Source organism: Amycolatopsis sp. NPDC114484, assembly GCF_055633755.1.
In genome coordinates this window covers 1-57,089 of sequence record NZ_JBVKDQ010000023.1, presented here as the reverse complement: position 1 = coordinate 57,089, position 57,089 = coordinate 1, and the positions used below count along the sequence as shown (strand labels likewise).

General features: G+C 69.2%; 47 protein-coding genes and 1 tRNA gene (1 of these 48 running past the window's edge). 33 read left to right on the top strand and 15 right to left on the bottom strand.

The window, feature by feature from the left end; translation table 11 throughout:
* The 3 genes from ACZ7SW_RS37560 to ACZ7SW_RS37550 all read left to right on the top strand — a co-directional run.
* Positions 1-193 carry the end of a uracil-DNA glycosylase gene (locus tag ACZ7SW_RS37560; protein WP_470235119.1) on the top strand. The gene continues 491 nt to the left of window position 1, outside the view, so the window shows 193 of its 684 coding nt (coding positions 492-684); the start codon falls outside the window, past its left edge; its stop codon occupies positions 191-193.
* Between the two features lie 84 nt (positions 194-277).
* Positions 278-1,606: an NAD(P)/FAD-dependent oxidoreductase gene (locus ACZ7SW_RS37555; RefSeq protein WP_470235180.1), complete on the top strand. Its 1,329-nt coding sequence runs from the start codon at positions 278-280 to the stop codon at positions 1,604-1,606.
* A gap of 81 nt (positions 1,607-1,687) precedes the next feature.
* Positions 1,688-1,761 (top strand) — tRNA-Leu (locus tag ACZ7SW_RS37550).
* A gap of 270 nt (positions 1,762-2,031) precedes the next feature.
* Here the strand turns inward: ACZ7SW_RS37550 and ACZ7SW_RS37545 are convergent.
* The 9 genes from ACZ7SW_RS37545 to ACZ7SW_RS37505 all read right to left on the bottom strand — a co-directional run bounded on the left by ACZ7SW_RS37545 (position 2,032) and on the right by ACZ7SW_RS37505 (position 14,639).
* Positions 2,032-2,637, bottom strand: coding sequence for a hypothetical protein (locus tag ACZ7SW_RS37545; protein WP_470235118.1), 606 nt, complete (start codon positions 2,635-2,637; stop codon positions 2,032-2,034).
* A 22-nt stretch (positions 2,638-2,659) separates the two neighbouring features.
* Positions 2,660-6,151, bottom strand: coding sequence for a polymorphic toxin type 44 domain-containing protein (locus ACZ7SW_RS37540; protein ID WP_470235117.1), 3,492 nt, complete (start codon positions 6,149-6,151; stop codon positions 2,660-2,662).
* 305 nt (positions 6,152-6,456) lie between these two features.
* Entirely contained in the window at positions 6,457-8,163 is a 1,707-nt protein-coding gene (locus ACZ7SW_RS37535; protein WP_470235116.1) for an ABC transporter ATP-binding protein, read from the bottom strand.
* On the bottom strand, positions 8,144-8,551 hold the full coding sequence (locus ACZ7SW_RS37530; protein WP_470235115.1) for a lasso peptide biosynthesis B2 protein: 408 nt from the start codon (positions 8,549-8,551) through the stop codon (positions 8,144-8,146). Before ACZ7SW_RS37530 ends, ACZ7SW_RS37535 begins: the two co-directional genes overlap by 20 nt.
* Before the next feature lie 38 nt (positions 8,552-8,589).
* Positions 8,590-8,844 carry a lasso peptide biosynthesis PqqD family chaperone gene (locus tag ACZ7SW_RS37525; RefSeq protein WP_470235114.1) on the bottom strand — a complete coding sequence of 85 codons (255 nt, stop codon included), beginning with the start codon at positions 8,842-8,844 and terminating at the stop codon, positions 8,590-8,592.
* Positions 8,828-10,666, bottom strand: a complete 1,839-nt coding sequence (locus tag ACZ7SW_RS37520) for an asparagine synthase-related protein (RefSeq protein ID WP_470235113.1) — start codon at positions 10,664-10,666, stop codon at positions 8,828-8,830. The genes ACZ7SW_RS37525 and ACZ7SW_RS37520 overlap by 17 nt, the downstream gene beginning before the upstream one ends.
* Before the next feature lie 95 nt (positions 10,667-10,761).
* Positions 10,762-10,905 carry a hypothetical protein gene (locus tag ACZ7SW_RS37515; RefSeq protein ID WP_470235112.1) on the bottom strand — a complete coding sequence of 48 codons (144 nt, stop codon included), beginning with the start codon at positions 10,903-10,905 and terminating at the stop codon, positions 10,762-10,764.
* A 564-nt stretch (positions 10,906-11,469) separates the two neighbouring features.
* Positions 11,470-13,194, bottom strand: coding sequence for a GMC oxidoreductase (locus tag ACZ7SW_RS37510; protein ID WP_470235111.1), 1,725 nt, complete (start codon positions 13,192-13,194; stop codon positions 11,470-11,472).
* Positions 13,195-13,397: 203 nt separating this feature from the next.
* Positions 13,398-14,639 carry a PucR family transcriptional regulator gene (locus ACZ7SW_RS37505; RefSeq protein ID WP_470235110.1) on the bottom strand — a complete coding sequence of 414 codons (1,242 nt, stop codon included), beginning with the start codon at positions 14,637-14,639 and terminating at the stop codon, positions 13,398-13,400.
* Positions 14,640-14,766: 127 nt separating this feature from the next.
* Here ACZ7SW_RS37505 and ACZ7SW_RS37500 point away from each other — a divergent pair, with 127 nt between their 5' ends.
* The 7 genes from ACZ7SW_RS37500 (at position 14,767) to ACZ7SW_RS37470 (ending at position 20,662) form a co-directional block, all read left to right on the top strand.
* On the top strand, positions 14,767-16,173 hold the full coding sequence (locus tag ACZ7SW_RS37500) for a fatty acid desaturase (protein ID WP_470235109.1): 1,407 nt from the start codon (positions 14,767-14,769) through the stop codon (positions 16,171-16,173).
* On the top strand, positions 16,170-16,361 hold the full coding sequence (locus ACZ7SW_RS37495) for a ferredoxin (RefSeq protein WP_470235108.1): 192 nt from the start codon (positions 16,170-16,172) through the stop codon (positions 16,359-16,361). The genes ACZ7SW_RS37500 and ACZ7SW_RS37495 overlap by 4 nt, the downstream gene beginning before the upstream one ends.
* 6 nt (positions 16,362-16,367) lie before the next feature.
* On the top strand, positions 16,368-16,910 hold the full coding sequence (locus ACZ7SW_RS37490; RefSeq protein WP_470235107.1) for an RNA polymerase sigma factor: 543 nt from the start codon (positions 16,368-16,370) through the stop codon (positions 16,908-16,910).
* 37 nt (positions 16,911-16,947) lie between these two features.
* Positions 16,948-17,115 carry a hypothetical protein gene (locus ACZ7SW_RS37485; protein ID WP_470235106.1) on the top strand — a complete coding sequence of 56 codons (168 nt, stop codon included), beginning with the start codon at positions 16,948-16,950 and terminating at the stop codon, positions 17,113-17,115.
* A gap of 193 nt (positions 17,116-17,308) precedes the next feature.
* Positions 17,309-18,568 (top strand): carboxylesterase family protein, encoded by a 1,260-nt coding sequence (locus tag ACZ7SW_RS37480; RefSeq protein WP_470235105.1) that lies wholly within the window; start codon positions 17,309-17,311, stop codon positions 18,566-18,568.
* Positions 18,565-19,791, top strand: coding sequence for an MFS transporter (locus ACZ7SW_RS37475; protein ID WP_470235104.1), 1,227 nt, complete (start codon positions 18,565-18,567; stop codon positions 19,789-19,791). Before ACZ7SW_RS37480 ends, ACZ7SW_RS37475 begins: the two co-directional genes overlap by 4 nt.
* Positions 19,766-20,662: an MBL fold metallo-hydrolase gene (locus ACZ7SW_RS37470; protein ID WP_470235103.1), complete on the top strand. Its 897-nt coding sequence runs from the start codon at positions 19,766-19,768 to the stop codon at positions 20,660-20,662. Before ACZ7SW_RS37475 ends, ACZ7SW_RS37470 begins: the two co-directional genes overlap by 26 nt.
* Positions 20,663-20,696: 34 nt before the next feature.
* Here ACZ7SW_RS37470 and ACZ7SW_RS37465 read toward each other — a convergent pair whose 3' ends face one another.
* Positions 20,697-21,113, bottom strand: a complete 417-nt coding sequence (locus ACZ7SW_RS37465) for a VOC family protein (RefSeq protein ID WP_470235102.1) — start codon at positions 21,111-21,113, stop codon at positions 20,697-20,699.
* A gap of 151 nt (positions 21,114-21,264) precedes the next feature.
* Between ACZ7SW_RS37465 and ACZ7SW_RS37460 the strand changes: the two genes are divergently transcribed.
* From ACZ7SW_RS37460 to ACZ7SW_RS37390, 15 genes are all read left to right on the top strand, one after another.
* Positions 21,265-22,740 carry an amidohydrolase family protein gene (locus ACZ7SW_RS37460; protein WP_470235101.1) on the top strand — a complete coding sequence of 492 codons (1,476 nt, stop codon included), beginning with the start codon at positions 21,265-21,267 and terminating at the stop codon, positions 22,738-22,740.
* A complete protein-coding gene (locus ACZ7SW_RS37455) occupies positions 22,737-23,894 on the top strand; it encodes a M20 family metallopeptidase (RefSeq protein WP_470235100.1) in 1,158 nt (385 codons plus the stop codon). Before ACZ7SW_RS37460 ends, ACZ7SW_RS37455 begins: the two co-directional genes overlap by 4 nt.
* Positions 23,895-23,941: 47 nt before the next feature.
* Positions 23,942-24,820, top strand: a complete 879-nt coding sequence (locus ACZ7SW_RS37450) for a GNAT family N-acetyltransferase (protein ID WP_470235179.1) — start codon at positions 23,942-23,944, stop codon at positions 24,818-24,820.
* Positions 24,817-25,923 carry an o-succinylbenzoate synthase gene (gene menC, locus ACZ7SW_RS37445; RefSeq protein ID WP_470235099.1) on the top strand — a complete coding sequence of 369 codons (1,107 nt, stop codon included), beginning with the start codon at positions 24,817-24,819 and terminating at the stop codon, positions 25,921-25,923. Before ACZ7SW_RS37450 ends, menC begins: the two co-directional genes overlap by 4 nt.
* 77 nt (positions 25,924-26,000) lie before the next feature.
* The gene (locus ACZ7SW_RS37440; RefSeq protein WP_470235098.1) at positions 26,001-27,653 is read left to right on the top strand and encodes a PucR family transcriptional regulator; all 1,653 of its coding nucleotides are present in this window, start codon (positions 26,001-26,003) and stop codon (positions 27,651-27,653) included.
* Between the two features lie 167 nt (positions 27,654-27,820).
* Complete coding sequence (locus ACZ7SW_RS37435; RefSeq protein WP_470235097.1) at positions 27,821-28,708, top strand: serine hydrolase; 888 nt, start codon at positions 27,821-27,823, stop codon at positions 28,706-28,708.
* Between the two features lie 119 nt (positions 28,709-28,827).
* Entirely contained in the window at positions 28,828-30,213 is a 1,386-nt protein-coding gene (locus ACZ7SW_RS37430; RefSeq protein WP_470235096.1) for a serine hydrolase, read from the top strand.
* On the top strand, positions 30,210-31,103 hold the full coding sequence (locus ACZ7SW_RS37425) for a serine hydrolase (protein WP_470235095.1): 894 nt from the start codon (positions 30,210-30,212) through the stop codon (positions 31,101-31,103). The genes ACZ7SW_RS37430 and ACZ7SW_RS37425 overlap by 4 nt, the downstream gene beginning before the upstream one ends.
* 10 nt (positions 31,104-31,113) lie before the next feature.
* Positions 31,114-32,712 carry an ABC transporter substrate-binding protein gene (locus ACZ7SW_RS37420; protein WP_470235094.1) on the top strand — a complete coding sequence of 533 codons (1,599 nt, stop codon included), beginning with the start codon at positions 31,114-31,116 and terminating at the stop codon, positions 32,710-32,712.
* Entirely contained in the window at positions 32,712-33,692 is a 981-nt protein-coding gene (locus ACZ7SW_RS37415; protein WP_470235093.1) for an ABC transporter permease, read from the top strand. The genes ACZ7SW_RS37420 and ACZ7SW_RS37415 overlap by 1 nt, the downstream gene beginning before the upstream one ends.
* A 1-nt stretch (position 33,693) precedes the next feature.
* Complete coding sequence (locus tag ACZ7SW_RS37410) at positions 33,694-35,601, top strand: dipeptide/oligopeptide/nickel ABC transporter permease/ATP-binding protein (RefSeq protein WP_470235092.1); 1,908 nt, start codon at positions 33,694-33,696, stop codon at positions 35,599-35,601.
* Complete coding sequence (locus tag ACZ7SW_RS37405) at positions 35,598-36,560, top strand: ABC transporter ATP-binding protein (protein ID WP_470235091.1); 963 nt, start codon at positions 35,598-35,600, stop codon at positions 36,558-36,560. The genes ACZ7SW_RS37410 and ACZ7SW_RS37405 overlap by 4 nt, the downstream gene beginning before the upstream one ends.
* Before the next feature lie 106 nt (positions 36,561-36,666).
* A complete protein-coding gene (locus ACZ7SW_RS37400; RefSeq protein ID WP_470235090.1) occupies positions 36,667-39,975 on the top strand; it encodes a serine hydrolase in 3,309 nt (1,102 codons plus the stop codon).
* A gap of 59 nt (positions 39,976-40,034) precedes the next feature.
* Positions 40,035-40,808, top strand: coding sequence for an AraC family transcriptional regulator (locus ACZ7SW_RS37395; RefSeq protein WP_470235089.1), 774 nt, complete (start codon positions 40,035-40,037; stop codon positions 40,806-40,808).
* Between the two features lie 74 nt (positions 40,809-40,882).
* Positions 40,883-42,025 carry a 4-hydroxybenzoate 3-monooxygenase gene (locus tag ACZ7SW_RS37390; RefSeq protein WP_470235088.1) on the top strand — a complete coding sequence of 381 codons (1,143 nt, stop codon included), beginning with the start codon at positions 40,883-40,885 and terminating at the stop codon, positions 42,023-42,025.
* A 1-nt stretch (position 42,026) separates the two neighbouring features.
* On the opposite strand, the gene ACZ7SW_RS37385 is transcribed toward ACZ7SW_RS37390, so the two are convergent.
* The 3 genes from ACZ7SW_RS37385 to ACZ7SW_RS37375 all read right to left on the bottom strand — a co-directional run bounded on the left by ACZ7SW_RS37385 (position 42,027) and on the right by ACZ7SW_RS37375 (position 44,127).
* A complete protein-coding gene (locus ACZ7SW_RS37385; protein ID WP_470235087.1) occupies positions 42,027-42,227 on the bottom strand; it encodes a hypothetical protein in 201 nt (66 codons plus the stop codon).
* 71 nt (positions 42,228-42,298) lie between these two features.
* Positions 42,299-42,940: a response regulator gene (locus ACZ7SW_RS37380; protein ID WP_470235086.1), complete on the bottom strand. Its 642-nt coding sequence runs from the start codon at positions 42,938-42,940 to the stop codon at positions 42,299-42,301.
* Entirely contained in the window at positions 42,928-44,127 is a 1,200-nt protein-coding gene (locus ACZ7SW_RS37375) for a sensor histidine kinase (RefSeq protein ID WP_470235085.1), read from the bottom strand. The genes ACZ7SW_RS37380 and ACZ7SW_RS37375 overlap by 13 nt, the downstream gene beginning before the upstream one ends.
* Positions 44,128-44,276: 149 nt before the next feature.
* On the opposite strand from ACZ7SW_RS37375, the gene ACZ7SW_RS37370 reads away from it, so the two are divergent.
* Genes ACZ7SW_RS37370 through ACZ7SW_RS37360 form a run of 3 tightly spaced genes read left to right on the top strand, consistent with a single transcriptional unit; the run spans position 44,277 to position 49,166 of the window.
* Positions 44,277-45,017: an ABC transporter ATP-binding protein gene (locus tag ACZ7SW_RS37370; protein ID WP_470235084.1), complete on the top strand. Its 741-nt coding sequence runs from the start codon at positions 44,277-44,279 to the stop codon at positions 45,015-45,017.
* A gap of 5 nt (positions 45,018-45,022) precedes the next feature.
* Positions 45,023-47,593: an ABC transporter permease gene (locus tag ACZ7SW_RS37365; protein WP_470235178.1), complete on the top strand. Its 2,571-nt coding sequence runs from the start codon at positions 45,023-45,025 to the stop codon at positions 47,591-47,593.
* 13 nt (positions 47,594-47,606) lie between these two features.
* Positions 47,607-49,166, top strand: coding sequence for an amidase (locus tag ACZ7SW_RS37360; RefSeq protein ID WP_470235083.1), 1,560 nt, complete (start codon positions 47,607-47,609; stop codon positions 49,164-49,166).
* A 4-nt stretch (positions 49,167-49,170) separates the two neighbouring features.
* Here ACZ7SW_RS37360 and ACZ7SW_RS37355 read toward each other — a convergent pair whose 3' ends face one another.
* On the bottom strand, positions 49,171-49,515 hold the full coding sequence (locus tag ACZ7SW_RS37355) for an ester cyclase (protein ID WP_470235082.1): 345 nt from the start codon (positions 49,513-49,515) through the stop codon (positions 49,171-49,173).
* 45 nt (positions 49,516-49,560) lie between these two features.
* On the opposite strand from ACZ7SW_RS37355, the gene ACZ7SW_RS37350 reads away from it, so the two are divergent.
* Together ACZ7SW_RS37350 and ACZ7SW_RS37345 are read left to right on the top strand one after the other, a co-directional pair.
* Positions 49,561-50,184 carry a TetR/AcrR family transcriptional regulator gene (locus ACZ7SW_RS37350; protein ID WP_470235081.1) on the top strand — a complete coding sequence of 208 codons (624 nt, stop codon included), beginning with the start codon at positions 49,561-49,563 and terminating at the stop codon, positions 50,182-50,184.
* A 951-nt stretch (positions 50,185-51,135) separates the two neighbouring features.
* Positions 51,136-52,011: a S1 family peptidase gene (locus ACZ7SW_RS37345; protein WP_470235080.1), complete on the top strand. Its 876-nt coding sequence runs from the start codon at positions 51,136-51,138 to the stop codon at positions 52,009-52,011.
* Positions 52,012-52,014: 3 nt separating this feature from the next.
* Here ACZ7SW_RS37345 and ACZ7SW_RS37340 read toward each other — a convergent pair whose 3' ends face one another.
* A complete protein-coding gene (locus ACZ7SW_RS37340) occupies positions 52,015-52,755 on the bottom strand; it encodes an IclR family transcriptional regulator (protein ID WP_470235079.1) in 741 nt (246 codons plus the stop codon).
* A 120-nt stretch (positions 52,756-52,875) separates the two neighbouring features.
* Between ACZ7SW_RS37340 and ACZ7SW_RS37335 the strand changes: the two genes are divergently transcribed.
* The 3 genes from ACZ7SW_RS37335 to ACZ7SW_RS37325 all read left to right on the top strand — a co-directional run bounded on the left by ACZ7SW_RS37335 (position 52,876) and on the right by ACZ7SW_RS37325 (position 56,955).
* Positions 52,876-54,153, top strand: coding sequence for an MFS transporter (locus ACZ7SW_RS37335; RefSeq protein WP_470235078.1), 1,278 nt, complete (start codon positions 52,876-52,878; stop codon positions 54,151-54,153).
* A complete protein-coding gene (locus ACZ7SW_RS37330; protein WP_470235077.1) occupies positions 54,150-55,043 on the top strand; it encodes a 2-hydroxyacid dehydrogenase in 894 nt (297 codons plus the stop codon). The genes ACZ7SW_RS37335 and ACZ7SW_RS37330 overlap by 4 nt, the downstream gene beginning before the upstream one ends.
* Positions 55,044-55,821: 778 nt before the next feature.
* The gene (locus tag ACZ7SW_RS37325; protein WP_470235076.1) at positions 55,822-56,955 is read left to right on the top strand and encodes a thioester domain-containing protein; all 1,134 of its coding nucleotides are present in this window, start codon (positions 55,822-55,824) and stop codon (positions 56,953-56,955) included.
* Positions 56,956-57,089 lie beyond the last annotated feature (134 nt).

Sequence of the window (57,089 nt, the reverse complement as noted above, 5' to 3'; positions counted from 1 at the left end):
GCTGTCCGCCGCGGGCTGGCCGGTGCCGAAACCGCGTCCGGCCTTCGCGCACGGCGCCCGGATGCAGCTCGGCGACCTAGCGGTGTTCGGCTGCTACCACGTGTCACCGCGCAATGTCCAGACCGGACGTGTGACACAGCCCATGGTGGTGACCGCGTTCACCGCCGCGGCCTCGGCGGCCGGGCTCATCTGAATCGTGACAACCAGCGTGGCGATGCTGGTCACAGCGGGGTGGGGTACCCGAGCGGAGCCGCTTCGGAAGTGCGACTATAGGTACATGGCTGCTGCGAAGTCGGAACCGACTCGGATCCTCGTCCTCGGTGGTGGATACGTCGGCCTGTACACCGCGTACGGGCTTCAGAAGATGCTGCGTGCCAACGAGGCCTCCGTGACCGTCGTTGACCCGCAGCCGCACATGACTTATGCCCCGTTCCTGCCCGAGGCGGCGGCCGGCGCGATCGAGCCGCGGCACGTGGTCGTGCCGCTGCGCCGCGTGCTGAAGCGCTGCCACGTGCTGACCGCGCGGGTCACGAAGATCGAGAACGAGCGCAAGTCCGTCACGGTCGAGGCGGCCGACGGCCACATCGAGACGCTGAACTACGACGTGCTCGTGGTCGCGCTCGGCGCCGTCGCGCGGATCCTGCCGATCCCCGGCCTCGCCGAGGAGGGCATCGCCTTCAAGACCATCGGCGAAGCGATCTACCTGCGCAACCACATCATGACCAAGCTGGACGAGGCCGCCAGCACGCTCGACCCCGAGCTGCGCAAGCGCCTGCTCACGTTCACCGTGGTCGGCGGCGGGTTCGCGGGCATCGAGGCGCTGGCCGAACTCGAGGACATGACCCGCTTCGCGGTCGAGAACTACTACCCGAACATCAAGCCGGCGGACATCCGCTGGGTGATGGTCGAGGCGGCCGGGCGGATCCTGCCCGAGGTGCGCGAGACGCTGGGTGTGTACACGGTGCAGCAGCTGGAGAAGCGCGGCATCGAGGTCTACCTGTCGACCGCGGCGAAGTCGTTCGAAAACGGCCACGTCGTGCTGTCGGACGGCACCGAGTTCGACACCGACACGATCATCTGGACCGCGGGCGTGAAGGCCAACCCGGTCCTCGCCGGCTCGGACCTGCCGCTCGACAAGCGCGGCCGCGTCGAGGCGACCGCCGCGATGCAGGTCGTCGGCCACCCGGACGTCTGGACCGCGGGCGACAACGCGGCCATCCCGGACCTGTCGCGCACCGAGCAGGACCCGACGGCGACCTGCCCGCCGAACGCCCAGCACGCGGTCCGCCAGGCCCGCCTCCTGGCGAAGAACATCATCAAGGTGATCCGCGGCGGACAGCCGAAAGACTACTTCCACAAGAACCTGGGCGCGGTCGCGAGCCTCGGCCTGCACAAGGGTGTGGCCGACGCGCTGAACCTGAAGATCAAGGGCTTCCCGGCGTGGCTGTTCCACCGCGCGTACCACCTCAAGGCGATGCCGACGTGGAACCGCAAGATCCGCATCCTGTTCGACTGGATGCTGGGCGGGCTGTTCCGGCGGGAGGTTATTTCGCTGGGGCAGATCAACAACCCGAAGGAAGAGTTCAACCGGGCTAGCAAGGGCTGAGCCTCTGTCTTGATGAAGCCGGGTCGCTTTGGGGCGGCCCGGCTTTGTCGTGGGTGGGGGCGGGTTCGCTAGGGTGGGTGGGCCCCCGTAGCCCAATTGGCAGAGGCAGTCGACTTAAAATCGACCCAGTGCGGGTTCGAACCCCGTCGGGGGCACCGTTTTTGCTGGTCAGCCTCGTCTGAAACAGTCCGCCCGAGGCTGCCGCGTCGCGTCTCCTGCCAGACAGGGGCCGCTTCAAAAGAGCTTCGCTCAACGGCACCGGAGCGGTGACAGGCCTCGTTTCGGTTCGGATGATCTCCGCCAACTCCATAGCGGTCATCCTTTGCGGCGGCGGCTTGACCTTGACCAGACAGGATGACTAGCCCGGGGGCTGGCGAGCTATGTCGGCGGGCAGGTCATCGAGACCTGACGTTCCGGCCACAGAATCAGTTCGAGTAGCCGACATCGCAATCCGGGTCCGGCCGGTTCAGCACCAGCAGCATCGCGTCCACCCGGTCGTTCCGGTCGACGAAAAACCGGTACACCGCGGCCGGATTGCCCGGGACCGCCGCTCGGTAGTGAGTGTCCATCTCGATCTGGCCGTTCCCCATCTCGGCTTCGGTTTCCGCTTTGACGTCTGGATAGGCCCGCCGGAGGTCGTCGAGGTTCGCACCGAGGCTGATGTCTTCCGGGGTGCGCACTCCGGCATAGCTCGCGATCTTGACGACACCGAGCGAAGCGGAGACGGACACCGCACCGTCGGGAGTCTGTCCGGTTTCCGTGGCTATCGTGCAGCCGGACAGGCCAGCCAGTTCGTTCTTGGTGACCTGTCCGGTGGCCAGTGCGTCGGCGAGTGGCATGCCCAGGGTGATTTTGCCGAAACCCTTGGGCCCCAGCCGATACTGCTTGGCCAGAGCGGCCGCCTTCTCGGTGACCGGGCCGGTGTCGGGGCGGTGGGTGTCGGTGAATCGGCCGTCGCAGGCGGTCAAGGCTAAGAGCAGGGCCAGGGCCGCCGGCGCGATGTGCCGGCGGCCCTGGGGCGAGCGAGTCATCGAGTGGTGCCTTCCAAAAGAATCAGCGGTGCGGTCGGAGATACGCGGGTTCGTCGTCGGTGCCCTGCCGGAACACGTTCCGATTGTCCCGGATCACCTGGAGGATGACGTTCGGATCCCGCAGGTCGGCGGAGTTCGGATGGGACTGGAAGAGCCGGGCTCCCGCACGGATCGCGGCTTCCTTGCTGGGGCCCCAATGGTTGCCCGGCGACAGGTAGTGGAACGCTTTGGCCCCGCCGACCAGGTCGCCTTCGGAGAAGCCGCAGGTCGCGCCCACGTAGCCGTAATGCAGGTTCGACCAGAAATCGTAGTTCAGGTCCTCGTTCGTGCCCGGGACCGGGAAGTAGAAGCCCCCGGTGGTCGAGTCCAGGATGGCCTTCAACCGTCCCTTGTGGTCCCACGGACCACCGGTTTTCACCTGCAAGCCGAACATCACGATGCCGGCGTTGATCTGGTTCGGGTCGTACCCGATGCAGCCGAGACCCTGGCACGGGGAGAGCAGGGACCGGATCGACTTCGCGATGTCGCTGTTCGGGTTGTTGGACATTTCGCTGGTCATCAAGGCCACTGCCTGGTCCCAGGCCGAGTTGTCCGGGATGCGCTGCCCTTGCGGAACGCAGTTGGGCGGGCAGTCGAACCCGCCATCCGCGCCGGTGACCGGACCCGCGTTGCGGCGGGCGTTTTCCTCGTTCTGCAGGGCGATGATCGCCGATTTCCAAGCCTCCACCGCCGCTTGTGCCGCTTCCTCGGCGGACTTGTGCGCGGCGATCGCGTCTGCGCGGGCCTGTTCCGCCGAAGCCCGGGCGGCTGCGGCGTAACCGGCGGCGCGGGACGCTGAATCGCGGGCGGCGGCTGCCGAGCGGGCCGCGTCGTTGGCTGCGTTCTGTGCGGTCTTGGCTGCGTCTCGCGCCTGCTGGGCGGAGTGCGCGGCCTGGTCGGCGGAATTTTGCGCGTCGTCGGCGGATTTCTTGGCGTCGGACGCGGATTTGGCTGCGTCGTCGGCTGATTTTTGCGCTGCGGCGGCGGCTTCGGCTGCCGCGGCGGCGTCGTTGCGGGCGTTGGCGGCGTACAGGGCGGCTTTCGCGGCGTTGTTGCGGGCGTCGGCTGCTGATTTGGCCGCGTCGGCTAGGTAACCGTCGATCTGCGCGTTGTGCATCGCGGTGTCGGCGTCTCGCAGCGCGGCCTGGTACTGGTCGACGTGCAGGAACTGCTTCACCAACGACCACGGGCCAGACAGTGCGGCGTTGGCCGCGGCGCGGACTTCGGGGCCGCCGTTGTTGAGGACCTGTTGTGCGGCGACTCGGTCGTCGTCCTCGGCTGCGCGGTACTGGCCGGTGGCGAGGAATTCCCGGACGTCCTCGACGGTGCCGGACAGCGCCTTGTTCGCGGCGACCTTCGTGGCCGGGCCGCCGTTGTTCAGGATCCGCTGGACCGCGACCCGGTCGTCGTCGTTCTTGCCGGGGTAGTAGCGGGTGCGCAGGAATTCCTTGACCTGGTCGTAGGTTCCGGCGATCGCGGCGGTGGCGGCGGTGCGCTGGGCCACGATCGTGCTGGTGTCGGCGATCGAGGCGACGCTGGCGCGGTCATCCTGTTCGGTGGCGGTCGCGAGTCCACTGTGGACGAACGAGATGACGTCGGCGGGCACCCCGGCGAGGGTGTCCCGTGCCGCGGATTTCACCCAGGGGCCGCCGGTGTGCCACAGGCGGGCGGCGACCTTGCGGCCGTCGGCCACGACTGTTTCGGCGGGGGTGGTCGGGGCCTGGGCTTCGGTGAGCAGTCGCTGCGCTTCGGCGTCGAGTTTCGCTGCTTCCCCGGCCTTCCAGTCGACGCTCGCCTGCTTGTCCTGTTCGGCCTGCTTCGCCGCCTCGGCGTCGCGTACGCCCTGGTTCTGCTGGGCGGTGAGCCGTTCCGCGTCTGCCTTGCGCGCGGTTGTGGCGGTGGCCTTCGCCTGGTCGGACGCGGTCTGCGCGGCGGCGGCTTCGGTCTTGGCGGCGTCCGCGGCCTCCTGTGCCTGTGCGGCGGCGCGTTCGGCGTTGTAGGCAGCGTCCGCCGCTTCCTGGGCGGCTTGGGCCGCGGCGTCGGCGTGGGCGGCTGCTGCGTTGGCGGCGTCTCGGGCCTGGTTCGCGTTGGCTTGGGCTTCGTTGGCGATGGACTGGGCGGCGGCCGCGGCGCGGGTCGCTTCCCCGGCGTACGCGCGGGCCTTGTTCGCCGCACGCTGCGCGGTTGCGGCGCTGGCTCCGGCCTTTTGCGCCCAACCGCCGGCTTCGGCGGCGGCCGCGGATGCCGCGGCGGCGTCGTTCGCGGTGGCGGCGGCACCGATGGCGGCCTGGATCGCCAGGCCGAGCGCGTTGAGTGCGTCGCCGATCGCGGCTACCGCTGAACGGGCGCCGTTCGCGGCGTCACGGGCATTCGCGGCTGCGGCGCGGGCTGCGTCCCGGATGGCCGCGGTGTTGGCGGCGTCCAGATGCGCTGCTGCGGCAGCGTTGCGGGCCTTGGCCGCGGCTTGGCCTGCCATCGAAGCCGCCCACGCTGCCTGCTGGGCCGCGGCCGACGCGGTCCGCGCGGCCGACGTGGCTGCCTCCGCGGCTTCGATCGCGGTCCGGGCGGTGTCGGCGGCACGGTTGGCCGCGTCCGCTGCCCGGTCCGCGGCATTGGCGGCGTCACCAGCGGAATTTTGGGCGGCCTGTGCTTCCTGCGCCGCGCGCTGTGCCGCGTCCTTCGCGACCTTCGCGGCCGCCGCGGCGCGATCCGCGGCGTCCTTGGCGTTCTGGGTCTGCGTGGCCGCGCGCTGGGCGGCGGCGTGCGCGAGATCGGCCAGCTGCGAAATGCTCAGCGTTTCCTGATCCCGTTGCGCCGCGACCTGCCAGCCGGTTTCGAGGAAGTATCGGACGTCGTCCGGCGTGCCGTTCAGGGCCTGGTTCGCGGCCTTGCGCACCTCCGGGCCGCCGTCGTTCAGCAGTCGCTGCGCGGCGATCCGGTCGTCGTCGTTCTGTGCCTGGCGAACGCCGGGGCCGAGGAACTTTTCGAGATCCTCGATGGTCCCGCTCAACGCCGCGTTGGCGGCCGCCTTGACGGTCGGCCCGGTCGCCGCCTGCAGCAGCTGGGAGGCCTTGATGCGCTGATCGTCCTTCCACGGCTGGGTCCAGCCGTTGTCCAGGAACGACTTCACCGCGTCCGGCGTGCCTGACAGTGCCTGGTTCGCCGCGAACCGGGTCGCGGGGCCGCCCGCGGACAGCATCCGCTGCGCGCTGATCCGGTCGTCGGTGATCTGGCACTGCGTGAGCGCCGAGGTCAGGAACGCGTGCACGTCCGCGTCGCTGCCGGTCAGCGCGGTTTCCGCGGCGGCGGCCACCGCCGGTCCGCCCGAGGAGAGCAGCTGGACGACCTGGGCCCGTTCGGACTGCGCCGGGGCCGGATCCGCGGCGGCGGGCGTGACCGCGGCGCCGGCGCCGAGCAGGGCCGCGGTCAGCACCGAGACCGCGGCGCGGAATCTGTGTCTGTGAAGAGAACTCATCCCGTTTCTTCCCCTCCGTCCCGCACGCACGCCGAGAGCGCGGCCTGTCGCGGGCAGGACGGAACCAGGGCCGGGCCACCGTGCGACAGAAACCGCAGCCCCCGTGCTGCGTGACCGGACAACGTCCGGATTTCCCCCGAAGAAATGCAGGAATCTGGGCGACGCACCGGTAACGGTCCGTACCACCCTTGGTCAAGTTTGCCGGTGGCCGAACGCGGCGACAAGCAGCCGATCAGGGTAATCGGAACGTTCGTGTCCCGGTGACCGTGTCAGGGCGAAAACCCGGAATGTTCCGCGTCGCGAGGTTATGGGACGAGACCCACGTCAGTGCTGATCCGGCCGTGCTCCAACGCGATCACGGTCCGCGCCCGGCGCACCGTCGCCGGCCGGTGGGCGATGACCAGCAGTGCGCATTCCCCGGCGACCTGGTCCAGCGTCCGAGCGAAAGCGGCTTCGTTGGCCGCGTCGAGCTGGGAGGTCGGCTCGTCGAGGAGAAGCAGTTCCGGTCGGGCCAGCAGGGCTCGGGCGATGGCCAGCCGTTGGCGCTGGCCGCCCGAAAGCATGCCGCCGTGCTCGCCGGCGGGGGTTTCCAGTCCGGCCGGAAGGCGGTCGACGAATTCGGTGAGGTTGGTTTTCGCCAGTACGTCGCGGATTTGCTCGTCGGTCGCGTCGGGGGCGGCGTAGGTGAGGTTGTCGCGCAGGGTGCCGTGCAGGATGGGGGTGGTTTGTTCTACCAGGCCGATTCGCTGGCGGCAATCGGCGATGGACGGCTGGTGCCCGTTGAACAGAATGGTTCCCCGATCCGGTTCGTAGAAACGCTCGACCAGCGCGAGAATGGTGGATTTCCCGGCACCGGAAGGGCCGACGAGCGCGACGTGGCCCTGGCGCGGGACAGTGAAGGAGACACCGCGCAGCACTGGGCGATCGGGGTGGTAGCTGAACCAGACGTCTCGCAGTTCCAGGACTGGGGCGGAAGCCGCGGAGGTGAGCGCGGTAGTGGTGCGGTCGGTTTCGGTGGGGAGCTGGGTCATGTCGTGGACCCGCTGGAACGCGGCGAGTCCTTTTTGGATAGTGGCGGCCACTTCGAACAGTCCTGCGCTCGGGACGGCGATGTAGCTGACGTAAAGCAGGAAAGCGACGAGTTCGGCGAGAGTGAGACTTCCGTTGGCTACCTGGATTCCGCCGGTCACCAACACGGCGATGAGGGCACCGTGGGCGGAGAGGGTCACGGCCGGTCCGGCGATGGAGTTGAGCCGCGCGGCTCGGACGTTGTCCTGATAGGTCGTGCGGGCGTAGTGGCCGATGCGGTCGGTTTCCCGGTCTTCCGCGCGGGTGGCGCGGATCGTGCGGATGGCGCTGAGCGCTCGTTCCAATTCCGCTGCCATCCGGCCCAGGTTGTCCTGCGCGTTCTCGGTGGCGTTTCTGATGCGCGCCAACACAAAGAGCGTGACGCCGCCGACGCCGCCGACGATCACTGCCACGATGCCGAACAGCAGCGGGCTCAGCCAGAGCATGGCGACGGTGCCGCCGACGACCACGAAACTGCCGGTCAGCATTTCGACCAGATCGTAGGCGAGGGTGTCGCGCAGCAGGGTCGTGTCGGCGGTGGTCCGGGACAGCAGGTCGCCGATCCGGTGCTGGTCGTACAGCCGCATCGGCAGCCGCAAAAGGTGGCTGACCAGGCGGACTCGCAGTCCCAGCACCACGCCTTCGCCGGCGCGTTCCAGCCAGTAGCGGCCGATGGTGTCCGCGACGGCCTCGGCGACGAACACGGCGACCAGGACGACCAGCAGCCAGCCGATCGCGCCGCCTGACCCGACGGCGTCGATGGTGTGCAGGGCCAGCATCGGTTGCAGCAGACCGAGTCCGGCGCCGATGAGGGTGAACAACAGGGCGACGGCGATGTTTCGCCGGTGCCCGCGGGTGGCGGCGATCAGGTGGCGCAGACCGACCCGGGACCGGGCGGGCTCCTCGGTCGCCGACGGACTGGACTCAGTGGCGATGGCGGTCATGCGTGCGGTCCTCGGCGGTGATGGGGGCGACGGTCAGCAGCGGAGCGAAATAACCCGCGGGATGGATTTCGTCGACGACCTGGCCGTCGGCTTCGACCCACGCGTGTGCGCTGAAAGGCTGCGTGCGGACGCCGGTGCGCCAGGTCGGCCATGTGCCGTGCGCCCGGCAGAGCAGCGCGGTGGCGACGGAGCGGAGCAGGCAGCCGTCGCCCGCACAGCGCAGGCTGACCGCGACTACTGATCGACGCGCGGTGCGGGCTTGTTCGAAAGTCGCGGGCCGAGCGCCTCGCCGGGCGAAGGTCAAGATCGCGCAGAGATGCTTGGGCGGCAACGAGGTCAGCAGGGTCGCGAAGCCGACCACGAGCAGCGGCAACGGTTTCCGATGCAACGGAAGGCGAATTCGGTGGGGTACCACGGACGGCTGGCTCACGACGGTTCGACCAGCCCGGCGGCGAGCAGGCTTTCGGTCATCGCGCTGATGTCGGCCGTCACCCGGCTGGCCTCGATGTCGTATCTGGCGGCGAGGTCGGCGGCGATCCGGTCGGCGGATTCGCCTGCCAGCAGGCGATCGAGCGTGTGCGCGCCGGTTCGGTTGACCTGCCAGTAGCTTCCGGTGCGTTTGTTGAGCAGGACCGAGCCGTCCGCGGTGTCGGTGACGGCGGTGTCAGGGTGCAGGTGCATGGGTCCTCCGGTCGGTCGCTGGTCGGCCCTCGGCGATCGCCCGCAGCCACATTTCGCAGCCGAGCGCGGTTTCCAGGTGTGCTTCCCACTCGTCGTCCATCCGGGGTTCGAGCAGATGCGCGCGGAACGCGTCGAGGTCGAGCAGGCCGCGAGCCGCCAAGGCCGAGTCGGCGAAGTAGCCGAGCAGGTCGGGCACGTGCCGGTGCGCCTCGGCGTCGTCGTCATCCTGGTAGTTGCCCTTGGTGGTGCGGTCGAGGATGACGTCCGGGACGAGCCCGCGCATCGCGGCGGCGAGCAGCGGTTTGTATCGCCAGGGCGTGAAGCGGTCGGACGTCCGGACCGCGAGCGCGGCTTCGACGACCCGGTCGTCCAGATACGGGAAGTCAAGCGGTACGCCGTCGGCGGCGTACTCGCGCTGGATCTGCTGGCACAGCGGTCCGGCGGCGCGCAGGCTGGTCAGCGCCTCGTGCTGACCGCGGTCGGCCGCGAGAGGGGTGGCCTCGTCGGCGATTTCATAGAGGACCCGGCGGGTCGTCGCGCGCGCGTCGCCGGTGGCCCACGGCGCGGCCCGGACCAGATCGGCCCAGCCCAGTTCCGGTGCCCCCGGCCGGGGCAGCGGGTCGGTGAGATGGTCGGCCGACTCTCGCCACCAGTCGCCCCAGCTCTGCCGGTTCACCAGGGCGGCGAGGGTGCGCGACCACGACCACCGGCCGAGGCACCGGTAAACCCGCAGATGCCGCAGCGCGGTGACCGGGCGGCGGCGGATCAAGGTGTGCAGATAGCTGGGCGAGGTGGTGAAGACCTCGTCCCCGCCGTGCCCGGCCAGGTGCAGGCCGGAACCGTGTTCGGCGAGCATGCGCACGCCGTGGGCGGAACCGTTCAGCCCTCGGGTCATCGTCCACGGGGCTTCGAGATCGAACGTCGAATAGGGCGGGGCGAACAACGCGGGCGCGCTGGAGTCGGCCTGTTCCAGGTGCTCGACCCCGGGGAGCAGCCGGGCCGCCTCGGCGGCGTAGATCGGATCGTCGTTGGCGACGCTGCCTCCGGTCCACCGGAAGGTGAACAGGTCGGAAGTGTGCTCGGCGGCGAGGAAACACAGCGTGGTCGAGTCCATTCCGCCGGACAGATCCAGCGACAACCGGCCCTTCGCGGGGCGCCGGTCGGCGACCGATTCGCGCAACGCGGTGCGCACGGCGGGAGCGCCCTCGCGCAACGGGAGGACCGGTTCCGGCGGGTGCCACCAGCGCACTGTGCGGGCCGTTCCGTCGTCGGCCAGCACGACCGACGAATCCGGTGGCACCGAACGCACTGTGCGCCACCAGCATTTCTCGATCATCGGGGGAAGCAGTTGCATCGCCGTCAGGTGCGCGGCGAGGAGATCCTCGTCCAGGTCCGCTCCGGTCATCTCGGCCAGCAGGTCGGCGCGGGTGCTCGCGACCGGGACGGCGTCGATCCGGGTGTGGAAGGCGCGGCGCAGGTTCGTCAGCGTGCCCTGCAACCGGACTTGCCCGTTCACCGAGGCGATGAGATGCGCGCTGCCGGGCAGAACGCGGGCGAGCGCGTCCGCGTCGGCGGCGGTCCGCAGGCGGGCGGTGTGAGCGGTCAGCCGCTCGACCGGCATCGGGCAGAACCCGAACACGGCGACGCGCGCCCGGCCCGCGACGGCTACCCGGATTTCTCCCGGCGCCCAGCGGCCGGCCAGCCAGGGCCGCCCGGAGGAATGGAACAGGACACCTGGCCGCTGGTAAGGGACTCGCGGCAGCAGCGCGGCGCCGCCCGGCGAGTCGGGGAGGACGACGAGGCTGCTCGGCTCTGCGTTCATCGGCACCCCGACCGGGATCGATTCGAACGACGGGACGACGAACGTGGCTGAAGACCGGTTGCTCGGCCTCCGGCCACGTCGGGTCAGAACAGGTGTTATCCGCGTGCTCGGTAGAGCAGACGCCCGAGGAAGCGGCTGTCGAGCGCGCCCCGGCCGAAACGGCGGGTGTCGGTGGTGAAGCGGCCGACGGGGGAGGCGGCTGGGGCTTGGTAGCGTTCGGGAAGGGTTGCGGTTTTCACGGGAATCAGTCCTCCGCTCAGCTCTTTCTGAGGTCGATCGAGCGACGAGATGACGAACGTGGCTGAAGACCGGTTGGCTCGACCTCCAGCCACGTCAGCTCAACGGGCAACGGGTGCTGCCCGCGAAGGGATCGCCCGCTCAGCGACGACGGCGCCCGTGGCGGCGGTGGTCGCGTGCGCCGCGGCGCAGCCGGCGGGTGTCGGTCGCGAAGCAGCCGACCGAGGAGGCCTCAGGGGCCTGATAGCGCTCGGGAAGGGTCTTCACAGAAACCAGTCCTCCTTGTTCGCATCTTTCTGATGGCATTTCTTATGGGTTCGATAGCGATCGCTGATGAACTGTTCCGATGCGCGAAGTTCTCCGCCCAGAAGACGCTAGCAGGGTCGCCAGGTGCTGACACTCAGGCGTTCAGTCGAATCAGTTGGGCCGACGGCGAAGTCCGTTTTGGTTTTGATGAAAAATATGCGAAACAGTGCATCCGGCCTGGTCGTACGGTTTCCGTGGGAAATGCTTCTGGGTGCGTACTGAATTCCCGGAAGGGGCCAGCGCCGGTGCCCGCGGTGCGTTCAGGGGATGCCGGGGTAAGTCTCGCGGCGGAAGCTGGCGAGTGCGCCGGGAGCATCGGCCGGGACCGCGGGATGCTTCGGGGCCACTGGGTCGATGCGTTGGTACGGCGCGCCGAGCGCGGGTCGTCGGTCTTCCTCGCCGCGGTTGGGCCAGAGCGACATCGCGCGTTCGGCCTGGGCGGTGATCGTCAGGGACGGGTTGACGCCCAGGTTCGCGGAGATCGCCGAACCGTCGACGACGTGCAGCCCGTGGTGGCCGTGGACGCGCTGGTACGGGTCGAGGACGCCGTTCGCCGGATCGTCGGAAATCGCGCAGCCGCCGATGAAATGGGCGGTCATCGGGATGTTCAGGATTTCGCCGGTGGTGCCGCCCGCGATGCCGTCGATTTTCTCCGCGACGCGGCGGGCGGCGTCGTTTCCGGCGGGGATCCACGTCGGGTTCGGTTCGCCGTGGCCGGGCGCGGACGTCAGCTTGTGCCGTCCGGTACGGGTGCGTTTGCCATGGACGGTGATGGAATTGTCGAGTGTTTGCATCACCAGCAGGATGATGGTGCGTTCGGACCAGCGGCGCGGCGAGAACCAGGTGAAGTTGCGCGGGTTCCGGGCGAACGCGCCGAGCCAGGTAAGCCAGCGCGGGACGGACTTCCCGCCGTCGGTGAGCGCGGTTTGCAGCAGCGACATCGCATTGCTGCCCTTGCCGTAGCGGCACGGTTCGATGTGCGTGTGCGCGTCGGGGTGGATGGACGAGGTGATCGCGACGCCGTGGGTGAAGTCGACGTCCTTGCGTTTCGATTTCGCGCCGAGGATGGATTCCGAGTTCGTTCGGGTCAGTCGGCCGAGGCTGGCGGAAATTCGGGGCAGCGAGCCGGTTTCGCGGGCTCGGTGAAGTAGTTTCTGCGTGTTGTAGGTGCCAGCGCTGAAGATGACGTCGCGGGCGAAGAAGGTGCGCACGTTTTTGCTGCGGCGGGGCGACTTTCCGGTGCGGACCGCGGTGACGGTGTAGCCGCCGTCCGCTGGGCGTACATCGAGCACTGTCGTCATCGGAATGACGTTCGCACCGCGTTTTTCGGCCAGGTAGAGATAGTTGCGGTCCAACGTGTTCTTGGCTCCGACTCGGCAACCGGTCATACAGGACCCGCATTCGGTGCAGGTTCGGCGGGCTGGCCCGGCACCGCCGAAGAACGGGTCTGGCACGACAGTTCCGGCGGGAGTGTCCTTGTCGCCGAAGAAGACGCCGACCGGGGTGAGCTGGAAAGACGAGCCGACGCCCAGGTCGTCGGCGACTTCCCGGAGCACCTCGTCCGCCTTGGTGACAGTGGGGTTCTGCGTGACGCCGAGCATCCGTCGAGCCTGGTCGTAGTGCGGTTTCAGTTCAGCTTGCCAGTCGGTGACGCGCGCCCACTGCGGGTCCGCGAAAAACGGGGCGGGCGGTTCGTAGAGGGTGTTGGCGTAGTTGAGGGAACCGCCGCCGACGCCCGCACCGCCGAGGATGACGACGTCGCGGAGCAGGTGGATGCGCTGGATGCCGTAGCAGCCAAGACGCGGTGCCCAGAGGAAATTCCGGACATCCCACGAGGTTTTGGGCAGTGTCTCTTCGGTACGGCGCGGACCGGCTTCCAGCACGGTGACGCGATAGCCCTTTTCGGACAGCCGTAGTGCGCTCACGGAACCGCCGAAGCCGGAGCCGATGACGAGGACGTCGGTCTCTTCGTGGGTGGTGTTCATCGTTGACCTCGCAGGCGAGCGTGGGCGTCCAGTTCTGCCTCGCGCATGGCTCTGTCCTAGCCCTCGAGGTCTGGGGACGCCGCCGGGCGGAGGATGGACACTGCCCGGCGACGTTCCCCGAAGTCTTCTCGCCGAGGTGGGCGCGGGCATCGGTCTGCGGACCGGGACGGCGGGACCGGACTGGTCCCGGAGCACAAAAACCCTCAGTCGACCGGCCGGAGCACGGCGGGACCCAGCAGCCGGCACGCCAGCAGCGCCACCTCGACGTCGATCCGCCCCTCGGACAGCGGACGGCCGCGTTCCTGCTCGGCCTTGCGGAGCCGGTACTGGATGGTGTTCTTGTGCAGGTGCAGCTCCTGCGCGGCGACCATCAGGCTGCTCCCGCTCGACAGATACGCCCACACCGTCTCGCGCATCCGGTGGTGCCCCTCGTCGTCGTCGGCCAGCGCGCCGAGCACCGACTGGACCCAGCCCGCGACCGCCGACGGATCGGCCGCGACCAGCGCTAACGGCCCGAGTTGTGCCGCTGCGGTGACCGGCCGCGGCCGGGTCCGTTCGGTCATCTGCGCCACGGCCTCGGCCTGCCGCGCCTGCTGGTGGGTGGTGCGAAACCCGGCCAGTCCGTTCGCTGGGTCGCCCAACGCGACGCGGACGGGATCGGGTGAGCCGGCGAGTGCGGCGGACACCGCGTCGAGGTCGAGGCTCGCCGCCGGGAACCAGGCCCAGACGGTCGAGGCGTCCGGGGCGACGACCAGCGGCGTGGTGCCGAGAGCGTTCGCGAGCAGGGCCGCGTGCCGTTCGAGGGTGGTCAGCCGGGCGCTTTCGTCGAGCTCAGGGCCGCACCACAGCACCGCGCCGACGTGCCGGTCCGACAGCGCGTAGCCGAGGGTTTTCTCGACGTCGGCGGTGTCGACGGGCTTGCCGGACAGCGCTGCCTGCACCTTCGCGAGCCGGGCCGCGTTGCGGTGGCGCAGCCAGGTGTCCCGCTCCAGCTGGTAGGCCTCGACGACCTCTTCGGAGATCTTGTCGATGTAGGTGAAAGCGACCTGCGACAGCTCGGTGGCGGCGGCCGAGACGTCCGCGGTTTGCACCGGTTCGGCCGCGATCAGGGTGATCATCTCCTGCTGGAAGGCGGCTTGGCCGAGCCGGTACGCGCGCAGCATCGCGGTGATCGGCACCCGGCGCTGGGCCAGCCGCCGCGCGAACTCCAGCGCGGCCGGCGGAGCGCCGACGTCCGCGGGCTGCGTCGCGCCGCTCAGCACACCCAACGCGGCGACGAGGTTCTCCCGGACCGAGCTTTCCAGCAGTTCCCAGGCCTGGGCGTCCGGCGCGAGCACCGGCACCGCCGCGGCGATCTCCTCCACGATCCGCGCGCAGAGCAGCGCGAGCTCGGCCAGCACCGAGTCCGCGACCTTGGCCAGCGTGGCGGCAGCCGTCGACGTCACAGGCAGCACCGTACGCCCGGTTCGTGCCCGAGACCCAACGCAGCCGGGCGTTTCGGTTTCGCGCACAGTGTCCCGCCGCCCGCGAATTCCTACCCTCGGGAAAACGTCAGACCGCGTGGAGGCCGCCATGAAGAAGTACCGCCTCGCCGGAACGAACGGCGAAACCGCCTGGCACGACCGGAAACGGCACCTGTGGCTGCTCGGGCTCGTGGTGCCGCTGCTGCCGTTCGGCGCGATCGGGTTGCACGCCGCGACCGGATCCGACGCCGTGCTGTGGCTCGGACCGCTCGTCGTGCTCGTCCTCGTGCCGCTGATCGACCTCGTCGCGGGCTACGACCACACCAATCCGCCGGACGAGGTGATGGAGGCACTGGAGGAGGACCGCTATTACCGCTGGATCACCTACCTGTTCCTGCCGTTGCAATACGCCGGTTTCGTGGCGGGAGCGTGGATGCTCGCGCGCGGCGAACTGTCCGTCGGCGGCAAGCTGGGCCTCGCGATCACGCTGGGCACGGTCGCCGGCATCGCGATCAACACCGCGCACGAACTCGGCCACAAACGGGAAGACACGGAACGCTGGGCGGCGAAAATCGCACTGGCACAGTGTTTCTACGGGCATTTCTACATCGAGCACAACCGCGGGCACCACGTCCGGGTCGCCACTCCGGAGGACCCGGCGTCGAGCCGGTTGGGCGAGAGCTTCTACCGCTTCTGGCCGCGGACGGTCTTGGGTTCGCTGCGCAGTGCCTGGGGTGTCGAGCGGAAACGCCTTGCCCGCAAGGGAAGTCACCCGTTCCGCCTGGGCAATGACGTGCTCAACGCGTGGCTGATGAGCGTGGTGCTGTGGGGCGGGCTGATCGCCTGGCTGGGTGCCGGGATCCTGCCGTATCTGGTGGTGCAGGCGGTGTTCGGGTTCTCGCTGCTGGAGATCGTGAATTACATGGAGCACTACGGGATGCTGCGCAAGCAGGTCGCTAATGGTGCGAAGACCCGATACGAACGGGTCACCCCGGCGCATTCCTGGAATTCCAACAATGTCGCGACGAATGTGCTGCTGTACCACTTGCAGCGGCACAGCGATCATCACGCGAACCCGACGCGCCGGTTCCAGACCTTGCGTGACTTCAAGGAAAGCCCCGTCCTGCCGACCGGCTACACGGGAATGATGGTCGTCGCGCTGGTCCCGGCGTGGTTCCGCAAGGTGATGGATCCGCGGGTCTACCGGCATTTCGACGGCGATATCCGGCAGGCGAACGTACAGCCGGGCAAACTGCCGTCGCTGCTGACGAAGTATCCGGTCGTCGCTGCCGCCGAAGAGAAACCCGCCGCGGACACCCGATCGAAGCTGGCCGACGACGTGGACGCCGCGCGGTGCCCCGGCTGCGGCTACATCTACCGCGTCGCCGACGGCAACGAGCTGGAGGGTTTCGCCGCTGGGACGGCGTGGTCGGAGATTCCGGACGACTGGACGTGCCCCGATTGCGGCGTGCGCGACAAGGTCGACTTCGTGCCGGTGGTTCGGGAGGCGGCATGAAGATCGTCGCGGACCACGGCAAATGCGAGGGACTCGGAATGTGCGAGGCGATGGCCGACCAGTTCTTCGAGGCCGGGGACGACGGAGTGGTGCAGGTCCTCGACGAGACCCCGCCCGAGGAGGACCGGCAGTTCGTCGACGCGGCGGTGCGCGCGTGCCCGGTCGCCGCGCTGCGGTTGCAGGATTGAGGCCCGGTGGAGACGGAGCTGCTGGGGCGGGCGCGGTCTGGCGACCAGGCCGCGTTCGCCGTCATCTACCAGGAACACGCGCCGCCGGTCTTCCGCTATCTGCGGATGCGGGTGCCGACGGCGACGGTCGCCGAAGACCTGACGAGCGAGGCGTTCCTGCGCGCGTGGCGGAAGCTGCCGGACTTCCGCCCGGACGTCGGCTCGTTCACCGGCTGGCTGTACACGATCGCCGACAACCTGCTGCGAGACCACCGCAAATCGGCCCGTTACCGGCGTGAGCTCCTCGACGGGAAAGACCACGACGGGCCGGACGTCCGAGGCGGAGCCGACCGGCTCGCGCTGGCCCGGATCGAAGCCGCCGCGCTCCGGCGGTGCCTGGCCGACCTCAGCGAACCGCAACGCGAGTGCGTGCTGTTGCGGTTCTTCGCCGGACTTTCCGTCGCCGAAGTCGCCGAAACGATGAACAAGAACCCCAACAGCGTCCGGGCGCTGCAGCACCGTGCGGTGCGCACGCTCGCGACGCTGCTGGCCGAGACCGAGAAGGCGTGACGCTGTTATGCACGGATTCCTGGAGATTTTCAAGATCATGGGGCCACTGCTGGTGCTGATGCTGTGCCCGATCTGGCTTCCGCTGCTGGGGATGCTGATCGGGAAGCTCGCGGACATCCTCTCCGGCGGCGCGAAGCGGCCCGAGCTCGCACGGACGCGTCGACCGGTGCGCGCCGAGGCGGGGGCCCGCGTTTCGCGGTCGTGAGGGGAACCCTGAGGGAATCAGCGTCTGTGAGGGTTCCCTTCACGGACCTCGCGGGAGGGGTGAGGTATAGCCAGGGGAGCATGTCTCAGGCGGCAAAGAGCATTGGCCAGGCATTCCGGACTTTCTTAGCCTGACTGCGGGTCGACGGCGGTCTCCAGGCTGGCGTCGGACGCACGCTCAAAGGAGAGCCGAGATGCCCGAGCGCCAGCCTGTCACTGCCCATCCGCCGTCCGGTCCGGTCCTCGGCGAGCGCGACGAGGTCCTGCGTTTCCGCGGCGTGCGGTACGGCACCGCTGAACGGTTCCAGCCGCCACGGCCGGTCGAGACTCACGTCGAGCCGGTCGATGTCACGCGGCCGGGTCCGATCTGCCCGCAGCTCGGCTCCCGCCTGGAGGCCGCGATGGGGCCGCAGCGCGAGGAACCGCCCCAGTCGGAGGACTGTCTTCACCTTGCCGTCGCGACCCCGGCGCTGATCGGGACTCGTCCGGTGCTCGTGTGGCTGCACGGCGGCGGTTTCCTCAGTGGCGGCGGCACGCTTCCCTGGTACGACGGCGGACGGCTTGCCGCGGATGGCGACGTGGTCGTGGTGTCGGTCAACTACCGGCTGGGGGCGTTCGGCTACCTGGTCCACGACGGCGTCAGCGAGGGCAATCTCGGCTTGTCGGACCAGAAGCTCGCGCTGGAATGGGTGCGCGACAACATCGCGGCGTTCGGCGGCGACCCGGCCAATGTCACCGTCTTCGGACAGTCCGCAGGCGCGCTCTCGACGCTCGCCTTGCTGTCCATTCCGGACAGTCGCGCGCTGATCCGGCGGGCGATCGTCCAGAGTTCTCCGGATCCCGCGATCATCCAGAAACGCGAGAAGGCGCTTGAGATCGGCCAGTATTTCGTCGATGCGGTCGACGGCGACCCGGTCACTGCTTCGGTGGAGCAGTTGCTGGCCGCGCAATTGCGCACGCTTCGGTGGAACGCCGCGAAGGACCCGACGTCGACCCGGCCGCCGTTCGGGATCGTCGACCTCGACGTACTGCTGTCCGATCCGTTGCCGGACTTGATGATCGGGTCCACCGCGCAGGAGTGCGAGGCGTTCGCGATCGGCGTCCAGGACGACGGGACGCGGCAAGCGATCGTTGCCCAGACTGAGCCGCTTTTCGGCCGTCCCGCACGGGAGCTGGCACAGCGGTATGGCGCGTACTCCTACGATTTCGGCTGGGCTCCGGAACAGGGCGGCTACGGCGCGCTCCACTGTCTCGAACTGCCGTTCCTGTTGGGCACCCGGGAATCCTGGCGCGGCAGTCCGATGCTGGGTGAAACAAGCTGGGCCGACGTCGAACGTCTCGGTCCCCAGATGCGCTTGTGGTGGACCGAATTCGCGCGCTCGGGATCGCCGGGCTGGGGTGGCGCGAACGTCCGGATCGGGAATTCCCCTCAGACACTGGAGAACACGCCATGAGCAAGAGCATTCATTGGCCCGTCGTCATTCTCTGCTTCCTCGCTGTTCTCCTGGACGGTTTCGACACCGCCGCCCTGTCGTTCACGATCCCGACGCTGTCGCACGAATGGGGTTCCGCCCCCGCCGTCTTCACCCTGCCGTTGGTGCTGACCAACATCGGGGTCGTCGTGGGATATCTGGCCGCGGGTTACGTCGGAGCCCGGATGACGGCGCGGTCGGTGGTGCTCACTGGCGTCCTCATCTTCGCGGGCGCGACGGTGCTGACCGCCGCGATCCTGCACCTGAAATCCATGCCGGTCTTCGCCGCGACCCGCTTGGTGACCGGGCTCGGTCTCGGGCTGGTGCTGCCGGCCGGGGTCTCGCTCGCGACGAAACACAGCGCGGAGGGCCGCCGGGAGCTGGTCTCCGTGGCGGTGACGCTCGGCCTCGCTTCCGGGAGCAGTCTCGGCGGGTTCTTCGGCGGCAAACTGCTGCACAGCGTCGGGTCCGCCGGGGTCTTCTACGTCGCCGGGCTGGCTCCGCTGGTGCTGGCCGCGGTCATGGCGGTGGTGCTGCCCGCTCGCGAGCCGTCGGTCGCGAGCACGGCGAAGCAGGAGGCCAAGGTGAGCAGGCTGTTCGGCCCGGGACTGCGGCTGCCGACCTCGCTCATCTGGGCGTTCTCGTTCCTCATCTTCATCACCGCGTACGTCCTGATCTCCTGGGTCCCGACCCTTCTCACCGGATACGGCTTCGCCGCCGGGAAGGCCCCGCTGGGGCTCGCGTTCCTCACCCTCGGCGGGATCGCGGGCGGCCTGGTGCTGATCCCGCTGGCCGCGCGGATCGGGATCGCCAGGGCGCTGATCCTGATGCCCGCGATCGGAGCGGTGTGCATGGTCCTCGTCGCGACGGTGCCGGTCGGCGAGACTGTGCTGTTCCTGCTGCTGGCCGGGGCTGGTTTCGGGGTTACCGCCGGGCAGATCGGCCAGCTGACCCTCGCGGTCTCGATCTATCCCGCGCGGACTCGCACCACCGGGGTCGGCTGGGCCGCGGCGCTCGGGCGGATCGGGTCGATCGTGGGACCGGGCGTCGCGGGTTTGCTGCTCGCACTGGCACTGTCGGCCCAGACCATCGTCCTGGTGACCGCCGTTCCGGTGCTGATCGCGATCGCCTGCGCGGTGGGGCTGAGCCGGGTGCGGCCGAAGGCGAGGAGGGAGCGCGATGACGCACTGGTTCGATCTCGGTGACGTCGCGGTAGTTCCGCTGATCGAGGACCCCCGGCTGCTGATCGAGCCCGGGGAGTTCTTCCCGGGACTCGAGCCCGACCCGACCGAGTGGTACGCCCAGGAGCCGTGGTTCGACCGGGCGGCGGGGAAGCTGGTCTTCGTCATCCAGTCGTTCCTTGTCTGTTCGGCGGACGAGGTGCTGGTGGTCGACGCGTGTGTCGGGGCGGGGAAGGACCGTCGGCGCGCGGAGTTCGACCAGTTGCCGGACCGGTGGATGCGGCAGTTCCTCGCGACCGGGCTGCGGCCTTCGGAGGTCGACGCGGTGGTGTTCACCCATCTGCACGCCGATCACGTCGGTGCCGCCACTGCCCAGCTGGAACCGGTCTTCCCGCGTGCCCCGCACTTGGTGGTCGAGGAGGAATTCCGCTACTGGTCGAGTGCGGCTGGCAGCGAGGCTATGCGCCGGACTGGCGATTACCTGGCCGACAGCGTCCTTCCGATCGAGCAGGCCGGGCGGTTGAGCTTCGTCGCTCCGGACGCGGTGGTGGGCCAGCACGCCGAACTCGTTCCCGCTGCTGGGCATACGCCCGGGAATGTGTGCGTGCGGGTTCGCGGCAGTGCCGGGACTGTTCTGCTGGCTGGGGACACGATGCACCACGGGGTGCAGATCCGGCATCCGGAGCTGAGCACGCGGTACTGCGTTGAACCGCGGGAGGCGGCGGAGGTGCGGAGCCGTCTGCTGGCGGAAGAGACCGGCTCGGTCCTGCTCCCGACGCACTTCCCGGCGCCCTCGGCGGGGCGGGTGCGGCGTGGCTCGTCCGGGTATGTGTTCGAGTTCGCCGCTGACCTGGTCCGGGCCGGGCAGTTCCGCTACCGGGAGTGGCTGGCGTAGCTGGCCAAAGTCCGTGAAGGGAACCCTGAGGGAATCAGAGTCCCTCAGGGTTCCCCTCACGGACCGTCGAAAGGACCGGGTCGACCCGGCGGCGGAGCAGGCAGAACACGTTCCCCTCCGGGTCCGCGAGCACGTGCCACGACTCCTCCCCGGTCTGGCCGACGTCGGCGGGCCGCGCCCCGGCCGCGAGGAGGCGTTCCAGTTCCGCGTCCTGGTCTCGGTCGGTCGGGTTGACGTCCAGGTGCAGCGGCAGTTTCGCCGGTTTCGGGTCATCGCTGCGGCTGAGGATCAACGTCGGCTGCGGACCGCCGAAACCGGCGTCCGGCGGGCCGATTTCCAGGTCTTCGCCGTCCCAGCCGAGTTCGACGTAGCCGAGGACTTCGCACCAGAAATCGCCCATCCGTCGCGGGTCGGCGCAGTCGAGGACGAGTTCGGTGATCCGGCAGGCCATGCGCGCGAGCTTAGGGCCGCCGCGCACCCTCGCCCAGCGAATTCCGGTTTGTGCGCGCGGATAGATCTGCCGCCCCGGATTCGTCCGCGCGCACGAACGTACTGCCCGGGAAACCTCCTAGGGTCGCCAGCAGCGAGGCGAGGAGGCAAGCATGCGGACACTGCTGCGTGGCGGTCGCGTCATCGACCCGGCTACGGGCTTCGACGGCACAGCTGACGTGCTGGTATCCGACGGCGAGGTGATCGCGGTCGGACCGGGACTGCCGAGCGCGGACGACCAGGTGGAGATCGACGTCGCCGGGTACATCGTCGGGCCGGGGTTCATCGATCTGCACAGTCACGTGCACACGATCGCGGGACAGCGGCTGCAGGCGATGGACGGCGTCACGACGGCGCTCGACCTGGAGGCCGGGCTGATGCCGGTCGAACGGGCCTACGCCGAGGCCGCCAAGGCGGGGCGTCCGCTGCACTACGGGTTCTCGGCCTCGTGGGGTTCGGCGCGGGCGAAGGTGCTCGCGGGCATCGAGCCGGACGCGAACATCAACACCGGGCTCTCCGTGCTCGGCAATCCGGCCTGGCAGCGGTCCTCGTCGAAGACCGAGCTGGCCGCGTGGCTGTCCCTGGTGGAGGGCGAGCTGGCGGCGGGCGCGCTCGGCGTCGGCGTGCTGCTCGGGTACGCGCCGGCCAGCGATCCGGCCGAGTTCCTGGCCTTGGCGAAGCTGGCCAAGCAGGCGGAAGCGCCGACGTATACGCACGTCCGCGAGCTGGTCGAGGTCGACCCGGACACGCCTGCCGACGGGTCCGAGGAGATCGCGATCGTCGCGGCCGAGACCGGCGCGGCGATGCACCACTGCCACGTCAACAGCACCTCCATCCGGCACATCGACCGTGTGCTCGCCGCACTGGAGTCGGGCCGTTCCGCCGGGTCGCGGGTGACGGTCGAGGCCTATCCGTACGGCGCGGGCAGCACCGCGGTCGGCGCGGCTTTCATCTCGCCGGAGCGGCTGAAGATGAAGGGCCTCAACCCGTCCCGGGTGATCCTGCTGGAGACCGGCGAGCGGATCGCGGACGAGAAACGGTTGCTGCAGGTCCGCGCCGAGACGCCGGGTGCGCCGTGCATCCTGGAGTTCCTCGACGAGGACGATCCGATCGACCGCGCGATGCTGCATCGGGCGCTCGCCTTCCCGGACTCGATCGTCGCGAGCGACGCGATGCCGGTGTACTGGCGAGACGGCACCAACGAATCGACCGAGTGGCCGCTGCCGCCGGGAGGTGCGACGCATCCGCGCACGGCGGGCACGTTCTCCAAGTCGCTGCGGTTGATGGTGCGAGAGGCCGGTGTCTGGACCTGGCTGGAGGCGTTCCGGCGCTGTTCTTACCTTCCGGCGCGCGTGCTCGACGAGGTCGCGCCCGGTGCCCGGACCAAGGGCCGGTTGAACGTCGGCGCGGACGCGGACATCGTCGTCCTCGATCCGGCCAAGATCACTGACACCGCAACTTATTTCGACGCTACCCGGCCCGCGCTCGGTGTCCGGCACCTGTTCGTCGCGGGCACTCCGGTGGTGCGCGACGGACAGCTGCTCACCGACGCGTTCCCCGGCCAGCCACTGCGAGGTGAACCGCGATGACCGAGTTCAATGTGGACGCTTTACTCGCCGACATCGAGACGTTGGTGTGCTGCGAATCCCCGTCCTCCGACCTGGACGCGGTCGCGCACAGCGCCGACGTGCTGACCGGAGTCGGCAAGGCGTTGCTCGGCGCGGAGCCGGAGCGGATCGTCCTGGATGGACGGACGCATCTGCGCTGGCGGTTCGGTGACGGCCCGGCTCGGGTGCTGCTGCTCGGCCACCACGACACGGTCTGGCCGATGGGGTCGCTGGAGACGCACCCGTTTTCCGTACAGGACGGCGTTTTGCGCGGGCCAGGCTGTTTCGACATGAAGACCGGCGTCGTAATGGCACTGCACGTCGCGGCTTCGCTGGAGGACCGGAGTGGACTGTCCATTTTGGTCACTGGCGACGAGGAGCTTGGCTCACCGTCGTCGCGTGGGCTGATCGAGGAAGAAGCACAAGGCTGCGCGGCGGCGTTCGTGCTGGAAGCCTCGGCGGACGGCGGCGCGATCAAGACTCGGCGCAAAGGCGTTTCCCACTACCGGATCGAGGTGGCCGGACGCGCCTCGCACGCCGGGCTCGAACCGGAGAAGGGGATCAACGCCGGGATCGAGATCGCGCATCAAGTGCTCGCCGTCGCCGCGCTCGCCAGTCCGGAGCGTGGGACCAGCGTCGTGCCGACCGTGCTTTCGGCTGGTACCACGGTGAATACTGTGCCCGCGGCAGCAGCGGTCGAGGTCGACGTGCGCGTATGGGACGAGGAAGAACAGCTCCGCATCGACCGAGAGGTCCGCGCGTTGCAACCGGTGCTGACGGACGCGCAGGTGCGAGTCACCGGCGGGATCAACCGTCCTCCGCTGGACGCGGTTTCGTCGGCGGCGTTGTACGGGCTGGCAAAGGAACTCGCCGCGGAACTGGGGCTGCCGGAATTGACCGAAGCGGCTGTCGGCGGGGCTTCGGACGGCAATTACACCGCGGGTCTCGGCGTGCCGACGCTCGACGGCCTCGGCGCGGTCGGCGGCGGAGCCCACGCGGATCACGAACATGTCCTGGTCGAGGAATTGCCGCGGCGCACCGCGTTGCTGGCCGCGCTGGTGGAAAACGTGCTGACGAAGGGGAGTCCGTCGGTTCCGACGAATCCGGCCGACGATTCTGGTCGAGCCCGACGGTGACGTCGGTGGGGAAGCCGGGAAAGGATCATCCCGTGACGAATCTTGCGATGAACACGGAAAGACCCGTCGCGGCGGAAGTGTGCGACGAGGCGGTCGCGGCCGCTCGGGCGGCGGCAGCCGACTCGGGGGTCGAAGTCCGGGAAATCACCGAGATCGCGGAAATGACCGCGGTCGGGGTGCTGTTCGAGACGATCTGGCGGTCCGCGCCGGGAACCCGGCCGGTGACCACGGAGCTGCTGCGCGCGCTGTCGTCGGCGGGGAATTACGTGGCCGGCGCGTTTGCCGACGGAGAAATGCTCGGTGCGTGCGTCGGCTTTTTCGGAAACCCCGGAAAAGGCAGCCTGCACAGTCACATCGCCGGAGTTTCGAAGGCCGGCGCGGGTCGCGGAATCGGGTACGCGCTGAAATTGCATCAGCGCGGCTGGGCGCTCGCGCAGGACGTCTCGACGATCAAATGGACCTTCGACCCGCTGGTGCGCCGCAACGGCTATTTCAACCTCGGCAAACTCGGCGCGCTCCCGGTGCGTTATCTGCGGGACTTCTACGGGCCGATGGCGGACGGCATCAACGGTTCGGGCGACACCGACCGGCTGATGGTGTCCTGGGACCTGGCCAGTCCGACCGTGCGGACCGCCGCGTTCGGCGAACCGATCCGCACCGACGCGAAGACATTGCTCGACCAAGGCGCGGCGGTGGCCCTGTCGGTCGGCGAAGACGGCGGTCCGGCCACCGGTGAAACGGACGCCCCGGTGGTGCTCGTCGCGGTCCCGTCCGACATCGAAGGCTTGCGCACCACCGATCCCGGCAAGGCGGACGCGTGGCGGGCCGCGCTGCGCGAATCGCTCGGCGGGCTGATGGCCGCCGGCGGCCGGGTGACCGGTTTCGACCGAGCCGGCTTTTACGTGATCTCCAAGGAGGAGCAGTGAAACTCAGCGGTGTGGAACTGCGCCGGGTGCAGATGCCGCTCGTCGCCCCGTTCCGGACTTCGTTCGGCACCCAGTCCGTCCGCGAGCTGTTGCTGCTGCGCGCGGTCACGCCGGCCGGCGAGGGCTGGGGCGAATGCGTGACGATGGCCGGGCCGGTGTACTCGTCGGAGTACAACGACGGCGCGGAACACGTGCTGCGGAACCACCTGATCCCGACGCTGCTGGCCGCGGGCGACGTCACCGCGGCGAAGGTGACGCCGTTGCTGGCGAAGTTCAAGGGCCACCGGATGGCCAAGGGCGCGCTGGAGATGGCGGTGCTCGACGCCGAACTCCGCGCGCACGAGCGGTCGTTCGCCGCCGAACTCGGGTCGGTGCGGGATTCCGTGCCGTGCGGCGTTTCGGTCGGGATCATGGACACGATCCCGCAGCTGCTCGACGTCGTGGGCGGATACCTCGACGAGGGCTACGTCCGGATCAAGCTGAAGATCGAACCCGGCTGGGACGTCGAGCCGGTGCGCGCGGTCCGCGAACGCTTCGGCGACGACGTGCTGCTGCAGGTCGACGCGAACACCGCCTACACCCTCGGCGACGCTCCGCAGCTCGCTCGGCTCGACCCGTTCGGCCTGCTGCTGATCGAGCAGCCGCTGGAGGAGGAGGACGTGCTCGGCCACGCCGAACTGGCGCGCCGGATCCAGACGCCGATCTGCCTCGACGAGTCCATCGTGTCGGCCCGCGCGGCGGCGGACGCGATCAAACTGGGCGCGGTCCAGATCGTGAACATCAAACCGGGCCGCGTCGGCGGTTACCTGGAAGCGCGGCGGGTGCACGACGTGTGCGCGGCGCACGGGATCCCGGTGTGGTGCGGCGGGATGATCGAGACCGGCCTCGGCCGGGCGGCGAACGTCGCGCTGGCCTCGCTGCCGAACTTCACCCTGCCCGGCGACACCTCGGCGTCGGACCGGTTCTACCGGACCGACATCACCGAGCCCTTCGTGCTGTCCGGCGGCCACCTCCCGGTGCCGACCGGACCGGGCCTCGGCGTGGCACCGATTCCGGAGCTGCTGGACGAGGTGACCACGGCAAAGGTGTGGATCGGTTCGTAGCCCGCTACGAATTCCGGAGGTAGATTTGGTCGGATCGGACCAGCCGGTCCGCACGAGGCCGGATCTACCTTCGGGGGGTGCTGACACCGGTGCCGAGCAAACCGCACACGAGCCTGGGACGCGTCCTCGAAGCTCTCGGGGACGTGCTCCTCGAACCGGTCGCCGTCGGCCGCGACACGCGACGGCAGCTCGGCGGGGTGGTGATTCACGACCCGCACGACGACGCGGAGTTCCCGGCACAGGCGGTGGTCCTCGGTGTCGGTGTGCGCGAACCCGGCGAGATCGGGCAATTGCTGCACGCCGTCGCCGCGCGCGGAGCGACAGCGCTGGTCGTGCGAGCGCCGGTCGCCGCCTCGAGGGAACTGGTGCGGGCGGCCAATTCCTCCGGGGTCGCGCTGCTCGGGCTCGCCAGCGGCGCGTCGTGGGCGCAGCTGGCCGCCATGCTCCGCACGCTGCTCGCGGAGGGCGACGTCGGCGACGTTTCCCCGCAGACGCTCGGCGGGATGCCGTCCGGCGATCTTTTCGCGCTCGCCAACGCCATCGCCGCGCTGCTGGACGCACCGGTCACCATCGAGGACCGCAACTCGCGCGTGCTCGCGTTCTCCGGCCGTCAGGACGAGGCCGACCCCTCGCGCGTCGAAACGATTCTCGGCCGCCAGGTGCCCGAACGGTTCACTCGCGAACTGGAGAAGGACGGCGTTTTCGAGCGGCTCTACCGTGACCAAGGCCCGGTCTACGTCTATCCGGGAGACGGCTACGACAAGAAGATCGTCATGCCCCGTGCCGCGCTCGCGGTCCGGGCCGGGGACGAGGTGCTCGGGTCGATTTGGGCCGCTGTCGACAAAGAGCTAAGCGAAGAACGTACCGCGGCCTTGATCGACGCGTCGAAAATCGTTGCGCTGCATATGCTTCGGCTGCGCGCGGGCGCCGACGTCGAACGCCGGTTGCGGGCCGATCTGGTCAGCACCGCGCTCGAAGGCGGTACCGGTGCGCAGGAAGCCATCGCTCGCCTCGGGTTGCTGGGGCAGCCCACGATCGTGCTCGCGATGGGATTGCTCGAGGCGCCCGACGACGACCTCCGGCTGGTCGCGGAACGCCAGCGGGTCGCCGACGCGTTCGCCATGCACCTCAGCGCCGTCCAGCCCCGATCGGCGGTAGCTCTGGTCGGCGACGTCGCGTACGGCATCGTCCCGATGCCCGGGAACCACGGCGATTGCCGCGAACGCTCGGCGCGCGTCGCGTCGACCTTCCTGGAACGCACCGGACGCCGGGTCGCCGCGGCGATCGGCATCGGCCCGCTGGCGCTGGACGGATCCGGATTGCGCGCGTCCCGCGACGGGGCCGACCGGGCGTTGCGCGTGTTGCTCACCAACGGCGGCTCGAAGCGGGTGATCACCGCCGAGGACGCGCACATCGAGGCGTTGATGCTGGAACTGGCCGACCTTTCCGCGGCCCGCGGCGACGTCGCGACCGGGCCGATCGCGCGGCTGCTGGAGTACGACACCAAACACCAGTCCCAGCTCGTGCACACGTTGCGGTGCTGGCTCGATTCGTTCGGGGACATCAGCGCCGCCTCGGCCGCGGCGTACGTGCATCCGAGTACGTTCCGGTACCGGTTGCGCCGGCTCGCCGAGGTCGGCGGGATCGATCTCGACGATCCGGGCGACCGGTTCGCCGCGATGGTGCAGCTGCACTTGCTTCCGCGCGTGGAGAAACCCGAAGAGGCCTGAGTCTTGCTCTTCTGACGGGAAACGGTCCGCAACCTTCCTGCGAACGCACCAACCCCGGCCCCCGCCGAGCCCAAGACAATGGGGAACCGGCAGGTCGCGGTTTCCGTCACACACCAGAAGATTCCTGCCTGCTGCCGACAACGGAGTCCACAGTAGACAGGAGGACCATGGCCACCGCATCCGAAACGATCGCCCGCCGCGCCGAGGAGGTCGGCGTCGAGGTCCGGTTGCACGCCGCCGAGGTCGACGGCGGCCGCAGCCTCGGCATCGGGCAGGACGTCCCGGTCGTCCCCGCGTCGGTGTTCAAGATCCCGATCGCGCTGGAACTCGCTCGCCAGGCCGCCGAAGGAAAGCTCGATCTCGGCGCCCGCGTCACCGTCAAGCCCGGACACCCGACGCCGAGTCCGTACGGCCTCGCCACTTTCCGCCACGAAGTCCTGATGTCCTGGCACGATTTGGCGATTCTGATGATCGGAATCAGTGACAACGTGGCCACTGACCTGATTCTCGCCGAGGTCGGCAAAGACGCGGTAAACGACACGTTGCGGCGCCTCGGATTCACGCAAACCGTCGTCCCGCAGGACTGCGGCGAACTGCTGGCCACGATCGGCGAGGATCTCGGAGTCTCGTACGAGGACGACGAACGGGCGCTCGCCGAACTGACCTACGAACAGGTTTCCGGGTTGCGCGCGCTGCAACCGGAAAAAGCCTGCCGGACCACCGCCGCCGAAATGACCCGGTTGCTGGGACTGATCTGGCGCGACGAAGCGGCCGCCCCGGAGGCGTGCGCGGACGTCCGGCGCTGGATGGAACTGCAAGTGTGGCCGCATCGCCTGCGTTCCGGGTTTCCGGACGACAGCATTCGCACCAGCGGCAAAACCGGCACGTTGCCCGCCGTGCGCAACGAGGTCGGCGTGGTCGAATACCCGGACGGCGGGCGATACTCCGTCGCCGTTTTCACCCGCGCCGAGGATTCCCGGTCAAGGGTTCCCGAGCGCGACGCGTTCATCGGGTTCGCCGCCGCGACGGCGGTCGAGGCGCTGCGCACGGCCTGATTCGTCGGAGCGGAGGAACTTTCCCCGCGCTCTCCTCGGTCCGGACGAACAAGTGACGTCCGCCACCGACCTAGCATTCCCGAAACGCCGGTCCACCATCCCCCGGACAGAAGGTGCACATGTCGAAAATTTCCGAAATCGAGACCTGGCTCCAGGAGAATTTCGCCGCTCTGCTGGCCAAGCATCAGGTTCCCGGAGCCGCGATCGCGGTGCTCGCCGACGGCGAGGTGATCGACCACGCGGCGGGCGTCGTGAACAAGGGCACCGGCGTTGAGTCCACTGTGGACTCGGTGTTCCAGATCGGGTCGATCACCAAGGTGTGGACGACCACGCTGGCGATGCAGCTCGTCGACGAGGGCAAGCTGGACCTCGACCGGCCGGTGCGCGAGTACCTTCCCGAGTTCGTGCTCGGCGACGACGAGGCCGCGGCGGTCATCACCGTCCGTCAGCTGACCTGTCACACCGCCGGCTTCGAGGGCGACATCTTCACCGACACCGGACCCGGCGACGACTGCGTGGAGAAGCTCGTCGCGACGCTGTCCGACGTGCCGCAGCTCTTCCCGCCCGGCGAGCGGTTCTCCTACAACAACGCCGGTTACTGCGTGCTCGGCCGCGTCATCGAGGTGCTGCGCGGCAAGTGCTGGGACGACTGCGTGCGCGACCACCTCTTCGCGCCGCTCGGCCTGACCCACGCGGCGTCCGGCCCGTACGACGCGATCCGCTACCGCGCCGCGATCGGCCACGTCTCCCCGAAGCCGGGCGAGGACCAGGTGCCCGCGCCGGTCTGGGCGCTCACCCGCTCGAACTCGCCTGCCGGTTCGACGCTCGCGATGCGCCCGCGCGACCTGCTGACGTTCGTCCGGATGCACCTGAACGACGGCAAGGCCGACGACGGCACGCAGGTGCTGCTGCCCGAATCGCTGCTCGCGATGCGCGAACCTCAGGTGGACGTGCCCCATCTCGGCATGGCCGACAACTGGGGTCTCGGCTGGATGCTCTTCGACTGGGACGGCGGCAAGGTGATCGGCCACGACGGCGGCACCATCGGCCAGGCGTCCTTCCTGCGCGTGGTTCCGGAGAAGGGCGTGGCGGTCGCGCTGCTGACCAACGGCGGTCAGCCGATGCACGCCTACCAGGAGATCTTCACGAAGCTGCTGGACGAACTCGCGGGCGTCACCGTTCCGGCGCGGCCCGAGCCGAATCCCGCCGCAGCTCCGGCCGACCTGTCCCGGTACGTGGGCGAGTACTCGTCGATGGTCGCCGACACCGTCGTCACCGAGGAGGACGGCAAGCTCTGGATGAGCCGCACCCCGAAGGGAATCTTCGCCGAGATCGGCGCGCCCTCGGGGAAGGAAGAGCTGTTGCCGTCCCAGGGCGACACGTTCGTCGCGAAAACCGAGCAGCTGCCGGGTGTCTACATGGCACACGCGTTCGTCGGCGACGACGGGAACGGGCGCGCGCAGTTCCTCCACACTGGACGCGCGGACCGACGGGTCTCCCAGTGAGCGGGATCCGCGAACAGATCGAGGCCGTCTTCGCCGACGCTGGCGCGGAAGGATTCCTGCACGCCCGGGAGATCGGGGTGCGAGGTCCGGAAGTGTCGGCCGGCGGGGACGACCCGGTCGTTCTCGCGTCGGTGTTCAAGATCCCGGTGGCGCTCGCCTATGCCCGCGAGGTCGCCGCCGGACGGCTGGACGACACCGAACGGACCAAGGTGACCGCGCGGTACCGGATCGGCGGCATCGGCACCGCGGGCTGCGCCGACGACGTCGAGATGAGCTGGCGCGACCTCGCGCACTTCATGCTCACGATGAGCGACAACGCCGCGACCGACGTGCTCTACCACCGGCTGGGCCAGGAAACGGTGGACCGGGTGCTGGCCGATCTCGGGCTCACCCGCACCCGGCTGATCGGCTGCTGCGAGGACCTGTTCGCGTCCGTGGTCTCCGATCTCGGCGGCACGCCGGATTCCGATCTCGAAGCGCTGCTGGGCGGGGCCACCGCGGAGCAGTTGGAGAAGCTGTCGGTCCGCGACCCGGAACGCACCACGTCGTCCACGCCGCGCGAGATCACGACGCTGCTCGACGCGATCTGGACCGACCGGGCGGGCGAACCCGAAGCGTGCGAACGGGTCCGCTCGATCATGGCGCAGCAGATCTGGCCGCACCGGCTGTCGTCGGGCTTCCCGTCCGGCGTGGCGGTCGCGGCGAAAACCGGGACGTTGCCCGGAGTCCGCAACGAGGCGGGCGTGGTGACCTTGGGGGACGGCCGCCGGTTCGCGGTCGCGGTGTTCACTCGCGCGCATTCTCTCGAAGACCGCCTTCCCGCGGTCGACGCGTCCATCGGCGCCGCCGCCCGGCTGGCTGTCGACCACCTCCAGAGCGTGACCCCGTAGGAGAAATCCCATGAAAACTGCCCGGCTCACCGCCGCGATGGCGGGCGTGGTGGCCTTGACCGTGAGCGCGTGCGGGGGATCAGCGCAATCCGGGACGGACCGGACCGCGAACCAGAAACTGGTCGACGGCAAGACTTTCACCTGGGCCATCCCGACCGATCCGGGAACGCTCGACCCGGCGATCACCGTGCTGTCGGTCGCTCGCGGGCTCGACCAGTTCCTCTACGACGCCCTGATCGATCTCGATCCGAAGGGCCAGCCGGAGGCCGCGCTCGCGGAGAAGTGGGACGCCACCACGACCACCGCGTCCTTCACCCTGCGCAAGGGCGTCACCTGCGCCGACGGAAGCCCGCTGACCGCGAACGACGTGGCGGCGAACATCAGCTTCATCGGCGATCCGGCGAACAAGTCGCCGCTGGCCGGGGTCACGGTGCAGCCCGGCACGAAAGCGGTCGGCGACAACGCGGCGGGCACGGTCAAAATCACCAGCGGGGCGCCGGACGCGTTCCTGCTCCGCAACATCGCCGGACTGCCGATCGTCTGCGCGAAGGGGCTGGCCGACCGGAAAACGCTCGCCAAGGGCGAGAACGGCACCGGGATGTTCACCATGTCCGAGATCGTCCCGAACGACCACTACACGCTGACCCGGCGCAAGGACTACACCCGGGGTCCCGGCCAGTTCGACCCGAAGCAGAAGGGTTTGCCGGACAAGCTCGTCGTGCGGGTCGTCCCGAACATGACGACGATCTCGAACCTGCTGCTGTCGGGCGAGGTCAACGCCGCCTCGGTCGTCGGGCAGGACCAGCAGCGGCTCAAGGCGCAGCGGTTGTTCCACGCCGATATCGTGGCCCCGTTCGGCGAGCTGTTCTTCAACCAGGGGTCCGGCCGGTTCGGCTCCGACCAGGCGATGCGCCGCGCGCTGACGCAGGCGATCGACCTCCCGCAGGTCGCGAAGGTGCTGACCAGGGACGGCAGCGCCCCGGTCAAGGGCATGGTCACCATCGAACCGCGGCCGTGCGAGGGCGATTCGGCCACCGGGAAGATCCCCGGCTTCGACGTCGCCGCGGCCAAGGCGGCACTCGATGCGGCGGGCTGGAAACCGGGACCGGACGGCATCCGCGCGAAGGACGGGAAGCGGCTCGCGCTGACCGCGATCTACAGCACGCAGGCTGGTCCGACGATGGCCCCGGGCGCCGAGCTGATGCAGCAGGGCTGGAAGAGCGTCGGCGTCGACGTCACGCTCAAGGGACTCGACGGCCCGGGGATCAGCCAGGCGCTGTTCGCCACCGGAGAGTGGGACATCTCGATGGCCCCGCTCGGCCTCACGCTGCCCAGTCAGCTCGTGCCGTTCGTCTCCGGCGGGCAACCGCCGCAGGGCACGAACTTCGCGCACCTCAAGAACCCCCAGTACGACGCGCTGGTCACCAAGGCCGCCGCGCAGGCCGGGCAAGCGGGCTGCGCGGACTGGACGGCCGCGGAATCGGCGCTGTACGAGAAGCAGGACGTCGTGCAGTTCGCGAACTCGGTGATCCCGACCTACGGCAGCAACGCGAAGTTCGAGATCGTGAACGGCTACCTCAAGCCGACCACTATCCGGATGTACTCCTGATGACCGGCGCGATCGCCGTCGCGGGCCCGAAGGTCAGTCCCTGGCTGACCTTCGGCGTCCGCCGTCTCGGGCGGTTCGTGGTGTCGCTGTGGGTGCTGGTGACCATGGCGTTCCTGATGATCCAGCTGATCCCGGGCGACCCGGTGCGCTCGGCGCTCGGCCTGACCGCGCCGATCGAGCTGATCAACGCCCGCCGGGCCGCGCTCGGGCTGGACCATCCGCTGTGGCAGCAGTACCTCGACTACTTCGGCGGGCTGTTCCGCGGCGATTTCGGCACGTCGATGCTGACCGGGCAACCGGTCGGCGACGTCATCTCCGACCGGCTCCCGGCGACGCTGCAGCTGGCGCTGCCCGCGTTCGCGGTGGTCATCGGGCTGGCGATCCCGCTCGGCCTGACGTTCGCCGTGCTGACCCGCGGCGGACGGCGCCGAGGCGCGGAACTCGGCTTCACCTCGACCACCGTGCTGTTCGCCGCGATTCCGGAGTTCCTGGTCGCGGTGGCGTTGGTGGCGTTCTTGGCGGTGCGGCTCGGCTGGTTCCCGGTGGCCGGGCGCGACGGCGCGGGTTCGCTCGTGCTGCCGATCATCGCGCTGGCGCTGGGCCCGGCCTCGACGCTGTCCCGGATCGTCCGGGTGGAGACACTTTCGGTGCTGGGCAACGATTTCGTCCGCACCGCGCGGGCGAAACGGCTGCCCGCCCGGATCGTCTACCTGCGGCACGCGCTGCCGAACGCGCTGACCGCGACGCTGACGCTCGGCGGGCTGATGCTCACCAGCCTGGTCGCGGGCACCGTGCTGGTGGAGAACGTGTTCGCCTGGCCGGGCCTCGGTTCGACGATCTCGCAATCCATTCTGCAGAAGGACTACCCGCTGGTGCAGGGAATCGTGCTCGTGTACGGCATCGGCGTGCTGCTGGTGAACCTCATCGTGGACCTGCTGCTGGCGGTCCTCGATCCGCGTTCGACGATCCGGGAGAACTGAGATGGCGAAACGGCGCGGACAACAGTGGCTGGCCGCGGTGCGCACCCCGCTGGGCGCGTTCGCCGCCGTCCTGCTCGTGCTGGTGGTCGCGGTCGCGGTGCTGGGCCCGATCCTGTGGCAGGACGCGGCCTCGGCGATCGACACGAACGCCATCGGCCAGGGCTCGTCGGGCGAGCATTGGGCAGGCACCGACGAACTGGGCCGCGACATTTTCTACCGCGTGCTGGTGGCGACCCGGCTTTCGGTGCTGCTGGCGCTGATCGCCGCGGCGCTCGGCGTCGCGACCGGACTGGTGCTCGGCATGCTGCCCGCGGTGCTGCCGCGTCCGCTGGGCAGACTGCTGACGTCGGCGATCAACATCGCGGTCGCGTTCCCCGGGCTGCTGCTGGTGTTGTTCTTCGCGGTGATTTTCGGCGTGGGCACGCAAGGCGCGGTGATGGCGATCGGGTTCGCGGTGGCTCCGCAGTTCGCCCGGCTGACCCAGACGTTGTCGGCCTCGGTGGCAGGCCGGGACTTCGTGTCCGCCGCCCGGGTGGCCGGGGCGGGCCGGTTCCGGTTGCTGTTCCGGCACATTCTGCCGAACATCGGCGAGCCGCTGGCGGTCAACGCCACCATCGGCGCCGGTGGTTCGCTGCTGGCGTTCTCCGGGCTGTCATTCCTCGGGATCGGCGTGCAGGCCCCGGATTACGACTGGGGACGGCTGCTCAACGAAGGTCTCAACGGCATTTACGTCAACCCGGCGGCGGCGCTCGCGCCCGGTGTCGCGGTGGTCCTCGCGGGGCTCGCGTTCAACCTGTTCGGCGAGACGGTCGCCGGAGTGATCGGGGTGCGGACCCGGTTGCCGCGGCTGACTCCTCGCGTGCCGCGAAAGTCCAAAGTGGACAAAATCGCCGCGGACGACGCCGTGCTGGTGGTCGAGAATCTGGAAGTCGCCTTCCCCCGGCCGACTGGCTGGACGGTGCCGGTGCGCGGCGTGAGCTTCACCGTGCGAGCGGGCGAGGCGATCGGGGTCGTCGGCGAATCCGGTTCGGGCAAGAGCTTGACCGGGCTCGCGGTGTCGCGGCTGATCGAAGCGCCCGGTTCGGTGACCGCGGACCGGCTGGACTTCGCCGGCACCCCGGTGCTCACCACGCCGGAACGCGAATTGCGGACGCTGCTCGGGACGTCGCTGGCGATGGTGTTCCAGGACCCGATGACGTCGTTCAACCCGACCCGGCGGATCGGCCGTCAGCTCGCCGAGGTTTCCGAACAGCACCAAGGGCTTTCGCGAGCCAAGGCTTTCGAGCGAGCCGTCGACCGGCTGCGCGCGGTACGGATCCCGGCGGCGGAACGGCGGGCGAAGCAGTACCCGCACGAGTTTTCCGGCGGGATGCGGCAGCGCGCGATGATCGGCATGGGCCTGATGGGCGACCCGCGGCTGATCATCGCCGACGAACCGACGACCGCGCTGGACGTGACTGTGCAACGGCAGCTGCTGCGGCTGCTGGCCCAGACCCGCGCGGAACGGGACACCGCGATCATCCTGATCAGTCACGACATCGCGGTCGTTTCCCAGACGTGCGAACGGATCCTGGTGATGTACGCCGGACGGATCGTGGAGGATCTACCCGCCGCTGGCCCGGAGATCACGCCGCGGCACCCGTACACGCGAGCGCTGCTGGCCACGACGATCGACCTGGAGACGGATCCGGACGCGCTGCTCGCGGTGATTCCCGGGCGTCCGCCGGAACCGGACCAGATGCCGTCCGGCTGCGCGTTCGCGAGCCGGTGCCCGGTGGCGACGGACCGATGCCGCGAGGAGGACCCGGAGCTGACCGTGCTCGCGCCGGAACATCGGGTGGCGTGCTGGCATCCGGATGCGGCACTGTCGGAAGCGGCGGGGCTCGTCGTGGCGGGAGGGGCGGAATGAGCGAGTTGGTCTTCGATTCGGTCAGCGTCCAGTACGGCGGACGGCGCGGGCTCACCGCGGTGGACGGCGTTTCGCTGACCGTCCCGGCGGGCAAGGTCGTCGGCCTCGTCGGCGAATCGGGCTCGGGCAAGTCGACGCTCGCCCGCGCGGCCGTCGGCTTGTCGCCGGTGAGTGCGGGGCGGGTGCTGCTCGGCGGCGTGGACGTGCGGAAACTCCCGCGCCGGCGCCCGCTGCAGATGGTGTTCCAGGATCCGTACTCCTCGCTCAACCCGCGGATGACCATCGGCGAGTCGATCGCCGAAGCCATGCCGCGCGGGACGAACCGCAGGGCCGAGGTCGCCCGGCTGCTGGAGCTGGTCAATCTCGATCCGGAACGCGCCGGGCACCTTCCCGGCCAGCTCTCCGGCGGCCAGCGGCAACGGGTCGCACTCGCCCGGGCATTAGCGGGTCAGCCACAGGCATTGATCGCCGACGAGATCACCTCCGCGCTCGACGTTTCGGTGCAGGGCGCGGTGCTCAACCTCGTGCGTTCGGTGCAGCGGCAACTCGACCTGTCGATGCTGTTCATCTCGCACAACCTCGCCGTGATCCGGTATCTCAGCGATTTCGTCGCGGTGATGTACCTCGGCCGGATCGTCGAGGCCGGACCGGCTGGGCAGGTGCTCACCGATCCGCAGCATCCCTACACCCGCGACCTGCTCGACGCCGCCCCTTCGGCGCACAAGTCGCTGTTCGACCTCGAACCCGGCGCGACCGCGGACGCGGAACCGCCGGACCCGCACCATCCGCCCGCCGGCTGCCGGTACCACCCGCGCTGCCCGGTCGGCCCGCTCGTGCGGAGCGACCGCGAGATCTGCCTCCGGGCCGATCCGGCCGAGGACGCCGCGTCCCGGCGGCACGCATCGGCCTGCCACTTCCTCATCCGACCAGAAGAAGGCCGACCCCTACTCGGCACGTAACCGTTGCTGCGAAGCCATTAAGCCGTGGCTGCGGTCGGATTAGGAACGATCAGCACAGTAGCGAATCCGAGGGCCACGAGCCCGCGATCTCTCAAGGAGCCAGCGTATGACCCGCCGTCTCGGCATCGATGACCTGTACGACCTCGCCGCGCCCAGCCAGCCCGCGCTTTCGCCGGACGGCAGCCGGATCGTCTACGTGCTGCGGACCGCGGACCGGGAGGAGGACCGGAACGTCGACGCGCTCTGGACGGTCGGCACCGCCTCCGGTGAGGCCCGCCAGCTCACTCGCGGAAACGCTGACGCAGCACCGAAATGGGCGCCAGACGGCTCCCTGCTCGCGTTCCTGCGCGCCCAGGACGGTCCGCCGCAGGTCTGGGTCCTCCCGGCGGACGGCGGAGAGGCCGAGCAGCTCACCAAGCTTCCGCTCGGCGCGGGCGCGCCGGTGTGGAGCCCGGACGGCACCAAGATCGCGTTCTCCGCGGCGGTCGACCTCGCCGCGATTATCGAGGCGCCGCCGGCGAACGCGCCGATCGTCGCCGAGCGGCTGGACTACAAGTCCGACGGCCCCGGCCTGCTGAAGACTCTTCGCAGCCACGTGCACGTCCTCGACGTCGCCACCGGCGAAGTCCAGCAGCACACCTCCGGCGACTGGCACGCCGGCCAGCCCGCCTGGTCGCCCGACAGCAAGCACGTCGCGTTCACCGCGTCCCTCGACGACGACGCCGACCTCACCTTCCGGGCCGCCGCCTACGTCCTCGACATCACCGAGCGGAACGCCGAACCGCGACTGGTCGGCACCGACGCGGGCATGGCGGGCACGGTCGGCTGGACCACCGACGGCAAGGCGCTGCTCGTGGTCGGCCGCACCGACACCGTCACCGGAAACCTCGGCCTGCTGCGCGTTCCGCTGGACGGCGGCGAGACGGTCAACCTGGCCGCCAGCCTCGACCGCAACGTGATGCCCGGCGGCCCCGGCTACCCGGGTGCGCTGCCGCAGCTGAACGAGGCGGGCGACGTCGTGCTGTTCGCGATCCGCGACCGCGGTTGCACCCATCTGTACGAAGTGGACCTTGCCGGTGGCGAACCGCGTCCGGTGCTGGTCGGCGACGGCAACGTCGTGTCCGGAGTGGACTTGGTCGGAGACCAGGCCGCGATTGTGTTGGCTACCGCCGATTCCTTCGGTGAGATCGCCGTCCTCGACCGCGCCACGGGTTCGGTTGACGTGCGGACGAAGCACAGCGATTCAGTGTCCGAAGTGGAATTGTTCGATCGCGAGTCGCGCGAATTCGCCATCAGCGACGGCACCGTCGTCCAAGGTTGGCTCATCCGCGACCCCGAAAGCACCGGCCCGCAGCCGTTGCTGATCGACATCCACGGCGGTCCGCACAATGCCTGGAACGGTGCCGCGGACTCGATTCACCTGTACCACCAGACCCTTGCTTCGCGCGGCTGGGCAGTGCTGCTGATCAACCCGCGAGCCAGCGACGGTTACGGCGAAGCGTTCTTCACCGCGGCGATCGGCGCGTGGGGCAGTGCGGACGCGCCGGACTTCCTCGAACCGATCGACCAGCTCGTCGCCGAAGGTCTCGCCGACCCGGACCGGCTCGCCGTCACCGGGTACAGCTACGGCGGATACATGACCTGCTACCTCACCAGCCGTGACGACCGCTTCGCCGCCGCCGTGGCCGGTGGCGTAGTCAGCGACCTGACCAGCCTCGCTGGGACTTCGGACGGCGGCCACTACATGGCAGTCAACGAATTCGCCGGGCTCTCGTCGGGCAACTACGAGAAGTCCTCCCCGCACGCGCGGGTCGAGCAGGTCCGCACGCCGACGCTGATCCTGCAGGGCGGCGAAGACGTCCGGTGCCCGGTCGGGCAGGCCGAGCAGTGGTTCACCGCACTGCGCGAGCGCGATGTGCCGTCCCGGCTGGTGCTGTACCCGGGCGGTGCGCATCTGTTCATTTTGGACGGTCCGCCGTCGCACCGCGTCGACTACAACCGGCGCGTGGTCGACTGGGTCGAGCAGTACGCCGGTTCGCGGGTGCCGATCGACGCCGCGCACTGGAGCCGCCGTCTGGCGGAGCTGGCGCGCAAGCACGACGTTCCCGGTGCGTCGCTGGGAATCCTGCGCGTCGACACCGGCGAGGAGATGTTCGCGACCCATGGCGTGCTGAACAAGACGACCGGTGTCGAGGTCACCGAGGATTCGCTGTTCCAGATCGGCTCGATCTCCAAGGTGTGGACGTCGACCGTGGTGATGCAGCTCGTCGACGAGGGCCTGCTCGACCTCGACGCGCCGGTCCTGGACGTGCTGCCCGAACTGCGGCTGTCCGATCCGGAGGTGACCAAGAGCGTCACCATGCGGCACCTGCTGACCCACACCAGCGGCATCGACGGCGACATCTTCACCGACACCGGCCGCGGTGACGACTGCGTCGAGAAGTACGTCGACCTGCTGGAGGACGCCGCGCAGAACCACCCGCTCGGCGTGACTTTCTCGTACTGCAACTCAGGTTTCATCCTCATGGGCCGGGTGATCGAGAAGCTCACCGGGAAGAGCTGGGACGCCGCGATGCGGGACAAGTTGTACACCCCGCTCGGGCTCACGCACACGGTCACGCTGCCGGAAGAGGCGCTGCTGTTCCGCGCCGCAGTCGGGCACGACGCGCCCGACGGCGAAGACCTGGCTCCGGTCCCGGCCTGGCAGCTGCCCCGTTCGGCTGGACCGGCCGGACTGATCACCGCTCGCGCCGCGGACGTTCTCGCCTTCGCCCGCTTGCACCTCACCGGCGGCCTGGCCGAGGACGGCACGCGGATCCTGTCGGCGGAATCGGCCGCCGCGATGGCGCAGAAGCAGGCCGACCTCCCGGACACGCACACCCTCGGCGATTCGTGGGGCCTCGGCTGGATCCGCGACGACTGGAACGGCCGCCGCGTCATCGGCCACGACGGCAACACGATCGGCCAGTCGGCGTTCCTGCGCTTGCTGCCGGACGCGGGCCTCGCGGTCACGCTGCTGACGAACGGCGGCCACGCGCGGGACCTGTACACCGAGCTGTACCGGGAGATCTTCGCCGAACTCGCCGACGTCGCCATGCCGCGTCCGCTCGAACCCCCGGCCACGCCGGTCACCGCGGACGTGAGCCGCCACCTTGGCGTGTACGAACGGGCCGGCGCGCACGTCGAGGTGGTGGAGCGCGAGGGTGGTTTGCGCCTCGTGTACACCGTCACCGGACCGCTGGCGGAGCTGACGCCGGACAAGGTCCAGGAATTCGACCTGGTGACGCTCTCGGACACGCTGTTCCTGCTCCGCATGCCGGGCGGGCAGTTCTGGACGCCGGTGCTGTTCTACACGCTGCCCACGGGGGAGCCGTACCTGCACTTCGGCGCGCGGGCGACGCCCAAGGTGTCCTGAGGCTGGAGGGGCTGGGTTCGCTCAGCCCCTCAGCCGGTCACTCCGAGTAAGCTCGGCTCGTGCCGGAAATCCGCCCTGAACCCGCTGTGGTCTCGCGGATCGTGGAGAAGCGGGGCCAGCTCGCGCACGGGGACGGCATCGCGCCGCACCGGCATGTCCAGGGGCAATTGCTGTACCCGTCGGCGGGTGTCCTCGCCACCACGACCGAGCGCGGCACGTGGGTCGCTCCGGCCAATCGCGTCGCGTGGACTCCGCCGGGTTTCGAGCACTATCACCGTGCGTACGGCCAGACCGAGGTCCGGGTGCTGGAGTTCTCCGGGGAACTGTCCGCGTCCTTGCCGGACCAGCCGACCGTGTTCGAGGTGTCGCCGTTGCTGCGGGAGGCGTTGCTCGTCCTCACCAGCGGCCGGAAGCTTCGCCCGGAGGCCCGGGAGCGGCTTCGCGGCGTGGTCGTGGACGAGCTGGTCGTCGGCCCCGACGAGGCGATGTACCTCCCGGCCGCGTCCGACGACCGCCTGCGCGCGGTCACCGATCTCCTCCACGCCGACCCCGCGGCGTCGCTGACGCTGGCCGAGTTCGGCCGGACCGTCGGCGCGGGGGAGCGGACGTTGAGCCGCCTTTTCCAGGCCGAACTCGGGATGAGCTTCCACCAGTGGCGGAGCCTGCTTCGGGTGCAGCACGCGCTTATCCGGCTGGCCGAGGGCGACGCGGTCATCGACACCGCGGCACGGCTGGGGTGGGCCAATCCGACGAGTTTCATCGAGGCGTTCACTGCCGTGGTCGGCCAGACGCCCGGCCGCTATCAGCAGGAGTTGCGCCGCGGCGATCGGTGAGGTTGGCGGGTTTCCGGAAGACCTAGTCGGGCTGTTGGTACCGCTGGCGGCTGGGTCCGGGCGAACTTGGAGACATGCCAGAAAACACCACGGTAGTGATCGTGGGCGCCGGAGTAGCCGGACTCACCCTCGGAATTTTCCTGCTGCACAACGGAATCGATTGCGTCGTTGTCGAGAAGCGCAGTCGCGAATACGTCGAGCAGCGCCAGCGAGCCGGGGTCATCGACACCCGGGCGGCCCGGATGTTCCGCGCGCACGGCCTCGAAGACCGGGTCGTCGGCGGCGTCCCGACCCAGCCGGTGCTGAACTTCCGCATCGACGGCGAAACGCGCCCGCTCGCCCTGGACGCGGGTGACCAGGGCGACGGACGGTTCTGCCCCCAGCAGGTCCTCGTCCGAAACCTGATCGAGGTTTTCCTCGCAGACGGCGGAGATCTCCGCTTCGACACCGAGGTTTCGATCGAGAACCTCGACCGTCCGCTGGTCCGCTATTCAAGCTCCGGCACGATCGCCTGCGAATTCATCGCCGGATGCGACGGGGACCGCGGCATCAGCCGTGCCGCCATCCCCGATCTCATCCGCTACACCCACGAATACGGCTACGCGTGGCTGACGGTCTTGGCGGAAGTGCCCGCCAAACACCAATCCATGATGGCGCTCCACCGCCGTGGCTTCGCCGGTCAATTCGCCCGCGGTCCGCAGGCGAGCCGGTTCTATCTCCAATGCCCGCTGGACAGCTCCCTCGAGGAATGGACCGACGAACGCATCTGGGCCGAAATCGAGGCCCGTTTCGAAGAGCCCATGACCCACGGCCCGATCGCCAGCACGCAATTGGTGCCGTTGCGAAGCGTCGTGCACAGCACAATGAATCACGGCCGCCTGTACCTCCTCGGGGACGCCGCGCACATCGTCCCGCCGATGAGCGCGAAAGGAATGAACCTGGCTCTGCACGACGCCGAACTGTTCGCGGACGCCGTTGTCCGCTACCAGAAAGAACAGGACTCAAGCCTGCTCGACAGCTATTCGGCGACCGCACTGCGGCACGTCTGGAAGTACCAGGCCTTCGCAATGTGGTGGACCGAATTGGTGCACAACGCCGGTGACGCTTCCTGCGAAGGCGAATTCCGGCGGCAAGCCGCACGGGCGGAAATGGAGGGGTTGTTCGAGCCCGGCCCGGCGAACCGGTCGCTGAGCGAGTTCATCGCCGGGCTCGCCTGAGTCAGTCCTTGCGGCGCGCCATGAACCGCACGAGCAGCAACACCAGGCACGCCACCGCCACTCCGCCGCCGATGTACCGGTAAGTGGCCTCCAGTCCGGCGAACTGACCGATCGAATTGGCGGCGGCACCGGCGAGAAAGACCAGCCACAGCAGGGTTGTCACAATAGGGCCGTCGGCGGTGCGGCTACGGGAAGTCTCCATGCCGAGAACACTATGGAGCGGCGAAGGGGACAAACAGGCCGCAGACCCCCAACTTCGTGGTAGCGCCTGCGCTACCTCTTCCCGTTGAGATAAGCCAGCACCGCCAGCACCCGCCGATGCCCATTGTCCTCCGGCAGGCCGAGTTTCGCGAAGATGTTGCGGATGTGCTTGAGCACCGTCCCGTCGCTGACCACCAGCAGTTCCGCGATCGTGGCGTTGTTGTAGCCCTCCGCCATCAACCCGAGCACCTCGCGTTCGCGCGCGGTCAAGGAGTCGAGCGGGTCGCGGCGGTGCGCCAGCAGCTGGGTCACCACCTCGGGGTCCATCGCCGTGCCGCCCTCCACCACGCGGTGCAGCGAGTCGAGGAACTTGGCGACCTTGCCGACGCGTTCCTTGAGCAGGTACCCGACCGCGCCCTTGCCGTCCGCGAGCAGCTCCGCCGCGTAGCCGGTCTCCACGTGTGCGGAGAGCACCAGCACCGGCAGCCCGGGGTGCAGCTGCCGCGCCTGAACGGCGGCGCGCAGGCCCTCGTCGGTGTGCGTCGGAGGGAGGCGGACGTCGGTGATCACCGCGTCCGGACGGTCTTCGCGGACGAACGCGAGGAAGTCGTCGGTGTGGTCGAATGCCGCGGCGACCTCGATGCCCGAGGTGTCCAGCAGCAGCACCAACCCTTCTCGCAGCAGGGCGTCGTCCTCGACGATCACGACCCGCATGGCAACTCCACTTCCAGAACAGTCGGTCCACCGGGCGGACTCGTGAGCGTGACCGTCCCGTCGAAGGCCTCGGCGCGTTTCCGGATCCCGGCCAGCCCGCTGCCCTGGGATTCGTCCGCACCGCCGCGGCCGTCGTCGCGGATTTCGATCCGCACGGTGTCGACGGTGCCGTCGAGCGTAATCGACGCGTGTTCCGCGCCGGAATGCTTGGTCACGTTCGCCAGCGTTTCGGCCACGATGAAGTACACCGCCGCCTCGACCGCGGCCGGTCGGCGCGCGGAACTGCGAACGTCCACAGTGCACGGAACCGCGCACCGGTCGGCGAGCGCGGTGATCGCGCCGTCGAGGCCGCGGTCGGTCAGCAACGGCGGGTGGATGCTCCGCACGACCGTGCGCAATTCGGCGAGTGCTTCGGTCGCCGCGTCCTGCGCCTTGCCGAGCAATTCCCGTGCCTTGGCCGGATTTCCCTCGAAAAGCTGATCCGCGATCCCGAGTTGCAGCACGACCGCCGACAGCCGCGCCTGCGTCCCGTCGTGCAGATCGCGTTCGAGCCGGCGCAGTTCGGCGCCGTGCGCCTCCAGCGCGGCGGCGCGGGTCGCGGTCAGCTCGACGACCCGGTCGGTGAGCCCGGCACCTGGCCGAGGGCCGAGAAGCGCCCGCGTCGCAAGGGCTTGCCAGCGCGCCAGCGGCGAGGCCCAGAACGTGAGCGCGATCATGACGATCCCGCTGAATACGCAGAGCGCGGCCGACGGCCAAGAGTTCACCATGAATTCCAGCGAGCTCCGGATTCCGCCGGGCACCAGCCACCAGAACACGCCGGTGAGGATCTGGCGCAGTCCGCCGAGCGGCAGGCTGAACGCGAGCACCCCGACGATGAAACCGACCACGGCGTGCACCGCCAGCCACGCGAGGTCCCGCAGGCTCGCCGGGTCGCGAATCGGCGAAACGTTGGCGTAGGGCTCGGCGATCGGCTCGCCGAGCCTGCGGCCGGCGCGGCGGCGTTCGAACCGCAGCGGGTAGCGGAGCAGTTTCAGCGCGACCGGGAGCGCCGGGATCCCGACGCCGATCAAGCACGTCACCAGCACGATGGCCATCGCGAAAAAGAGCAGCATGGCGAGGAACGCGGTCGCGGCCCCCACCAGCAGATAGCGGAGTCCGAACCACCACGAGCGCAGCCGGTTCTTCACCCGCACAGTGTCCCATTAGGACTTCCTCACCGGGAGTGGTGGTGCCTGCGCTACCCCCAAGACTCCCGCGCTCGGGATCGTTTTCGCCCGCGTTCGGCCATAGCTTCGATATCGACAGAGAATCTGCTGGTCCGAGGAGCGACACGAAGATGAACACAGGCGGCACACACGCCCTGAGGCTGGAAGCGGTGCGCAAGATCTACGGCTCCGGCGACGGCGCGGTCACCGCGCTGGACGGGGTGACGGTCGGGATCCAGCGGGGCTCCTTCACCGCGGTCATGGGGCCGTCCGGATCCGGAAAGAGCACCTTCCTGCACTGCGCGGCCGGGCTCGACCGGCCGAGTTCGGGAAAGGTGCTGCTCGGCGAAACCGAACTCGGCGGGCTCCGGGAACGAGCGCTCACCGAATTGCGCCGGACCCGGATCGGGTTCATTTTCCAGGCCTACAACCTGCTGCCGTCGCTGAACGTGCTGCAGAACATCACCCTGCCGATGCGGCTGGCCGGCAAGAAGCCGGATTCCCGCTGGCTGCGCGAGATCGTCGACGGCGTCGGCATCGCGAAGCGGCTGGAGCACCGCCCGGCGGAACTGTCCGGCGGGCAGCAGCAGCGCGTCGCGATCGCCCGCGCGCTGATCACCCGGCCTGAGGTCGTGCTCGCCGACGAACCGACCGGCGCGCTCGACACCCGCACCGCGCGCCAGGTGCTCGACCTATTGCGCACCGTGGTCGACCAAATGGGCCAGACCGTGCTGATGGTCACCCACGACCCGGTCGCCGCGTCCGCCGCGCACGGAGTGCTGTTCCTCGCCGACGGCAAGCTGGCCGGTCACCTCCCGGAGCCGACTCCGGAGCGGGTCGCGCAGCGGTTGACCCACCTCGGGGAGTGGTGACCGTCATGTGGTCGTTGGCTTGGCAGACGACGAAGGCCCGGCTGAGCGGGTTCGTCGGCGCGTTCATCGCGATCCTCTTCGGCACCGCGCTCGTCGCGGGCTGCGGCATTCTCATGGAATCCGGTCTTCGCGCCGGAGTCCCGACCCAGCGCTACGCCGACGCGGCGGTGGTCGTCGGCGGGCCGCAGACCACGAAACCGCCGGGCGCGGATTTCGGCGAGTCCGAGCAGATCAGCGAACAGACCACGGTGCCGGAGACGCTGATCGCCAAGATCGCGTCAGTGCCCGGGGTGCGCCAGGCGGTGCCGGAGCAGGACTTCCCGGCGAACGTCGTGACGTCCAGCGGCCAGGTGCTCACCGGTCCGAACGACACCCAGTCGCGCGGACACAACTGGGACGCGGCCGTGCTGGCCCCGTTCTCCCTTCGCGAAGGCCACGCTCCCGAAGCGGCGAACGAAGTGGTTCTCGACGCGGAGCTGGCTGCCCGCGGCGGAGTTTCGGTCGGCAGCACGGTGCGGATTTCGACCCGTTCCACGCCGATGGAATTCCGGGTCACCGGCATCGCCGCGGCCAAATCCGGCAACGGGCTGACCCGGCAGTCGGCTTTGTTCTTCTCCCCGGCGCGCGCCGCTGATCTTTCCGGGAATCCCGGGCAGGTCCACGCGGTCGGCGTGCTCGCCGCTCCCGGAGTGGCGACGGGCGAGCTGGAAGACCGCATCAGCGCGGCAGTCAAGGGCGAACCGGTCACGGTGACTGCCGGGATGGAACGCAGCACGGTCGAATTCCTCGACGTGAGCCAGACCCGGGTGATGCTGTTCGCGCTCGCGGGTTCGTTCGGCGGGTTCGCGATCCTGGTCGCGGTGTTCGTCGTGTCGAGCACACTGGCTTTGGTGATCAACCAGCGACGGCGGGAATTCGCGCTGCTGCGGGCGATCGCCGCCACACCGAAGCAGATCCGCAAGCTGATCAGCGCCGAAACCATGCTGGTCGCGAGCCTCGCCGGAGTGCTGGGCGCGGGTCTGGGCGTGGCCGTCGGCTACGGATTGCGCGACTCCTTCGCCGCGGTCGGCGTGATTCCGCAGGACTTCGGTCTCGCGATCGGCCCGCTCCCGCTCGTCGTCGCGTTCCTGCTCGGCCTGGGCGCGGCACGGCTGGCCGCGTGGTCGGCGGCGCGCAGGCCGTCGTCGATCCGCCCGATCGAAGCGCTCGGCGAGGCGGCTGTCGAACGCCGCGAACTCGGCCGGACCCGCCTGCTCGTCGGCTGGCTGCTGGTAGTGCTCGGCTTCGGCGGCTCGACCGTCCCGATGTACGTGACCGGTCCGGGCGCGCTCGCGGCCTCCTCGATGTCCGCGCTGGTGGTCGTGATCGGGCTCTCGCTGCTCGGGCCGAAGGTGGTCGCCTTCATGACCCGGATCATCGGCCCGGTGTACGCCGGTCTCTCGCGGATCAGCGGCTACCTGGCCGCGGCGAACAACCAGGCCAACGCCCGGCGGCTCGCGTCGGCGGTGACCCCGGTGATGCTGGCGGTCGCGTTCGCGATCTCGATGTTCTACAGCCAGACGTCGTCCGCTGCCGCCACCCAGGAGCAGGCGGTTCGGTCGACGACCGCGGACCACGTCCTGACGAGCAGTACCGGCGCGTTGTCGCCGGAGGTCGCGGCGGCGGCGCGGGCGATCCCCGGAGTCGCGGCGGCTACCTCGGTGATCCGCACCGACGTCGTCACCACGGTCGAGGAGGACCAGCGGCTGCGCGTCACGAAGTACCCGGCGCAGGGGCTGAACGGCGACCAGGTGCGCGGCGTGCTCGATCTCGGCGTCGTGTCCGGGAATCTGGCCGACCTGCGCGGCGACACCGTCGCGATGAGCAAGGGTGAAGCCGATTGGTACGAAAAGAAAATCGGCGACGAGGTCGACTTCTGGTTCGCCGACGGCCGCCCGGCGAAGGTGAAACTGGTCGCGGTCTACACGCACAACCAGGCATTCGGCGAGTACGTGCTGCCCGCCGACCTCGCCCGCGCGCACACCGGGGACCAGCTGGACAGTTCCGTTCTCGTGCGCCAGGACCCGAACGCGGACCCAGCCGCGGTGACCGCCGCGTTGCGCGATCTCAGCGTTCGTTACCCAGGTCTCACCGTAACGCCCAGCTCCACGGTTTCCGCGTCGGAGAATGCTTCGGCACAGCAGCAGTTCTACCTGAACCTCGTCGCGGTCGGCGTGATCCTCGGCTACGTGGTGATCTCGGTGGCCAACACGCTGGTGATGACCACGGCGCAGCGCTCGCGGGAATTCGCTCTGCTGCGGCTGATCGGCACGACCCGAGGCCAGGTCGTGCGGATGATGCGCCTGGAAGCCTTGGCGACCGCCGGTATCGCGGCATTGCTCGGCACCGTGGTGGCAGCAGTTCCGTTGGTACTGCTCAATCTTTCCCTGCGCGACACCCCGCTGCCGTCGGGAACGCCCGCGGTGTTCGGCGGAATCGTCGCCGGAGCGTTCCTGCTCAGCCTGGTCTCGCTCGGACTGTCCACTCGGGTCACCTTGCGCGCCAAGCCCATTGACGCCATCGGCCTCCGCGAATAAGAAAGAAAAACGAATGCGCACCTTGCTGACACAGCTTTCGGTGGCGGCCCTCACCGCGGCGGGCCTGCTTATGCCCGCCGCGGCGGACGCCTCGCCGAACCGTTTCCTCGACCAGTCCACGATTCCCGATCTGCAGCGCGCCATGGACCACCGGCAGCTGACGTCGGAACAACTGACGCGCGGCTACCTGCGCCGGATCGAAGAGCTGAACCCCAAGCTGCACGCCGTTGTGCAAACCAACCCGGACGCGCTGGCGGCGGCGAAGGAGAGCGACGCCCGCCGCCGGACCCACCGCTCCCGCGGTCCCCTGGACGGAATTCCGGTGCTGCTGAAGGAAAACACCGACACCGCGGACCGGCAGACGACCACCGCGGGCTCGACCGCGATGCTCGGTTCGCGTCCGGCCAAAGACGCGTTCCTGGTCCAGCGCCTGCGCGCCGCGGGTGCGGTCGTGCTCGGCAAGACGAACCTGTCGGAATGGTCGAACTTCCGCTCGAGCGGGCAGATCCCCGGCTGGAGCGGGGTCTCGGGCCAGACGCGCAATCCCTACGCCCTGGACCGCAGCCCGTGCGGTTCGTCAAGCGGCTCGGCAGTCGCCGCGGCGGCCGGTCTCGCGTCGGTCGCCGTCGGCACCGAAACCGACGGTTCGATCGTGTGCCCGGCGGCCTCGACCTCGACCGTCGGCGTGAAGACCACCCTCGGCGTAGTGAGCCGCAGCGGCGTCGTGCCGATCACCGCCCAGCACGACACTCCGGGCCCGATCGCGCGCAACGTCACCGACGCCGCGCTCACCCTGTTCGTGCTCGCCGGTGCCGACCCGGCCGATCCCGCCTCAGTCGCGGCTGCGCTCCCGAAGGAAACACGTCTGGATCGCAATGCCCTGCGCGGCAAGCGAATCGGTGTCTGGCGAAAGGGCCACTCCGGCATCGACCAGCAAGCCGACCGCATCTTCGAGTCCACAGTGCACACTCTGCGCTCGCTGGGTGCCACAGTGGTCGAGGGAGCGGACGTGGAGGACATCTTCTGGTCAGTCAAACCGGATCTCTTCCCCGCGCTGCTATCGGAGTTCAAACACGACCTGAACGCCTACCTGGCCGCGACTCCCGGGGAACACCCGCGGAATCTGTCCGAGCTGATCGCCTACAACGAAAAGCACCGTGACGTCGAGATGCCGCTGTTCGACCAAAGCCTCCTCGTCGAGGCGAACGCCGCCGACGGCAACCTGAACGACCAGACCTACCGTCGGCACCGCGCCGCCGCGACCGGCATCGCGCAACGGTCGATCGACGACGTACTGGCGGCGAAAGGCCTGGACGCGATCGTCACCCTGAGCGGCTTGCCCGCCTCGCCGCTGGACCGCCCAGGCGACCCGAGGTTCTTGAGCAGCACGCGAAACACGTCCGTCGCCGGTTACCCGAACATCACCGTGCCAGCCGGATTCGCCGGTCCGCTACCGGTTGGGATCTCGTTCCTTGGCACGAAATATCACGATGCTCAGCTGCTCAACTTCGCTTACGCGTATGAGCAGGCGTCGCACGCGCGGCAGGCGCCTCGGTACCTGCCCGCCGCTTAGGTCGTCAGCTTCCCGGCGGTGTCCACGGACCCGCCGGGAGCCCGACCTGGCGGAGGACGTCGGCGAGGTTGTAGTAGTCGGCGACTTGCCGGATCCGCTCGCCGCGCAGGTCGATTCGCGTGCTGACCGGCACGCGGAACGACTTGCCGGTGGCGGGCCGGGTCTTGTCGAACGCCCCGGTGTCGGTGCGGGAGAACGTCCAGCGCACCGCTATGCGATTGCCGGAGCGGAACGCGTCCTGCACGTCGACGTGCGGAATCCGCGGGGCGGCCTGAGTGGTGCCGACCGCGCTTCCCATGACTAGTGCTGCGGCGATGCCACCCCCGATGACGTTCCGGATCTTCTTCATGGCGCTTCCTCTCCGAGTTCGACTTACAGTTGTAAGCTTGCGGTGGTGAACGCAGCAGAAGGACGCTCCCGGAACCGCTGCGGCGAAGGTGCCCGGCTGCGGGAGGAGATCGTGCAGGCGGCGGCCGAGATCCTGGACGAAGGCGGCGGCGAGGACGCGGTCACCCTGCGCGCGGTCGCCCGACGGATCGGCATCGCGGCACCGTCCATCTACCGGCACTTCGCCGACCGCGACCAGATCCTGCTGGCAGTGGTGCAGGAAGCGTTCGCTGAGCTGAAGGAACGCATCGAAGCCGCACTGGCCGACGTGGACAAGCCGGACGCGCGGCTTCGCTCGGTGTGCACGACGTACCTCGACTTCGCCCTCGAACGCCCCAAGCGCTACCGCATCCTGTTCGGCGGCGTATGGAACGCCGCGCGGGCCGCGGAGAATCAGGAGATGGCCCCGGCGGCGGAGGAGATCGGGCAGGACGTGTTCGCCCTGCTGGCGCAAGCAGTACAGGAATGCGCGGACGCTGGCTTGTCGCGCAGCACCGCAGCATTCTCCGACGCGACGGCGTTATGGGCCGGACTGCACGGCCTGGCCGAACTACAACCGGCGGCCCCGATGTTCCCTTGGCCAGACGGGGTTTTGGAGGTCTTGGTGGATCGGCTCGCCCTGCTGGACTGAGGTTCTTCCCCCTCGCCTCGCCTCGCCTTCGCCGGGGTGAGATTCGCTCACCGCTGTCCGTGAGGGGGCCCCTGAGGGAATCAGAGTCCCTCGGGGTTCCCCTCACAGCCTGGTGGAGTCGCGCGGCCAGGGGGTGGCGCAGCCAGAGAGTTGGCCAGGGCGTTGCGCGACCAGGGAATCGCGCGGGCCAGTGGGATGGCGCGGGCCAGTGGGTGGCAGCGCGCGGCGAGGGCAGCCACGCGGGCCGGTGAAGTTGTGCGGACTGAGCGGTGCCACGGGCCAGGAGATTGCGCGGTGCCACGGGAGCCAGCGGGGTCGTGCGAGCTGAGCGGAGCCACATGGGCCAGGGGTTGCGCGGACTGAGCGGAGCCGCTCGAGCCAGCGGGGTGGCGCGAGCCGAGCGGAGCTACGCGAGCCACCGGGGACGTGTGAGCCGAGCGGAACCGCGAGAGCCAGCGAGGCCGTGCTTGCCGATCAGCACCACGCGGGCCAGCGGTGCTGTGCGGGCCGAGCAGCACCACGCGGGCCGGTGGGGTTGCGCGGGCTGAGCGGAGCCGCGCGAGCCAGCGGTGCTGTGCGGGCCGAGCAGCACCACGCGGGCCGGTGGGGTTGCGCGGGCTGAGCGGAGCCGCGCGAGCCAGCGGCGCCGTGCGAGCCCATCAGCACCACGCGGGCCGAGCCTTCCACCCGCAGCCGTCCCGCTGATCGGGAGCAATTCCCACAATCCGGTCCCAGCCGCCGAACGGCCCAGCCTCCAGGCAAAACGCGCCCGCGCCGTTAGCATTCCGTGATCAAGCCCGAACCCTGCGTATCGAGCGTGTCAGTTTCTACCCTGGTCACCGGATTAATCGGGCACACTCACTCATTCGGGTTAACAACTTCGCTATCTTGGACCCCGTGGTGCACGCAAAGTCACGTTCCGCTCAGCGGGCGAGCCTTCGGCTGGGTGCCGTGGCCGTCGCCACGGTCCTGGGGGCCGGGCTCGCCGGCGTCTACGTCGGCATGCAGCGGACCGCGGAGGCCGGGACCGCCAAGCCGGTGTCGAACGTCGCCGTCGCGCGCGGCGTCGGCGGCAACGCGGGCAACGCCAGCAGCACGGTCAGCGGCGGCACAGGTGGCACCGCCGGCACCGGCGGCAAGACCCAGCCCGCCACGCCCGCGCTGCCCGACCATCCCACCCCGTTCAGCGTCAAACTGTCCTCAAAGGACATTCCGGAGAAGAGCGGCGGCGTCCGCACCGGCGGCTGCAGCGGTTCGCTCATCGCCCCGCAATGGATCGTCACCGCGGGCCACTGCTTCCACGACCTCGACGGCACCCGCGTCAGCGGCAAACCCGACTACACCATGACCGCCGCGATCGGGAAGCTCACCGACTCCGACCCGCGCGGGCACGTGCTGAAGATCGTGGACGCGCGCCAGTCCGCGGTCAACGACCTCGCGCTCGCCAAGCTGTCCGAGCCGGTCACCGACATCGAACCGCTCGCGCTGCCGGACGGTCCGCCGGATCCGGGCCAGCACACGACCTTCGTCGGCTGGGGTTCGCTGTCCTCCAAGGTCATCGTGCAGACCGACCACATCAAACGCGGCGATTTCCAGGTCTCCGAAGTGCGCAAGAACGAGATCACCCTGGAACCGCTGAAGAAGCGCACCGTCGAGAACAGCCCGTGCCCGGACGATTCGGGTTCTCCGTTCTTCGTGCCGATCAAGGGAAAGAACACGCTGATCGCGGTCGAGAATTTCGGCCCCGACTGTCCTCAGCCAGGCACCGAAACCGCGGCGCGCGTGGACCAGCTCGTGTCGTGGATCAAGGGCCAGATCGACGGGTGAGCCTCACCGGGGCAGCAATGCCGCCAATTCCCTTGCGGCAGCACGCAAAGCGGGTACGAACTCCTCCAGCTGAGCAACCGTCAGCCGGTAAGCCGGTGCGGCGGTGGACAATGCGGCGATCGCCGTCCCGTCCGGTGTCCTAATCGGAACGCCGACCGCGCGGATGCCTTCCTCGTGCTCCTCGTCGGCGATCGCGAAACCACGTTCGCGCACCGCCGCGATCTCCGTCGCGAACGCCTCGCGCGAGGTGATCGTGCGCGGGCCCAGCTCGGGCAGTTCCAGCGAAGCGACCAACTCGTCGCGATTCGACGCGAACGCGACCAGGCATTTGCCCATCGACGTGCAGTGCAACGGCCCCCGCGCACCCGGCTCACCTCGGATCTGCAGCCGCTGCGACCCCTGTACCGAGTGCACGTAGACCTGGTTGTGCCCGTCCAGTACCGCGAGCAGCGTCGGCTCGCCGGTCTCCGCGGCCAGCTTCTGCATCACCGGCAGCGCGACGCCGGCGAACCCGCGCGCCTGCGACACGGACTGGCCCAGTTCGAACAGTCGCAGCCCCAGTGAATATCGTTTCGACACCGGGTCGTTGCGCGCGAATCCCTCGCTCTGCAAGGAACTCAGCAACCGATGCGTCGTGCTCACCGGATACCCGGCAGCGCGCGCCAGCTCGGACAGCGGCACGCCCTCGGGGTAGCCGCCGAGCAGGGACAGGACTCGCAAAGCCTTGCCGACCATGTCCGCCATCGGACCCCCTTGACGTCCCGCGCGCGGCAACGCACACTGCCTCTCACCGCATTGCGGAATAGCTTTCCATATGACGGAAAGCTCGTCAAGGACTTGGGTCAACGGCGACAGGAGTACCGGATGAACACCGTCGAGCAGGCGGGCACGCTCGGGAGGCAGCGCTGGGTGCGGCTGATCCCGATCGTCTTCGTCACCTACAGCCTCGCCTACCTCGACCGGTCGAACTTCTCGATCGCGACCGCCGGCGGCATGGCCGAGGAACTGCACCTGACGAGCACGACGTCCGGGCTGATCGCCGCGTCGTTCTTCCTCGGCTACTTCCTGCTGCAGGTCCCCGGCGTGCTTTACGCTGACCGTCGCAGCGTGCGGAGCCTGATCTTCTGGTCGGTGCTCGCGTGGGGCGTTCTCGCGACCGCGCAGGGCCTGCTCAGTTCGGTGCCGGTGCTGATCGTGGTCCGGTTCCTGCTCGGTGCGGTGGAAGCGGCGGTGCTGCCCGCGCTCGTCGTGCTGCTCGCGCGGTGGTTCACGAAGGCCGAACGCGGCCGTGCCAACGCTTTCCTGATCCTCGGCAACCCGGTCACGGTGATGTGGCTGTCGGCGGCGTCGGGGTATTTGATCGAGGCGACGTCCTGGCGCGGCATGTTCATCATCGAGGGAATCCCAGCACTGATCTGGGCTTTTGTGTTCCGCGCACAGGTCCGAGACCGGCCCGCCGACACCCCGTGGCTCGACTCGGCCGGTCGTGCCGCGATCGAGGGCGCGATCGCCGCGGAACAGGCGCGGCTGCCGGAACCAGCTGAGCGTCCGGTGCGGGAAGCGTTGCGGTCCAAGGCAGTTCTGCTGTTGGCGGCGCAATATCTGTTGTGGAGTATCGGGGTTTACGGCTTTGTGTTCTGGCTGCCGTCGATCGTGAAGGCAGGCTCGTCCGCCGGAATCGGCGCGACCGGTTTGCTGTCGGCGATCCCGTACGCGTTCGCCGTGGTGGCGATGCTGGTCAACTCGCGCGGCTCGGACCGATCCGGGATGCGGCGGCGGTACGTGTGGCCGTGGCTGCTCGCGGGCGCAGTCGCGTTCTATGGTTCGTACCTCTTGGGCAAGCAGCATTTCTGGTGGGCGTTCGTCCTGCTGGCAATCGCCGCAGTGGCCTTGTACGCGCCGTACGGCCCGTTTTTCGCGCTGATTTCCGAACTCCTGCCGCAGCGGACCGCCGGGGTGGCGGTGGCTGTGATCAACGCGGCCGGCGCGCTCGGCGGGTTCCTCGGGACTTACCTGGTCGGCTGGCTCGAATCCGCGACCGGCAGCACGGCCGCCGCGTTCTTGATGCTGGCGGGGACAATGGCCGCAGCCGCGGTGCTAGTGCTCGCGGTTCCGGTGAAGACGAAGGAAAGGCGAGCATGACCGCGCGTGTACTGGTGCCCTGGTCCGACATTTCCGTTCCGGCCGAACTGAACGCGGTCGTCTGGGACGGCCGCGGCACCCCGCCGGACGGCCTCGACGACGTCGAGTTCTACGTCCTGCCCTACGACCAGGGCCCGGCGGCGGCGAAGCTCATCCCGCAACTGCCGTCGCTGCGCGCGGTCCAGACGCTGTCCGCCGGTTACGACAACCTGCTGTCGCTCGTCCCGTCCGGCGTGCAGCTGGCGAACGGCCGGGGCCTGCACGACCTCAGCGTCGCCGAACACACCCTCGCGTTGATCCTTGCCGCACAACGGTATTTCCCGCGCTGGTTCGCGCAGCAGCAGACCGGCTCGTGGGACCGGGTGCACACGCGCTCGCTCGCCGACTGCCGGGTCCTGCTGGTCGGCTACGGCTCGATCGGCCGCGCCATCGAGCGGTACCTGGAGGCTGGCGAAGCTGAGGTGGTCCGGGTCGCCAGCACCGCCCGCGACGGCGTGCACGGCATCGCCGAACTGCCGGACCTCCTGCCGACCGCGGACATCGTCGTGCTGGTCCTGCCCGACACCCCCCAGACCCGCGGCCTGCTTGGCACCTCGGAGCTGGCCCTGCTGCCGGACACGGCCCTGATCGTGAACGTCGGCCGCGGCACCGCCGTCGACACCGACGCGCTGACGGCCGAGGTCGCCGCCGGTCGCCTGCGCGCGGCGCTGGATGTGGTCGACCCGGAACCGCTGCCCGCCGACCATCCACTGTGGACGCTCGACGGCGGGATCATCACCCCGCACATCGCCGGTGGTTCGGACTCGTTCTACCCGCGCGCGAAGCGGCTGGCCGAACGCCAGCTCGCGCACTACGCGAAGGGCGAGCCGCTGGAGAACCTCGTCAACTGAGTCGCGTTGTGCCAGCACAATACGGACCGCGGCCCACGACGGCGGACGCCCATAGATCGCGCAGTCGATCACCGCGGGCGGCCGTCCCGGCGCGAAGAGGACGGTGCCGGGAGGGTGCGCGGGCGATTCGATCGGCCTCCGGTGGGCACCGGATCGAGGCGGCGTCGGGCGGCGATCCCAGCCCGGATCGCGTCGTCCGGGTGCGAGGTATCCGGGCGGCCGGGAACCAGTCGGCTGGCCTCCCGCTCCCGCGCGGACGGATTGCCGCCGGATGAATTCTGGCCGTCGGCTCCGGCGATCCAGCCCCGGCTGAGCCGAAACTCCGCGGAGCCGCCGCGACCGCGTTTCCGGAGCGACTCCACCGGTTTCAACACCACGTCCCCGACTCGCCAAGTCCCCCTTTCCCGCCGAACCGGGACCCCGGTGCGGCCGAAGGCGGCCAGGACGTCCGCCGGAGGTCGCGTGAGCAACGTTGTGCGCCCTTTCCCGCACGCCGTTTCCCCGCGTTCCCGCAGCTCCGCGCACACTTACCCTGAGCAACACAAGGGGAGGAACGACTCCGACTGGTGGTACGAAAGCGCATTCAGGGGACCACCGACAGTGCACATGTGAGCCCTGTGTATGCTTCGCCATCGCTTGACTGGGTGGATTCTTCACCCGAATTGGTGGCCGTCGTGGTCGGGGAGATGTGGTCTCACGCGGTCCGTCGTTCGTGGTTCGGGACTGGATGGGAGAAAGCATGCACGGCAGGTCAATTCTGGTCCGGGGAGGGGCCGCGGTGGCTTCTGCGGCAGCGGCGCTCATGATCGCCGCGCCGGTCGCCCTCGCGGACGACAACGCCCCCTCGGCGCGCAGCGGCGCCGCCTCGGGCACGCTGGAGCACGGCGGCACGTCGGGCTTCGACGTCAAGATCGTCGGCAAGAAGGACGCACTGCAGACGACGCTGTTCAACCTCAAGCTGTCTGACGGCGCCTTCTCGAAGATGTACTGCGTGCAGATCGAGGTCGGCGCGCGGTACGGCGAGACGATGGTCGAGCACGCCTGGAACGACTACCCCGACGCGAAGTCGCCGTTCCGCAAGAACAACAAGAACATCAACTGGGTGCTGCACCACAGCTACCCCTCCGAGGACGTCGCGTCCCTCGGGAAGACGCTGACCGACAAGGGCGCCAAGCTCCACGACGGTCTGTCCACGAAGGAAGCGCTGACCGCGACCCAGGCCGCGGTGTGGCACTACAGCGACGGCAAGGACCTCGACACCGAGAACCCGCTGGCCAACGGCTCCGCGGACGAAGCGGCCGACGTGGTCGCGCTGTACAACTACCTGACCGGCGACGCCAACACCGGCGTCGAGGAGACGAAGCCGGCGCTGAGCATCACGCCGGCCAAGGCGTCCGGCGAAGCGGGCACGAAGATCGGCCCGTTCACCGTCGCGACCACCGGCAGCGTCACCGACTTCACGAGCAAGCTCCCCGAGGGCGTGAAGGTCGTCGGTGAAAACGGCCAGGAGATCAAGTCCTCGGCGATCAAGAACGGCACGAAGCTGTTCCTGGACGTCCCGAAGGACGCGAAGGCCGGCACGGCCGAACTCGCGGTGAAGGCCGCGGGCGACGTCAACACCGGTCGGCTGTTCGTGGCCAAGAACTACGCGGACAACCCGGCGCAGTCGCTGATCGTGGCACAGTCGCAGAAGAGCAGCGTCCAGGCCGCCGCAACCGGCACCTGGACCGAAACGGGCCCGGTCACCACCGCCCCCGCGACGACCGCTCCCGCCGCGGGCAACAACTCGGGCCAGACCCCGCTGGCGAACACCGGCGTGAACGCCGCGCTGCCCATCGGCATCGGCGCAGCCCTGGTGGTCGCGGGCGGCGCGATGCTGCTGGTGGTCCGCCGCCGTCGGAGCAACGCCTGATTTCACCAGTAATACGCGCTAAGCAAGCGGGCCGGTCCACTTAGAGCATGTCTCATTTGGTGAGTTTCTTGTAGCAGGTGATGGCGGCGCCGAGGGCGAGGAAGGCGAGGTAGTGGCTGGGTTTGCGTTCGTAG

What these genes read in the sequence shown, in the direction of transcription:
- ACZ7SW_RS37510 (WP_470235111.1), bottom strand. Translation starts at nt 13,194, where the DNA reads ATGAACACCACCCACGAAGAGACCGACGTCCTCGTCATCGGCTCCGGC.
- ACZ7SW_RS37335 (WP_470235078.1), top strand. Translation starts at nt 52,876, where the DNA reads ATGAACACCGTCGAGCAGGCGGGCACGCTCGGGAGGCAGCGCTGGGTG.
- ACZ7SW_RS37355 (WP_470235082.1), bottom strand. Translation starts at nt 49,515, where the DNA reads ATGAAGAAGATCCGGAACGTCATCGGGGGTGGCATCGCCGCAGCACTA.
- ACZ7SW_RS37470 (WP_470235103.1), top strand. Translation starts at nt 19,766, where the DNA reads ATGACGCACTGGTTCGATCTCGGTGACGTCGCGGTAGTTCCGCTGATC.
- ACZ7SW_RS37385 (WP_470235087.1), bottom strand. Translation starts at nt 42,227, where the DNA reads ATGGAGACTTCCCGTAGCCGCACCGCCGACGGCCCTATTGTGACAACC.
- ACZ7SW_RS37460 (WP_470235101.1), top strand. Translation starts at nt 21,265, where the DNA reads ATGCGGACACTGCTGCGTGGCGGTCGCGTCATCGACCCGGCTACGGGC.
- ACZ7SW_RS37430 (WP_470235096.1), top strand. Translation starts at nt 28,828, where the DNA reads ATGTCGAAAATTTCCGAAATCGAGACCTGGCTCCAGGAGAATTTCGCC.
- ACZ7SW_RS37340 (WP_470235079.1), bottom strand. Translation starts at nt 52,755, where the DNA reads ATGGCGGACATGGTCGGCAAGGCTTTGCGAGTCCTGTCCCTGCTCGGC.
- ACZ7SW_RS37370 (WP_470235084.1), top strand. Translation starts at nt 44,277, where the DNA reads ATGAACACAGGCGGCACACACGCCCTGAGGCTGGAAGCGGTGCGCAAG.
- ACZ7SW_RS37420 (WP_470235094.1), top strand. Translation starts at nt 31,114, where the DNA reads ATGAAAACTGCCCGGCTCACCGCCGCGATGGCGGGCGTGGTGGCCTTG.
- ACZ7SW_RS37465 (WP_470235102.1), bottom strand. Translation starts at nt 21,113, where the DNA reads ATGGCCTGCCGGATCACCGAACTCGTCCTCGACTGCGCCGACCCGCGA.
- ACZ7SW_RS37535 (WP_470235116.1), bottom strand. Translation starts at nt 8,163, where the DNA reads ATGACCGCCATCGCCACTGAGTCCAGTCCGTCGGCGACCGAGGAGCCC.
- ACZ7SW_RS37480 (WP_470235105.1), top strand. Translation starts at nt 17,309, where the DNA reads ATGCCCGAGCGCCAGCCTGTCACTGCCCATCCGCCGTCCGGTCCGGTC.
- ACZ7SW_RS37415 (WP_470235093.1), top strand. Translation starts at nt 32,712, where the DNA reads ATGACCGGCGCGATCGCCGTCGCGGGCCCGAAGGTCAGTCCCTGGCTG.
- ACZ7SW_RS37380 (WP_470235086.1), bottom strand. Translation starts at nt 42,940, where the DNA reads ATGCGGGTCGTGATCGTCGAGGACGACGCCCTGCTGCGAGAAGGGTTG.
- ACZ7SW_RS37405 (WP_470235091.1), top strand. Translation starts at nt 35,598, where the DNA reads ATGAGCGAGTTGGTCTTCGATTCGGTCAGCGTCCAGTACGGCGGACGG.
- ACZ7SW_RS37555 (WP_470235180.1), top strand. Translation starts at nt 278, where the DNA reads ATGGCTGCTGCGAAGTCGGAACCGACTCGGATCCTCGTCCTCGGTGGT.
- ACZ7SW_RS37410 (WP_470235092.1), top strand. Translation starts at nt 33,694, where the DNA reads ATGGCGAAACGGCGCGGACAACAGTGGCTGGCCGCGGTGCGCACCCCG.
- ACZ7SW_RS37435 (WP_470235097.1), top strand. Translation starts at nt 27,821, where the DNA reads ATGGCCACCGCATCCGAAACGATCGCCCGCCGCGCCGAGGAGGTCGGC.
- ACZ7SW_RS37520 (WP_470235113.1), bottom strand. Translation starts at nt 10,666, where the DNA reads ATGAACGCAGAGCCGAGCAGCCTCGTCGTCCTCCCCGACTCGCCGGGC.
- ACZ7SW_RS37390 (WP_470235088.1), top strand. Translation starts at nt 40,883, where the DNA reads ATGCCAGAAAACACCACGGTAGTGATCGTGGGCGCCGGAGTAGCCGGA.
- ACZ7SW_RS37360 (WP_470235083.1), top strand. Translation starts at nt 47,607, where the DNA reads ATGCGCACCTTGCTGACACAGCTTTCGGTGGCGGCCCTCACCGCGGCG.
- ACZ7SW_RS37450 (WP_470235179.1), top strand. Translation starts at nt 23,942, where the DNA reads ATGAACACGGAAAGACCCGTCGCGGCGGAAGTGTGCGACGAGGCGGTC.
- ACZ7SW_RS37365 (WP_470235178.1), top strand. Translation starts at nt 45,023, where the DNA reads ATGTGGTCGTTGGCTTGGCAGACGACGAAGGCCCGGCTGAGCGGGTTC.
- ACZ7SW_RS37525 (WP_470235114.1), bottom strand. Translation starts at nt 8,844, where the DNA reads ATGCACCTGCACCCTGACACCGCCGTCACCGACACCGCGGACGGCTCG.
- ACZ7SW_RS37455 (WP_470235100.1), top strand. Translation starts at nt 22,737, where the DNA reads ATGACCGAGTTCAATGTGGACGCTTTACTCGCCGACATCGAGACGTTG.
- ACZ7SW_RS37475 (WP_470235104.1), top strand. Translation starts at nt 18,565, where the DNA reads ATGAGCAAGAGCATTCATTGGCCCGTCGTCATTCTCTGCTTCCTCGCT.
- ACZ7SW_RS37485 (WP_470235106.1), top strand. Translation starts at nt 16,948, where the DNA reads ATGGGGCCACTGCTGGTGCTGATGCTGTGCCCGATCTGGCTTCCGCTG.
- ACZ7SW_RS37540 (WP_470235117.1), bottom strand. Translation starts at nt 6,151, where the DNA reads ATGAGTTCTCTTCACAGACACAGATTCCGCGCCGCGGTCTCGGTGCTG.
- ACZ7SW_RS37495 (WP_470235108.1), top strand. Translation starts at nt 16,170, where the DNA reads ATGAAGATCGTCGCGGACCACGGCAAATGCGAGGGACTCGGAATGTGC.
- ACZ7SW_RS37545 (WP_470235118.1), bottom strand. Translation starts at nt 2,637, where the DNA reads ATGACTCGCTCGCCCCAGGGCCGCCGGCACATCGCGCCGGCGGCCCTG.
- ACZ7SW_RS37500 (WP_470235109.1), top strand. Translation starts at nt 14,767, where the DNA reads ATGAAGAAGTACCGCCTCGCCGGAACGAACGGCGAAACCGCCTGGCAC.
- ACZ7SW_RS37330 (WP_470235077.1), top strand. Translation starts at nt 54,150, where the DNA reads ATGACCGCGCGTGTACTGGTGCCCTGGTCCGACATTTCCGTTCCGGCC.
- ACZ7SW_RS37400 (WP_470235090.1), top strand. Translation starts at nt 36,667, where the DNA reads ATGACCCGCCGTCTCGGCATCGATGACCTGTACGACCTCGCCGCGCCC.